This is a genomic window from Nitrosomonas sp. (assembly GCF_021731985.1).
Lineage (GTDB): Bacteria > Pseudomonadota > Gammaproteobacteria > Burkholderiales > Nitrosomonadaceae > Nitrosomonas.
The window spans coordinates 1-57,671 of sequence record NZ_JAKFWH010000064.1; the positions used below are offsets into that span (position 1 = coordinate 1).

The following is a 57,671-nucleotide window of genomic DNA, read 5'->3' on the forward strand; positions in this document are numbered from 1 at the left end:
GAAAACAAGAAATGAGGGTAATAATGCAAAAAATGATGCGATTCAGGTCAAAATTGGGCAAATTATCGCAATATTACATGATCACTCGGCTTGATCTCTACTGCGCGATGAGTTATTCAGCGTTTCCCTAGGTTCATCTTTAACTGGAATAATGTGGCGGTCATGCTGCTGCTATAAATAAATACTTGAACTTTTTCAGGAAACGTGTATCTTACCTATGTCTTTTGGATTCAAGTTATTAAATTGTGATGCTTTTGGTTGACCATTTTTCCTTGATATTCGATGGCTACTATGGATTACCATAGACGTAAATTTTTAATTATTAAGGAAATAACATGGCAACAGGTATTGTAAAATGGTTTAATGACGCTAAAGGTTTTGGTTTTATTACTCCAGACAACGGTGGAGAAGATTTGTTTGCACACTTCTCTGCAATCAATAGCAATGGTTTTAAATCATTGCGCGAAGCTCAACGCGTTACCTTTGATGTAACAACAGGGCCTAAAGGTAAACAAGCTTCAAATATTGTGCCTGAATAAATTAGAGTATCAATAACAAAAAACCCCGGATTTCCGGGGTTTTTTGTTGGTGAAACCAAATAATCATTTCTTTATTTCCTTTAAATCGTTACGGTGCGTGCAACAAATCCGATTTTGTATAGAGCCCGCCAAACAAATCCACCGCCAGGTAAACCAAATCCGCATTGAACTTGGGCATACCATCCTCAAGACAAATCTCTCGTAGTAACCAGTCCGCATTTTCACGTGCTTTTTGCGGCAGGTATTTCTCACGCATCAATTGATACAAAGCATCATGCACCAGCGAACCACGCATGATTTTTTGGGTATCGAAAACCGGCCCGCTGGCGCCATCCCAAGCATAATTCTTTTTGATCGTCAGCAAACCGCTCAAATCGAGATCGATAAATCTGGTCGAGATGGCATGCGGGGGGAGAATATTGGTTGGATACTGGAACTCCTTAAATAAATTGTATTTATAGTGGCGGCGTTCTTTGTAGCTGATGGTGCGATCCATTTTTACCCCTTCTTCGTGAATTAAAAGACAGATTCTAACTCTTCAAAGGCTATTCAAGTACTGTGCCTAGAACCAGGCCATCACCTTAATCAACAGCTTGCCATATTGCTCGCCAAGCTCGGCGGCGCTCGACAGATCTTTGTGCAAGTCTTTCAAAAATGCCAGGCTGCGCCGTGCCAGACTTTTTCGCTCGGTTTCCGGTTTCCGGTTTATGGCTGATGGCGGCGAGATCGCCGACGGCTTTCTGGGCTTCTTGTTTGTCGATGGCTGGCAAGTGGCTGTTGGCCAGCAACTGCTGTAATGCTTGAAGTGCGGTTTTCAGCTCGGCATCGGCAACCTGTTCGATATGATTGCTGACCATACTGTGATCGCCGAGATTAACGGCGGAATGGTTGATCGACGCGTTCTCGATGTGACGGCTATGATCATTCATGATTTCCACCTTAGGGTTTTCCATAGCTTTGTTGATAAACTGCGCCAGCAAGCTGTCGTGCTTGTCGCGCAATTCGGTTTCATGGTGATGATGGACTTCGGTTAACTCCAGCTTTTGCGTGAGCAATTGTTTCTCGTGTTCTCGTTGCAGTAAATTCATTTCCAAAGCCATTTTTTCTTTCACTTCGGCATACACAGCCGCCTTGTCTATGCTGTCATGGCTTTGCGTGCGCACCACCACCGATTCGTTTTTGCGCTCCAGGCTCTGGATGACGATATCGCCGCCTTGCTGTTTGATGCTTTCGATCGCGCGCAGCAAGGCTTGCAATTCATCCGGGCTATGCGCGATGAAGTCCACGGTGTTCGCGATTTCCTGGTATAGCTTACTGAATTCGCTGGGTTTGAATTCACCTTGCGGCGGGTTGCGCTCGCTGCGGTCGCGTTGGGTGTAGACGTATTCGCAGTCTACCCGGTCGAATTGCGTTTGCTTGTCCATGCTCCAATTATCGATGATCGCGCCGGTCATTGTTGCACCATTAAACCGCGCACCAAGCACCATCGCTTCGGAAAAATCGGCGTCGGTCAAATTGCAATCGCTGCAATCGGCTTCGCTCAAGTCGGCATGGTAAAAGTTACACTGGGAAAGGTTCAATCCCCGGAACGACAAGCCGCGCAGATTGAGATGGGAAAAATCCCGGTTATCCACTATACCGTCAGTCAATAACAGGCGCACTGCTTTGCGTTCCAGCGGTGAACCATATATCCAGGCCAAATGCAGGTTTTTAGCATGGGTGAAATCCGGTTGATGGAACTTGGCAGCGGCAAAACGTGCACCCGCCAGATCCGTATCGCTGAAATCGGTATGGGCGAGCGTGGCGCCGGCAAATTGCGTACCGCTCCAGCAACGCCACGCCAACGCATTGCGGTGCAATAACGCCAGCATTGGTTCTTCGGATTGCATCGCGTGGCGATTAAGATACCAACCGAATAACGAATAACGAATAGCTGATAGTTATCGCCACTCCCATTCCTACTCCTACTCCCGCTAGCACTAGCACTCCTATGTCCGCTTCCACTAGTACTCTTATTTCCTCTTCCATTATCACTAACACCACCGTTCCCGCTATTGCCGCTCCCACTACCGCTCCTACCGTCCCCACTATCGTTACCAATCCCGCTCCCGTTACCGCTATCGCTAAATAATGCCACCCAATGATCCGCCAAATCCCGGTATTTCAGCGCGACCCAAACTGACAGGCAGGTACTCACTGCAAGCAATAATACGAGAGCGAGGAAGTTGTAGCTACCCTCTGTGGTTGCATTGATCCCGGTTAGGCTCTTAAAAGCATCATTAATATAGAAAAAAGAAAGAAAATTGAAGATCAACGAAATAATTCCACAAGCACTGCCAAGTATGAAAGCCAATGCCCACTTGAATATAGTGCGTTGCTTATTGACCCCCATTGTCGCCCGGCAAAATTTGGCGCCGGTCAAATCAGCATTGCTGAAATCGCAGCTTTTCAACTGACAATCGGAAAAATCCGCGCCGCGCAAATCCTGCCCGCGGAAACTGCGGCCGTTCAAATTCTGTCCTGTGAAATTTTTATCCATGTGAAGTTGTTAGGGTTAAATGCTTGAGCCAATCATAGCGAAAATATGGCTCATTGCGGGAAAAATGATAGTGTAATTTCTGGAAAACATGATTGAAGATACGGTAGCATAGCGGCATTCTAATAACCGTGATGATTTACTATGCCTGTCAATATTCCTCCTCTAACTCCCGAACAATTGTTGCCCGTTGTGGGCGTAGCCCTTGGTATCGCTGAAGCCGGTATCAAAAAGGCGAACCGCAAGGATTTGCTGGTGATGCGGTTGGATGAAGGCGCCAAAGTAGCCGGGGTGTTTACGCAAAACCGTTTTTGCGCTGCGCCGGTGATTGTGGCAAAGCAGCATTTGGCGCAATCAGCCATCCGCGCACTGGTGGTGAATACTGGGAACGCCAATGCCGGAACTGGGGAGGCAGGGATTCAGCATGCTTTGGCGACTTGTTCCGAATTAGGCCGGTTATTGGGTTGCACGACACAGCAGATATTGCCGTTCTCGACCGGTGTGATCATGGAACCTTTGCCGGTGGATAAGATTATTCAAGGATTGCCCGCCGCGGTATCCAATTGCAAAGCGGATAATTGGTTCAACGCCGTGCATGCGATCATGACAACGGATATCGTGCCGAAAGCAGCATCGAAGCAGGTCCAGATCGGTGGCAAAACCGTGACGGTGACCGGCATCGCCAAGGGTTCCGGCATGATCCGTCCGAATATGGCGACGATGCTGGGGTATGTGGCGACCGATGCGGTGATCAGCCAGCCTTTGTTGCAGACAATGGTGCAGTATGCAGCGGACCATTCGTTTAATCGCATTACGGTGGATGGCGATACGTCGACCAACGATGCGTTCATTGTCGTAGCAACTGGAAAAGCCGGGAATGTGGAGATTACCCGGCAAGACAGCAGCGAATTCGCTCAATTGCAGCAAGCCGTGACCGCGATTGCCGCCGACTTGGCGAAAATGATCGTGCGTGACGGCGAAGGCGCGACCAAGTTTATTACCGTACAAATCGAAGCGGGCAAGGATGCGGAGGAATGTGCCAAAGTGGCTTATGCCATTGCCCATTCACCGCTGGTTAAAACAGCTTTCTTTGCGTCGGATCCCAATCTGGGACGTATTCTGGCGGCAATCGGATATGCCGGGGTTGATGATCTGGATGTGAGCGGGATTCAATTGTATCTGGACGATGTGCTGGTTGCGGAACAAGGTGGAAGAGCGCCGCATTATCGCGAAGCGGATGGGCAGCGCGTGATGAATCAAGCCGAGATTACCATCCGTGTGGTGCTGAATCGCGGTTCCGCTTCTACCACCGTATGGACCTGCGATTTTTCTTATGATTACGTTAAGATTAATGCGAGCTATCGCAGTTAAGCCAATATCCCATGAATGATTTAGACAAGCTCTATGAGCGGGCGGACAGGCTGCTCGATCACCTGGAGAAGTTTTTGCCGATTACACAACCGGAACCTGACTGGCAAACGGCGATAGCTTTTCGTTGGCGCAGGCAAGGGAATGCAGGGTATATCCAGTCGATTACACATCCGCACCGGATTGCGCTCGATGCATTGTGCGGCATTGACGATCAGAAGCAGCGGATTGACCAGAATACGCAGCAGTTTGTGCAGGGATTTTCTGCTAATAATGTGCTGTTGACCGGTGCGCGCGGCACGGGTAAATCTTCACTGATCAAGGCATTGTTGAATAAATATGCAGGCGATGGATTGCGCCTGATCGAGGTGGAAAAGCATCACCTCGTCGATTTGCATGACATTGTGGAAAGGATCTATCAGCGTCCGGAGCGGTTTATTTTGTTTTGTGACGATTTGTCATTTGAGACCGATGAGCCGGGGTATAAGGCGCTTAAGGTTGTGCTGGATGGGTCGATCGCCACGGTTTCCGATAATGTTGTGATCTATGCTACATCGAACCGGCGTCATATGGTGCCGGAGTTCATGCGCGATAATCTTGATACGCGGCACATCGGCGAGGAAGTGCATCCGAGCGAGGCGATTGAGGAAAAAATTTCGTTATCGGAGCGTTTTGGTTTGTGGGTATCGTTTTATCCGTTCGATCAGGATCAGTACCTGGAGATCGTGTGCTATTGGCTGGCTTATTTTGGAATCCAAGAAATGACCGCATTGGCGCGTACAGAAGCTTTGCAATGGGCTCTGGAACGCGGTTCACGCAGCGGGCGGGTAGCTTGGCAGTTTGCGCGGGATCTGGCGGGTAGACAAAAATCAGGCTGTGGTAATTAAAATAATTCATGCACCATTTATCTGCACCACTCGCTGAATCAATCCCAATCGTTGAAGTTGTCGCAGCTGTGATTTTACGGCCAGATGGGCAATTTTTGCTGGCGCGTCGGCCCGGAGGAAAAGTCTATTCCGGTTATTGGGAATTTCCCGGGGGCAAGGTTGAACCGAACGAATCGCTGTTGCATGCGCTGGAGCGTGAGCTGTGGGAAGAGCTGGGCATTCACGTTCGTCAAGCCCATCCTTGGTTAACAAGAATTTTTACTTATTCGCATGCTACGGTGCGCTTGCATTTTTTTCGTGTGGTGGAATGGGAAGGCAAGCCTTCGCCCAGGGAAAAACAAGGATTATCCTGGCAACAGCCACATCAAGTTGAAGTTTCTCCTGTCCTGCCTGCCAATGGCCCCATTTTGCAAGCGCTTTTGTTGCCGCCGGTTTATGCTATTACCCAAGCGACTGAGATCGGGATTGAACCGGCATTGAAGCAGATTGAACTAGCATTGCAGAATGGCCTGCGTCTGCTGCAAATTCGCGAGAAACAAATGGCGAAAGATGTACTGCGGGAATTTTCCATGCAGGTACTTGCTCTTGCGCAGTCTTATCAAGCAAAAGTGTTGATAAACGGCGATGCGGAACTGGCTCGTGAGTTGGGTGCCGACGGTGTGCATTTTGCGTCATCGCAACTGATGGCATTGTCGTGCCGTCCTGATCCGGAATATGGTTTATGTGGCGCATCTTGCCACAATGTCGAAGAACTTTTTGCAGCAGAGCAACTGGGGTTTGATTTTGTTGTGTTAGGACCGGTGCAATCAACGCTCAGCCATCCGGAAATATCGCCACTGGGCTGGAAAAGATTTGCCACGCTGATTCGTGATTATTCGTTGCCGGTTTATGCATTGGGCGGACTACATCCGGAAGATTTGCCGATAGCGCAGGAAATGGGTGCGCAGGGTATAGCCATGATGCGTGGTATCGTATAATTGATTGAAACGATGCAGCGGAAAACTGACTAATGGATTATTCCGTCATTTCATACGTTGCCGGATTGGTGTAAACCGCTACCTGATTCCTGCCGCCTTTTTTGGCGGCGTATAATGCTTTGTCTGCTCTGTCTAGCAGGGTTGTGCCGATAAACTCGGCATCGGGTGGTTGGGCGGTTAATAAGCTTCTTAAACTGGCCATGCCGATTGAAATCGATACATTGAATTGTTTGTCATGAAAATTCAAGGTTGTAGAATAAATCGCCTGGCGTAGACGTTCCGCGATTTCATGAGCAGCCTGTAGTGTTGTCGTCGGCAGCGCGACGACAAATTCTTCTCCGCCGTAACGCGCCACGATATCACAGGATCTGACTTGCTCTTTGATTAAGCTGACCATGTGCCGTAACACCAAGTCACCCGTTTGATGCCCGTACGTGTCATTTACATTTTTGAAATGATCAACGTCAAGAAACATGCAAATCAGATCATCATCCCAGCGGATACATCTGGCAATCTCATCTTTGAAACGCAAATCGAAATAGCGGCGATTATAAGCTTGTGTTAAAACATCCTGATAACTGACTTCCTTGATTCTTTGTTGGTTGAGGCAATTTTCTACTGCAACGGCAGTCATGGCTGACAGTTTCTGCAGAAAAAGCGTTCCAACACCTTGTTGGTAGCGGTTAATATCGTGGCTTAACAACAATAATGCGCCGATGATTCGATCGCTACGTAGCAGTGGCAAGAATGCAGCACTTCGAATTTGAGCTTTATTTTTTAAATTGACTGTCATCCAAGGGTATTTTTTTAATACTTCAGTACCCAACATCGGATGACTGACCAATGATTGGATGATCTCCGCATCTTTTAAGGTATCAAGAATCAGTAGTTTGTTCTCAAAATTCAAACGAGCTTCTTCATCGTGTTCAAAAAACAGGCGTTCGGTATCTCTATGATGATCAACGAGACATAACACAACATCCAGGAGCTGAAACCGTGCTATGGTTTGAGATAATAGTAAATCACGCAATTGTTTTGGCGTACTGGCTCCGATAATTTCGAAACCAAAAGTTTCATATAATTCCTGTTTTTTTTCATTGGCTCTGGCCTGTTTGATTAGATGATCCAGCTTGCGCTGTAATTGGCGATTCTTCTCATAAATCGACTCATCCATTAGATAGACTCATTTGTTTTATTGTCTTCCAGATTTTTCTCTGGCTCAGGAATTCGGTAAGATTCCTGAGCCCATTGTGACAAATCATTTGTTTTGCACCGTTCAGAACAAAATGGGCGAAAGCGGCTAGCCGGTTCCCAGATTACATGCTTACTACATTGAGGGCAATTGACTATGCGTTGTTGCATAAAAGTAGGTCTTTGTTGGGTTGTTAAACAATAAGTACTTTGTTTTAGCAAAATATAAGTAGAATAGTTATAAAATCATTGCGCACAGGCATTGATATTGGATTATCTGATATAAACTGCTACTAGGATAAATGAAGTCCATCTCCTATTCTTGCAGAAATTTAATATTGTTTCAGCTGTCATTATGATGTTTTTCTGAAGTTTTAAAAACTTCGCACCAGTTGGCTTTAATTTTTCAGATTACGTTTAATTTTTACTTAAAGGTTGGCAATTCTGGCTACTCGACAAGAACTTTCAGATTTTCTGGCTGGAACCGAGAAGCGCGCCTATAAACAAGCATTGTTTGCGGTTCATGATGAACATGTGGCATTGGATATTGTGCAAGATTCTATGATGAAGCTTGCGCTGAAATATGCTTCGAAGCCGACGGAAGAGTTACCACTTTTGTTTCAGCGTATCCTGCAGAATACCATTCGCGATTACTATCGGAGGCAAAAGATCCGTTCATTATGGACTACATTGTTTTCAGCATTTACACCCAATGATCAGGACAAGAACCAAGAAGACTTCGATATTCTCGAAACTTTACAGATAAAACCGGAATCCAATTTCACTAAAGAACCTGATGCGCAGCTAGAAAGATCCCAACTGATTGGTTTAATAGAAAAGGCAATAGAAATTCTTCCGGCACGTCAACGAGAAGCCTTCATACTGCGTTACTGGGAAGAGATGAGTTTAGCGGAGACAGCTTTAATTATGAAATGCTCGGAAGGGAGTGTAAAAACCCATTGTTCGCGGGCAGTTCATGCATTGGCAACAATTCTCAGGGAGAAAGGAGTGAAATTATGAACGAACAAGAGCTGGGAAAGGAAATTGCCAGATTTTTAGACTTCGGTGCTGATGAGACTATTAAGCAGAGTACTTTGTATCGGTTGCAATCAGCCCGTAGAGCGGCTTTGGAGAATTGCCAGCCCACATTGAGGATTATTAATTCAGGTGATGGCACTTCCGTTTACGGCGGACATGGCGAGCATTTTAATACTGGAAAGCTATTATTGCTGCTGATAGTGCTGTTTACTTTTGCCCTGGTGTCCGCAACTTATTGGCAATTCCTGGAAAAAAGTAAGTCAGCTATAGATAACACGATACTGGTTGATGACTTGTCGATAGATACGCATATGGGTGATGAATCTGAGCTGGGTGATGAATCATCGCTAGATGCTTATATTGACAATGTGCTTAAATTGGTTGATGACTTATCGGTAGACGCACATATTGATAATGAACCTGAACGGATTGATGACATGCCGACAGATGCGCGTATTGATGATGAGCCTGAATTGACTGACGAATTACCGATAGATACTCATGTTGATAATAATGAGCTTGATGAATGGTTAGATTCCAATAAATAGTTGTTATCAGGTTGTTTTTTATTTTCATTTGGTGTCTAGATAGAATCCGGCGAACTTTTCTGGAAAGAATTAAAGCCGTAGTAGCAGCGCGATCCAATCACAAATACAGCGCTGGTATCTACGAGTAATTCCAGAAAAATCTAGAAAAAGTTCTTAGACCTTGGTCTAACGGTTACCGGTTAGTATAAAATACGCGTTCATTTGATTGAGCGGAAATGATAAAAGCATGTTGTTGAAGAAGCTGTAGCTGTAAGCAAATTCTGCATCAATCCATTTGGTATTTGATCGCGCCTCGCCACTTAATTTTCTAGAGAAATTCTTATATTGTCTTTTCTTGCAGCTTAGCGAATGCAGCAAATCCAGAGTTTATCACTGAATAATCTCCCATCGATCTGGGTCGAAGCACTTTCTTCACAATTAATCGCTGAAGAAAATGTACTTGCCTGGCTTGAAATTGATCTCGATACACAACTCCATTTCGCCACCGGCCTTGTAGTGGTGACCAATAAGCGCTTACTGACCAAAATGGCAAGCGATGAAATTTGGCAAGAATGGTATTATCAGAAAGACTTATTGCTGGCGCAACGGGATTACGCCGGTGTCGGTTGTCTTGAATTATTTGATGCGCATGCACGGCTTGCTTATTGGCGTTACCGTTTAGGTAACGATATAGCAGTGAGTCGACTCATCGAATGCTTTACGCAACAACTCGACTATTATCTTACCGGTAAACTGCCGGTAGTAGCGGAGCATACACAGGTTCAATGCCCGAACTGTGCTGCATTTCTATCCTCTGAACAGGAAGAGTGCCCAGTCTGCGACAAACAGAGTCATGCACCACCTTCTACCTGGACATTATTGCGTTTGTGGCGCTTCGCAAAGCCCTACAAAGGCCGCTTGCTTATTGGATTTTTGTTGACCTTATGTAGTACCGCCGCAACATTGGTGCCACCCTATTTAACCATGCCGCTCATGGATAATGTGTTGATACCGTATCAGAATGGTCAACCGATCAATACGGATTTGGTAACGCTGTATCTTTCTGGTTTGCTGGTTGCAGCGGTACTTGCTTGGATGTTGGGTTGGGCACGAACGTATATGCTGGCACTGGTTTCGGAGCGCATCGGTGCTGACCTGCGTACCGCAACTTACGAGCATCTTCTCAATCTTTCCCAGGAATATTTCGGCGGCAAACGTACCGGTGATTTAATGGCACGCATCGGCGCTGAAACTGATCGTATTAATCTTTTTATTTCATTGCATTTGCTGGATTTTGCCACCGATGTCATCATGATTGTTATGACAGCCGTGATTCTAATTTCAATCAATCCGTGGCTGGCACTTGTGACGCTCGTGCCTTTGCCGATTATTGCATGGTTGATTCATCTGGTTCGGGACCGGTTGCGAATTGGTTTTGAGAAGGTTGATCGTATCTGGGCTGAAGTGAATAATGTGCTTGCGGATACTATTCCGGGCATCCGGGTGGTGAAGGCATTCGCACAGGAAAAGAGAGAATCGGCGCGTTTCCACGCCGCAAATCAGCGGAATTTGCAGATCAACGATCGTGTGAACAGAATCTGGTCGTTATTTACACCGACTGTTACGTTACTGACAGAAGTCGGGTTACTGGTTGTGTGGGTATTTGGTATTTGGCAGATATCGAAGGATGAAATTACAGTCGGGGTGCTTACCGCCTTTCTTGCTTATATTGGCCGTTTTTATATTCGACTCGATACGATGAGCCGTATTGTTTCCGTCACGCAAAAAGCCGCCGCGGGCACCAAGCGGATTTTTGACATTCTGGACCATGTTTCCAGCGTTCCGGAATCATCTAATCCTGTGCATTTGCCGGCAATCCAGGGGAAAATTGAATTGCGCAATGTCGGTTTCCGTTATGGAACGCGTAGCATCACGCGTGACATCAATCTGATTATCAAGCCCGGAGAAATGATTGGCTTAGTTGGGCACAGCGGTTCCGGGAAAAGCACCTTAGTCAATTTGATCTGCCGTTTCTACGATGTTACCGAAGGAATGATTCTGATTGATGGGCATGATATACGCTCGTTACCGATTGCTGAGTATCGCAAAAATATCGGGCTGGTTCTTCAGGAGCCTTTTCTGTTTTATGGCACCATTGCGGAAAATATTGCCTATGGTAAACCGGATGCAACACGCCCGGAAATTGTTTCAGCCGCTCGCGCGGCGCATGCCCATGAATTTATTCTGCGACTGCCCCATGGTTACGATTCGCTGGTAGGGGAACGTGGTCAAGCGCTGTCTGGTGGTGAGCGTCAACGTATCTCGATTGCTCGTGCACTATTGATTGATCCGCGTATTCTGATTTTGGATGAAGCGACTTCTTCGGTTGATACAACTACTGAAAAAGATATTCAGAAGGCATTGGATAATCTGGTGCGTGGCCGTACAACGATTGCCATCGCGCATCGCCTGTCGACTTTGCGCGAGGCCAATCGGTTGATTGTTCTTGACCGGGGTAGAATCGTAGAAATTGGAAATCATACTGAATTGATGGCGCGTGAAGGCTATTACTATCGTTTGTATCTGGCTCAAGCGCGTAATGTCGATACTGAGGATCGGGCCATTGTTTCCGTTGCGGAGCATAGTGCTGCGGGGGAACATAAATGAATGGTGCAGATAAGTATCAACTAAACCGGAATTCATATGGGCGATTGGTTTTTACCGACCGGACCGGCTTGATGCAAGAGGGTGTAGTGCCGGTACGATCATTTCCGATTACTGATCCAGATCAAGGGATTGCTTTGATTGATTCGCACGGCCATGAGTTATTGTGGATAGAGCGATTGGCTGATTTGCCGGAAGATTATCGTGTGCTCATTGAATCGGAGCTTGCGAGTCGTGAATTTGTGCCCGAGATAATGCGTGTTCTTAAGGTCTCAAGCTTTATTACACCGAATACCTGGCAAGTTGAAACGGATCGCGGCGAGTCTACTTTTCTACTCAAAGGTGAAGAAGATATCCGCCGTTTAACAGTGTCATCGTTGATGATTACAGATAGCTATGGCATTCATTTTCTGATTCGTGATCGCTTGGCGCTTGATCGCCATAGCCGTAAATTGCTGGATCATTTTCTTTAATACCAGTTCTCGGTTTATAGCAAAGAAAAAGATGCTATTTTCCGATGCAGAAATGAGAAAAAATTTCTCCAAGCAGATCATCAGCAGTAAATTTCCCTGTTATTGCCGATAGGGCATGTTGTGCAAGTCTGAGTTCTTCGGCGAGCAGCTCCAACTGCGATTCATTTTCAGTGAATATTTGTGCATTTTGCAGATTTTCCTTGGCTTGTTTCAGCGCTTCCAGATGGCGCTGCCTGGCCATAAAAACCCCCTCTCCGGAGTGATTGAATTGCCAGCCGACGATATCCAGTATTTTTTCGCGTAGCAATTCGATGCCTGCGCCAGTTTTAGCAGAAAGATGAATGCTGATATCGGTTCTTTCACCTTCAATTCTTGGCCGCTGATTCAGAAGATCAATTTTGTTGAATACAGTGATCAGGGGCTTGTCACAAGGGATACATTTCTGTATTTGATCTTTTGTATCAGGCTGATGTTGACTGCTATCCACCAACTGAAGCACCATGTTGGCATTCTTAATCGCAGCATGCGTGCGTTCGATACCTTTTTGTTCGACAACATCACTGGTTTCTCTCAGACCCGCTGTGTCGGTAATATGAATGGGTATGCCGGCAATGGCAATAGTTCTTTGGATAGTGTCACGAGTGGTTCCTGGGATTTCTGTAACGATGGCGGCATCATCCTCAACCAGCTGGTTCAATAAACTGGATTTGCCTACATTGGGTGCGCCTACGAGGACAATTTTGATCCCTTCCTGCAATAAGTTTCCTCGCTGTGCTGCGATGAATATTTGCTCAAATTGGGTACGAATATGACTCAGTCTTTCCTTGATGCGCGATGCCTGCAAATTATCAATCTCATCTTCTGGAAAATCGAGAATTGCTTCTATGAGCATGCGGAGCGTGATCAATAAACTTACCAGCTCATCAATCCTGGCAGAGAATTGGCCTTGCAAAGAATTAATCGCGCAACGTGCAGCCTCATGGGTGCTGGCTTCGATGATGGCAGCTACGCTTTCGGCCTGGATTAAGTCAATTTTATTATTCAGGTAAGCGCGTAGTGTAAATTCCCCCGGTTGTGCTAGGCGAGCACCCGCAGAAAGGCATCGGTTAAGCAACAGATTCATGATTGCTGGGCCGCCATGTCCTTGTAATTCAAGTATGTCTTCGCCAGTGTATGAGTTGGGTGCCGGAAAATAAAGCGCAATACCTTGATCAATGATCTGGCCATTTGCATCCAGAAATTTGCCGAAGCAGGCGTAGCGCGGTTCTGGGATTTTCCCCAGTATCGTCTCTGCCAAGTGTTGCAGATTACTGCCGGAAATACGTATTACGCCAATTCCACCTTTGCCAGGGGGTGTTGCGATAGCTGCAATGATATCGGGGCTTACTATGAATGATCTCCATGGATACTACTTAAATTACCGGTTATTCATGATGCTAAATAACCGGTAAATGATAGTCTATTTCTTCTTTGCTCTCTTACTAGCAGGTGCGCTTTTTGTTTTTGCCGGTGCTTTATTTTGAGCGGGTACTGCTGCGGCAGGTGATTGCGGTTTTTCGTTTTGCGCAGTGTTTGCAACAGATATTACTTCTTCCTTGACTGTGTTTTCGTCATCAGCAGCAGAGGGAGCAAGCAGTTGAGATTTCTCTGTAGCAGTTTCTGGTTTGTCCTTTCTTTTTTTCTTATTTTTGTCCTTGTTAGCTTCTTCTTCAGCTTTGTTTTCGTACATCCGCGTTATTTGCCATTGCTGGGTGATCGAAAGGATATTGTTACAGAGTGAATAAAGTACGAGTCCAGACGGGAAAAAGAAAAAGAAAATGCTAAATGCAATAGGCATAATCTGCATTACTTTTGCCTGCATTGGATCTGCAGGTGTAGGGCTGAGTTTAGATTGGATCCACATTGATACGCCCATAATTACCGGGAGTACATAATACGGATCAGGTACAGACATATCAGTGATCCATAATGCAAACGGTGCATAGCGCAATTCAACAGCAGCCATTAATGTCCAAAACAAAGCAATAAATACGGGAATCTGGACTAAAATTGGCAAACAGCCGCCCATCGGGTTAATTTTTTCTTCTTTGTAAAACTCCATCATCGCTTGATGCATACGCTGACGATCACTGGCGTATTGTTCACGTATTCGCTGCAATTTAGGAGTAACTACCCGCAGTTTAGCCATGGAGCGATAGCCGGCTGCAGATAGCGGGAAAAATATCAATTTGACAGTCAACGTCAGGAGAATAATTGCTGCACCCCAGTTGTCTGTCCACGAATGATAAAAAGAAAGCAACCAAAATAATGGCACAGCAAGTACTGTCAACCAGCCATAGTCAACTGTAAGTTCAAGTCCCGGTGCCAGCTCAGCAAGTTTATTTTGCTCCTGAGGGCCTGCGTAGAAAGGCATTGTTATGTTTTTAGTTTGCCCTGGTTCAATCGTACCAAGGGGTGCAATAACACCGGCTGTATATTGGTTAGGCGCCAGTTGTTTTGCGTAATACTCACGGGGCGTATTCTGTGCAGGTAGCCAGGCAGTCAAGAAATAGTGCTCAAGCATAGCTATCCAGCCATTATCTGCATTGGTTGGGTATTCTGCTTTATTTTTATCTAGGTCAGAAAATTTTATTTTTAGAAATTTATCCGCCTCCGTATACATTGCAGCTCCTGTATAGGAGTGAACCATTGTACTGGCATCGGTAGGGTCGTTTGCATCCCGGAACATCTGAAAATATGAGAATGGAATAATTGTAGTATCACTATGATTTTCTATCTCAAAATTGACATCTATTACATAGCTGCCGCGATGGAAGGTATAAATCTTGGCTACTTGTATACCATCCATTTCGGGTGCCAGGAGACGTATCACTATCTTGTCCTGACCAGGCTCAAGTTCATAGCTATAATTATTCGAATCTATCGTATATTTTGTTTTGTGATTAGGTAATCCATCGCCGATCAACCCTGATTGTGCAACATGGAATCGCGCGGTTTTATCCAATAATAGTTCGTATGGTTTATTTTTATCTTCTCTGGATGGGTGTTGGATTAAACCAAGTTGCCGTATATCGCCGCCTGCTGTGTCAATTTCAGCAACGACCATATCCGTTTTGATGTGAATTTTTTCCCCTATTGTGAATAGATTAGGCGTTACGGATGGGTTGCCGTTTTCTATTCCGGAAGAAATTCCAGGTTCCCCGGTTGACGAAGACAATTCATCGCCTGGCACTGGTAACGGGTCATGACGCTGATTTGATGAATTCGAGGCCGCTCCGGACATTACTTGTGAAGCAGACGGGTATAATTCTTTTTGCCACGCGTCCCAAAGAAAAAGTAACGAGGTGGAGAAAATGATAATAAGTACAAGTTTTTTTGTTTCCATTATTTATCTGATCAGGTTGGTTTTTTTCGACAAAACTGCTTGTGTGCGATGCGTGTCAGTTGATCGTGCAATTGGGTTCTTTGCTGTATTTTCATTTTATGGCAGAGCTACGTCGTCGATAGTTTTGTAGGTATAAAGTAGTAAATTTTCTATGTGCGATAGCGGGAATTAATACTTAATCAGGGAACCGGCTCGTAACCACCTTTACTCCAAGGATTACATCGCAGTATGCGCCAGATACTTAATCGTGTTCCATGGAGTAGCCCATATTTTGCGTATGCCTCACAGGCATATTGTGAGCAGGTTGGGCTAAAACGACATGAAGGTGCCGAAAGTGGGCTGATGCAGTACTGGTAGAATTTTATAAAGGCAATAATTAACCGTGACATTGCTGTAGCTGGTGCATTAATAATTGCGTTTCAGTGGCCAGTTTTATCGATTCATTCCTAGCAACAGGACGTCGTAATCGTATTACCCAATCTATTTCATTTGTTTCATCGTTGAGCCGGTTTCTACGAAATGTCTCTCGCAGTATACGTTTAATCCAATTACGTTTGACTGCGTGCTGTTCGATTTTCTTTGAAACGATTAGCCCAAGCCGCGCATAACCAAGTCCATTCGGCTTCATATAAATCTGGATTAAATCACCACTAACCTGATATTTTAAATTAATTATTGCAGCAAATTCTGTTGCTTTATGTAATCTGCAATTTCTCGGCAGGGTATGAATTTCAACAAATCTAAAAATAAAAAATTTTTATCCAATAAAATTAAACACTCAATCGTGCACGGCCTTTTGCGCGACGAGCGCGAATCACGGCAGCACCACCACGTGTTTTCATGCGCACAAGAAACCCATGGGTACGCTTTCTTCTAGTAACGGAAGGCTGATAAGTACGTTTCATTTTTCTCTCTAAATTTATTTAGTCAATGGAACCGCGTATTAAAACTTGTTATGGGGTCTTATGTCAATATCCTTTTTATGAATCAACTGCTACCCCGCATAAAATAGCATGAGTAATAGGCGTAAGTATGAGTGATAAGTAATTGATAATTTATTAATAATTGTGTATTTAAATAGTGAAGCGGTTTCTTTACTTGATTACAGTTTTCATAAAACGACTTTACATTTTTATAACTGTATGGTAATTAGAGTGGAAATGGTTATTTGTTATGGAAGATCTTGTATTTATTATCCGATAAGATAATTTAATCGGGGGTAAAAAAGTAGCTGTTTTTATTATATGACTAAATAATGCATGTGGGGTTTGTATGGCTAATGCGGTCGCAATTTCTAACAATCGAAGTCGGGATCGTCGTCAAGGTATGCCTTTTTTCTGTCCTTTTCATTTGGGAATAAAGACTGGCAGGAGAGTTGTTGAACGTAGAGCAACGGATAGAGGAGGGGCAGTGTATGTAGATTGTTATGCAGGACATTTGATGCTGTGTACCATCGCTATTCTATTCTTGAGTATTGGTGACGCTATTTTTACTCTGAACATCTTAGCTAATGGAGGTGAAGAACTTAATTGGTTGATGGCGATTCTTATAGAAGACAGTGTGGAAAAATTCGTTGTTTTCAAGTTGGCACTCACATCAATGGCGCTTATATTGCTTGTCATTCACCACAACGTTCAGCTGACTGGTGGAATGCGAGTAAGGCATCTTAAGTATATGGTTTTAATTGGGTACAGTGTATTAATTGGCTATGAGCTATATTTGCTGGAATTAGCTGCTGCATATTGATGATGGTTAAGCGGCGAGAATAGAGAAGCTATCGAGAATCCCGGCAATTGATTTTTCTTTTCATGCAGACTCAATTGGGAATATACCAGTAAATCATTTGTAACTGTTTCCGCTTTATCTTAAAAAAATCGATGGGGCAATGAAAGGGAAGGGAATGAATTTGATGGACTGGCAGAAGCAACCTTAACAGAGAAAGATTGATTCGGAGCTCTGGTGCAGCAAAGGCGGGTAGATAGTTTTCGTTGTTCACATTATTGTGTATGCTGACATGGACATGGTTTCGGATTACTGGACTCCCTAGCTGGGAGTGTGCGGCCGAATTATAGATGTGCCGTCGCTGACGGTTTTTTGGTCTTTCATTTCATCAACTGCGACCGATTAAGTATTTCTGAGCCATATACTTGATTTTTTCAGAAGAAGGTGACTTTTTTACCTTACGTTTATCCAAGTCATATCATGACTCATGGAATGCTGCGATCAGGAAGTGCTATTGCTGGTTGCTGAACGGTTTCTTTCGCCTGATCATAGTGTGTGTGAAGTATGCAATCTGCATGCAGAGATTGCAATATTCAAACTCATATCGCATGTATGCTTCTTCTTATAGAGCCGATGTGTGGCTACCCTGAGTGCAATGCCACTGAAAATCTTTATGCGTAACAAACATACTTTATGAGTCTGTCGAACTTTAGACTGATCTGCAGTACCAGTGGGAACAGCGGTTCATATTTCCACAATTCTTCGCTGCAGAGTCTCGTTATGCGCCTCAAAATTGTAAGAATCTGTTCTTACTGTTTTGCATGGTTCGCTACGATTGCTCAAGTTCGGCAGATTCCCAGCCGATTCAATATCTTTATCGTGGCTTATATTATTCTTCAAGCGGGTGATCAATGCTTAAAAAAATAATGCTCTTATGTTTTCTACTCTGGAATACCACCGTACTAGCAATAGATGCTGATTTCTCTAGGTCTTTTGTAGTTCCTGAAACATCAGGAGTTAATAGCTTAACTATCGGTGGTATCAATGCAAGCGGCAATACCTATAAAGTTAATTTTAATTTACGCGGTGACTTAACATTCGCTATTGCTGATGCACAAGTGGAGAAAAATATTAATGAGCAATTAGAACAGGAATTAAGAAATACCACTTGGAAAGGGACATACGAAGCTTCTGATAGTATTCTACAAACAACTTTGCAACTTGTGGTTGTACAATACGGGTATGTGGGTGGTGAGATCACTCATAAAGGTGCAGGAGATAGTCATCTGAGTGCAAGAGTGACTGGCGACATAATCACTCAGTTTAAAATTAATGATGAGTTCATTGATGAAGACAGAATTGATCCAGACATCCTAGCAAATATATCAAGTGATACAGAGAATCGCCAACTGATTAGAATTAAGCGGACGCGAGCGCTGGAGTTTAATAGTGCTAGTTCTTCTGTCAATTCTGGGTGGAATGCTAATAGAGAGTATCGCCTCTTATTAGAAGGTAATGTGCTATCAGGAGTAGTTGGAATTCCGAATGAGATTTATGGTACAAATGATACAAAGACAGGCAGTGGAAGCATTACATTGGTTAAACAATAAATAAAAATGTTGCAGAAATTTGTTGGGTCTTTGCGCGGAAAAAGTATTCAAGCTGGTCCTGATGAAAACATAGCTTTCAATCAATTTAGCGGCGTATTCAAACTTGGATTTACCCGGTATTCATGTAAATTGCGATGGTGTTGCAGCAGTGACTACTGTCAGGAAACACTAAAGAAGAATGGTGTTTAATCAACACGGGTTGATTACAGAATCAGTTTTGAGTTATAAAATAACTTGCTATGTTTCTTAAGTCATCGAGTACCAGTGTACCAGCAGCTAACTGTAAGCGAAGATATGCGAGCATATAATTATATCTTGCCTCTGCGAGATCGCGCCGAGCGGTATGTAATTGTTGTTGAGCATCTAAGAGATTCAGATTAATCCGTATCCCGCCCCGAATGCTTTTCTGTGTAGCTTCAACAAGTAATTCAGCGGATTTGACAGCGAGTTCTAGCGATTCGATTCTTTTCACACCGCTGAGTAATAGATTATATTGTTTACGCAGTTCAACAAGCACTTTATCGGTCATCGCATCGAGATCGGCTTCTGCTCGGGCATGATTAGCCTTTGCCTGAGCAGTGAGCGCATTCACGCGGCCTCCTGCATATAGAGGTATATTAACTTCTACGCCAACCGTGGCCAGATGAACATCCTGATTGGCAGTAACAAATGATCCTGCCTTGTTTCGCGTTAAGCTGGCCACGAGATCTACACGAGGAGCATGGCCAGCGTGGTTTTTCCTGATTTCTTCCTTACCGGATGTTACGGCATGACGTTGTGTCACTATTTCAGCATTGCGCTCAAGCGCTAATGCGTACCAGTTATCGTAGTCTTGCAGTTGGATGGAGCGAGAACTGAACATGTCAGATAAACGATCCAACTGGGTAATTTTATGTCCTACAATTGACCCAAGTTTAAGTTGAGCCCCCTCCAGTTCATCATTGGCTTCAATAACGCGTGCTTGTGCAATAGCATGCTTAGATTGTGTCTCAAGCACATCGGTAGTAGTTCCTTCGCCTTTCTGTAGCATGCGTTCATTAACGCGTTTTAGTTCTTCAAGGGAGTCGCGTTGTTTCTCAGCAAGCTTTACGTGATCCTGTGCCAATAATGTTTCCACATAGGCTTCTACCAACCGGACTACAAGTTGCTGACTACGACCGTTAAATTTCGCGCGATTGGAGTCAGCTTGCGCTTTGCCTTGACGGTAATTGGCGACAGCTTCCATATTAATCAAGGGTTGGCGCAAAGTTAAACTGCTGACTTGGCTATCAAAATTAAGTGATTGTGCACCTGCTGCACCAGCAGCACCCGATAGCTCTCTTGTTCCTGTGTTTTTGCTTTGCGTGTGGGTGATGGATAAATTAGGCAATAAACTAGCTAAGCCGATAGCTTCTGCTTGTTGCCCCGCTTCATTTTCATGGAACGCAGAACGGTAGATTGGGTCATGCATTAATGCGGCCTCGTAAGCATCTAGCAGACTCAATGCATGCGCATGGTTAGCCTGGCTGAACAGAATAATACAGACTAAAACAAAAATCTTTTGGCAGGTGAATATCATCGCAACTATTCTTCACTTAGGGATGAGTGAACACGATCAAGTATTGGTTTGAATAAATAACTCATTAATGATCGCTCACCTGTTTTAATAAATATTTCTACCGGCATGCCTGCTCTGATCTGTTGATCGGACAATTGCTTCATACCATCAGCAGTCACCTTAGCTTTCATATTGTAATATGGAAGACCGGTTCGCTCATCCGTTAGGCGATCCGCTGACACTTGAGTGACGGTGCCCGGGATATTGGGTGTTTTCTTTTGATTAAGAGCGGAAAAAATCAGATCCACAGAAAGGTCAATATGGACTTTGTCAATTAAATGCACGGGCACTTGGCCTGTAATGACCAGAACATCATCACTCGGAACGATATCCATTAGCTTAAATCCTGGCCCGATAACGCCACCTTCAGTAAATACATTCATGCCTACCACGATACCATCAACAGGTGCTCTAACTTCTACGTTAGCTAATTCAAAATCTTGCCCGCTCAAACGGCTGCTTAGACTATCTGCTTCGCGTTGTATGTCAGATAGTTGCTGGCGTACTTCTTTCTGGTATTCCTGTTGCCTTTGAATGCGACGCTGTTCCAGCTCTGTTATCTGGCGTTGTGTGCGGCCGATATTGCCGATATCCGAGGAAATTTCTCCTGCTAGTTGTGAATAGTTGCGTTCAAGATCCAGAACCCGGTTACGGGGTACAAAACCATCTTTTGCCAGGTCACGCAGATTTACAAGTTGTTCTTCCAGGAATTTCAACTGCTGGTTTTTACTGATCTTTGATGCTTCAAGCCCGCGCAGTTGTACTTTTAAACCGGCAGTGCCTTCATCGAGGGCGGCTATTTCATGTTGCAAGGCCAGCCTGCGCGATGTGAATAATTGATTTTGTATGATGATATTATTGGCAACGCGTGGATCACTTTGCAGTGACAATAATTCTGCAGGAAATTTAATTTCATTTTCGCTATCACGCTCTGCCAATAAACGTGCTTCTACTGCACGCGCAGTATAAAGCTGGCTACGGGTTATTTCGGCCTGCGCTTTGATTTGAACATCATTCATGCGTACCAGGATCTGCCCCACTTTAACATGATCACCTTCCTTCACCAGAATGCTGTCTACAATGCCGCCAGTTTGATGCTGTACCGCTTGGAGGTGACTGGCGACGGTGACTGTACCTGAAATCGGCACACCTTTATCCAGCGGTGCGAAAGATGCCCACAAAATAAATCCGCCAAAGCCCGCCAGAACGATCCACCAGCCAAGCTTGGTATGTTGCGTTTCATCAGTTTCAACCTGATTGGATAGATCGACTGGAACAGTCTCAATAATTGTCTTTTTTTCTTCAGCTACAAGCTTCATTATTATCCCTGCTCGATGATCGATACTTTCTCAATGTGCAATTGAGCGGCGCGCCATAATTTATTCAGTTTTGGAGTCAGCTGCATTGGTAGTTTGAGTCGTTTGGTTTTGAGTGGCTTGCTTTTTGGCTTCTTGTTGTGCCAAAAGCGCTTGTTGTGTTTGCTGCTGTTGTTGGGTCAATGCTTCGATGACTTGATTAGTCGGGCCAAACATTTTTGCCACGCCATCATGTAATAATAGCAGCTTGTTGGTTGCACTGATAATGCTAGTGCGGTGAGTAATCAAGACAATGGTTTTTCCACGTTTACGCAAATCAATGATGGCTGCCAGAAGCGCTTGCTCTCCCACATCGTCGAGGTTCGAGTTGGGTTCATCGAGAACAATCAATGATGGATCATCATACATGGCACGCGCTAAGCCGAGACGCTGTTTCTGTCCACCAGAAAGGCCTGTGCCGCCATCACCCAGCGGTGTGTCGTAGCCGGAGGGCATATTCAGAATCAATTCATGAACACCCGCTCGTTTGGCTGCCAGAATCACCTTATCCGCGTGCACTTCGCCGAAACGCGCAATATTCTCGGAAACAGTGCCGGCGAATAATTCAATATCTTGAGGCAAGTAACCGATATACGGACCCAGTTCATCCTTGTTCCAGAGATAAACATCCGCGCCATCCAATCTTACTTTTCCTGCAGCAGCTGGCCATACACCAACTAGTAGGCGTGCCAAAGTGGATTTTCCAGATCCACTCGGACCAATAATGCCGAGAACCTCACCGGCAGCTAGGGAAAAAGTTAATCCTTTGATAACAGCAACCTTACCGCCAGGTGGAGCCGCTGTAATATTCTCAACAGAAATAACGCCTTTCGGTTTAGGTAACGCCATGCCTGCTTCGCGCGCCGGATTTTGTTCGAGCAATTTAGTTAAGCGCTCATAAGCACTCCGCGTGCCGCCAATTTGTTTCCACACACTGATTAATAACTGGACCGGTGCAACGGCTCTACCAAATAGTATTGAGCCAGCAATCATCATTCCGGGGGTAATGCTGTTATCTAAAACCAGTAAAGCACCTAATCCCAGCATGAGTGATTGCAATGCCACGGTAAAAGATTTAGACAGTGCGGTGACAATACCTGCTTTTTCACTCGCTTCAGCTTGTAAGTTAAGAAAACGGCTATGCAGTTTATACCAGCGTGATTGAATATTGGGCAGCATACCCATGGCTTCAATCACTTCGGCATTGCGCAAATTATTGGATGCCACATTGGTCGAAGCGACTGCCATTGAATTCGCCTCGGCTAAAGGTTTGTGCGATATTTTTTCATTAATATAGGCCAAAATGAATAATAGGGTTGTACCACATAAGGCGAAAGCACCCAGAGCAGGATGAAACATGAATATAACGAATATATAAATTGGAAACCAGGGTGCATCAAAAAAGGCGAACAATGCGTTGCCGGTTAAAAATTGCCGCAAATTGGTCAGATCTTTTAAAGCTTGCCCGGCATTGTTATTGCCTTGTTTTAAGTTTTCCTCAAAAGCCGCAGTATAGACGCGTTTATTCAATTTCATGTCGAGCTGAGCACCGACGCGAATCAATACAAAACTCCGCACATATTCCAGTGCACCCATAAAAGCATAAGCACCCAGCATGATCAGTGTCAGCATTAACAGAGTCATTTCGTTGCGGCTGGTTAATACGCTGTCATAGAGCTGCAGCATATAAATGGCCGGCATGAGCATCAGCATATTGATAACTGCGCTAAAAACACCAATGTTTCTAAAGGTTTTTTTAAAGCTGATCAGTACCTGAGCAATTTCATTCTGAGGCGCTTTAAATTTGAATTTCATTTATCAACACCATGATATTGTGTAACTCATTCAATAATTGCAATATGCTGAATTAATTATGATTGCACATTGTTAGTTTTAACCAGGTAAGTCTTTGGCCGTCAGTTTAAACGATCTAGGGAAAAAGTTTAGATCCTGTTTTGCATCTGAACAGTCAAATGTTAAATCCTGATTCATTCTTTCCGCCATTGCAGATGTCCAGCTGCGGTAACGTGGCAGCCAGCTAAGCCCCCGTGCCGCTATCTGAAAGAGCCAGAGCGGTATCGCCAACATGCGTGGCGGATGATTGAGTGCCTCAAATACGCGTTTGACCATTTCGCGATAAGATAAAGTTTCCGCGCCGGTTAGATTATAGGAACGATTGGTCAGATTTAAAGTATCTAGTGCCGCATAACATGCCAAAGCGACATCCTCAACGTGAATAGGCTGCCGCAATCCCTTGGCTGATCCCAGTAGTGGAAAGAACCCGAAGCGGCGGATAAATCGTGCTATTTCAGTAATATTCTTATCGTGTCCGTATCCATAAATCAGTGTCGGACGCAAAATAATCCATTTTACCCCATGCGTGGCTGCCCATGTTTGCACAAACTCCTCACCTTTTATCAATTGCTGCGCAATTTTTCGTTCGCTGGGGTCGGATGACGTGTCTTTGGTGAAACGGCTGGTGGAGGATAATACGACAATCCGCCGTGCGCCAGAAGCTGATATGAGATCAAAGTAGTCAGGCAATGTCCAGACAGGAGCCGCACATATCCAAAAGGGGATATTATTTTCTTCTGTGCCGATTCTTAATTGATTGGTCGTATCCAACTGTTTCCAGGCGATTTGCGGGTGGCTTTGTGTAATCGGGCGACGAGAGAAAGCAGTGATATGCCAATTGTTTTGTATCAATTGTTTCAGCAAGCATTCACCGATCAGGCTGGTTGCGCCGAGCAATCCGACATGTCGCTCACTCATGTTTTGGTTTCAGCAATTTATAACAATTTTGTAGCGAATAGCGTATCACAGTGATACCGAAGCGGAGCCAGATGGCGAAGGTGACTAGACCCATCAGCGCGCGTGGATATTGATGCTGAAAAAATTTTCGGTAAAAACGCAGCATACCTTTATGTTTATGCCGAGCGACAAAGAATGGCCGGGCACGGCTGCAGGTTCCCTGGAAATGGGTAACCGGAGCATCCGGTACAAAAACAATCTTCCAGTTTTTTTGCTTAAATCGCATACACCAATCCAGATCTTCGCAATGTAAAAAATAACTCTCATCCCAGGAACCGACATCATCGATGGCTTCGCGCCGCACCAGCATCAATGCGCCTGATATGGCTTCAACTTCAATGGGAGATTGCGGCAATGGCTGTTTATCCAGATGAAAATCAAAGAACAGCTGTGGCCAGTATTTCGCCAGATGATATAGCCCAAAGGCGCGCACAAAAGCCCGCCACGGTGTAGGAATTGCACGCCGCCCGCCGCCTTGCTCGGAGCCATCCGGGTTGATAAGAAAACCGCCAACCATGCCGATATGTGAATCTGATTCCAATACTTGAGCCATGCGTTGTAATGAGTTTCCCTGCAAAATACAATCCGGGTTCAGGAAAAGAATGTAGGGTTGCGTTGATGTGCCAAGACCGATATTACAGCCGGCAGCAAAGCCGGCATTGCTATCAAGACGAACTATCTGAAGGTGACTGTTCGCAGGAAAGCGGGCTTCAAGTTCTAGCAGACTGGAATCAGACGATGCATTATCAATCACAATTACTTGCTCAGTTTGCTGCAGAGTTGCTTGAACACACTGGGTCAGTAATGGACCGGCATTATAGTTTACAATAATTACAGATATGGATTGTTTGTGTCGGTTTTCTATGTTGTGGCAGCTTTCTTGTGGGACGTGCATTGTTTACCTTCAAATAAGGCTACTTTGTGGCCAAATAATTGCTGGTTAGTATTATCGGTAATTCTCTCTATGTGTCAATAGTTTGTGTTTTCCTGCTTGATGGATACTTTAGTAAAAGACTTGCGTGGCCGCCAGGTCATCATTTGAAGTAAGTTCAAGCAAGAGCACGTTCGTTTACTTTGAATTTCTTTTCTTTGCGCCAATAGCAATCGGATATGCTGAAAAGCGTCGATTTTAGCCTGCATATAAAGTTTTAAACGGCCAGAAGCAGCAAAGAAGCACCCCATATAAAGAATCATGGCCAGATGGACCGGCAGGAGGACGAGCATTAACGGATCGGGTACATTCTTTATAAACGTCCAGGTTAAGTTGCGGTGCCCATGATAAACCGAAAAATCGCTTGAGCGGCCTGTGATAGCTGAGCCAACGTGATGAACTCTAGCATTGGGCAATAACAGACTTTTACCTCCGATAAGCCGCAGACGAAAGCCAAGATCGACATCTTCGGAATAAGCGAAATATGTTTCATCGAAGCCGCCCAACTGGCGGTATGTTTCGGTGCGGTATATTGCCGCAGCTGCGCATGCTGAAAAAACTTCTATCGGATGCGCTGGTGTGATATCGCAGGGGGCTCCATGACCAGTGCGCCAATGTAACCCGGATATGTGGTAAGTATCGCCAAGCCCATCTAGTTGTAATGGCTGATTTGCGTCAATCAAGCTGCAGGCAAAGCAATCCACATTCGGAATCTGATTGATATTTTTAACAATTACTTCCAGACATTCCGGCTCAGGATAAGCATCAGGGTTCAGAAAAAAAATCCAATCGCTGTGAATATAATCCGCTACAGCGAGGTTATTTGCAGCTGCGAAACCGGTATTTTTGTCAAGGCGAACAAGGCGGCATGGGAAGTTTGTTTTCTCGGCCGCCTGCCAGGAATTATCCACGCTGTGATTATCTATTACGATGACTTCAAAATTTGAGTAAGTTTGCTTTGCTAATGCGGACAAAGCTTTGGACAGCATCTCTCCAGAATTGTAGTTGACAACGATGACAGAAATAAAAGGGTTCTGTGCGAGAGTCATTTGTTTTGCAGATCATGATTAGGTTGCATGATTAAGTATGATTTACTCACGCATTGATTGCTTGATTGGCTGTATTTTTGGAATTCTGGCTATCTTGCAGAATATTGCGCAGTTGGCGTTCGGCAACAGCAAATGAGAAATGCTCCTCGATATTAACTTTTCCAGAATTGGACAAACTTATCCATAATTGTTCATCATCGTATGCGCGGACAATTTGCTTGGCGAAGTCTTCCGGAGTGTCTGCAATCAGGATGTCTTTGCCGTGCGTGAGATTCATTCCTTCGGCTGCCACTGTGGTTGCAACTACCGGCACACCGTAAGTCATGCTGGTGTTGATTTTGCCTTTAACACCAGCGCCATAACGAATGGGGGCGATAGATAGTTTGATACGATCAAAAATTGGTTTTATGTCTGATACAAAGCCCTTAATAATGATATGCGAAGAAGCATGAGCAGCAATCTTGGGGGGAGTATTGGAGCCGATAATCAAAAGTTTTAAATCCGTTTTTAATGAATGGAGTATCGGGAAAATTTCATTAATAAAAAATTCCATTGCATCAACATTAGGCTGGTGCTCGAAGCCGCCGATAAACAGAATATCTTTTCTTTCTTGATATCCATAAACAGTTTCCTGGTTTTGATGAATATTCGATAATAGCGCTACTGGAACATCGGGGGCCTCTTGTTTAAATAATTCAATTTCTACCGGGCTGACCAATAATGTTTTATCCGCTTTACGTGCAGTGCTCAATTCCTGCAGTTTTAGCCTTTCGGCTGCAGCCAATTGCTGTTTGTCCTGATTGATCAAAGCCTGCCGCTGTTCACGCAAAAAATGTAGATCCACCGTATCGAACAGTATCATTGCATTCGTGCAGTATTTTTTTGCGGTGTCTATGAATTGCTCAGCAACGTTTACCCGGCTGAGTAATACAACATCATATAGATGCCCATGCGCCATTAAATGCGAATGAATCGATTCCAGATAAGGTAAATAAAAGCATTCGATACCGATAGATTGCATTTTTCGCGTATAAACCGGATGGTATGCAAGGGTTTTTGCGATAAAACTGACTTTGTATCCTAATCTTTTGAAGATATGCAATAAATTAAACATGCGTAATGAGCCGGAATCATTATCAGGCATTAGAACCAGGTCATCAAGGACAAGCACACGCTTATTGACGTCGCGTTCTTTCTCAAGATGGGGCATATCTCCGTTGGTCCGGTGAGATTGCAGTGTTTCGCGCCAGCGTCGATAAAACTTTTCATGATTAACCGTCTGATAACGTTTGGTGCCTTGTGTAACATCTGTTCCGGAAGACACGCCTTCAAAATGAATGACCGTGACGGCGGGCTGATAGTACACTTTCTTGCCAATCTTCCTGACACGAAAAGCGAGATCGGTGTCTTCATAATAGGCCGGGGTATAGTAGTCATCCAATAGTCCGAGATCGATGAGATCTTGCCGTTTAATCATTAAGCAAGCTCCCGAACAATAATCAACTGTTCTGCAATAGGAATATTCCGGCTTTTCCGGATCATCGCTGCGCCCATAATTCCAGGCTGAAGCATCCTGCCACACGATACCTCCGGCTTCTTGCAGCTTGCCATCGGGATAAACCAGTTTGACTCCCACCAAGCCGGCATCTGGAAAATCCGAGAATGTGTTTGTTAACGCATTCAACCAGCCGCGAGTGACAATAGTATCGTTGTTCAACAGTACGATAAAATGCCCTTTTGCGACGCTAACCCCGGCATTGCAGGAATAGAGGAACCCCTTGTTCTCTATATTGTGAATGACTGTGATTCCTTTGATATTATTGAGCATCTTAGAAGTTTCGTCGGTTGATGCATCATCCACGACAATCACTTCATAGGTACTTTCTCCACTGTTTTCATAAACCGATTTAAGGCAGGTGAAAGTGTACAAATGTTTGTTGTGAACCGGGATGATAATAGAAATATCGGGATGGACGGCCTCTGGAAAACTAAGCGGGTGATAGCGGGTTGCTATTGAATAATCATTTTTCTGTGGAAGGGCTTTCTGAGGGGTAGAAAAGCACTTTTTGTAGATTCGTGTGAGTAACGCACGTAATCCTTGTGTTCTTAGAATGTTTATTGCGGCTGGAACGTATTTAAATAGTTTGGTCATTTGTAGGCTTGCTTTTGTTGGTTTTGATGTATTTCAGAAACCAATTGAAATACAACGGTTTATTATTGATATTTTGTGGGACAACAATTGGACGGCATTTTATAGCATGTGGTGATCGTTTGTTAACGTACTAGACCGTGGCCGTAATAATAATCATCCAATACTAATGTGCGCAGCAAATCAGTTTCGGATCCGGAAGGGTTTTTAATAAACTGCAAGAAAAGATCCTCTGCAATTTCTCCGGGTACTTCAAAATCGGTTAATAAGTTATCTCTTAGATTGATTGATTGGTTAACAAAATCCAGAATGCCTCGCCGGATTTCCGCGCGTGCCGCCGCAGTGTGACGTTCTTCATTCGATTGCTCCCGGAATTGGGGCGTTATATCGGTTGAATTGGTTTTTCTGTAGCACACTACTTGCGCGTCATCGGCACTTAGAAATTTTTCAATTGTAAAACTTTTTCTATATATGATTGGTTCGGTAGCAGTCGGTTTAGCATAATGACAATAGTAACCCTGTGCAATTACCTGATGTTTCAAAGCAACCTGCTCTGCAGAGTCAAGTGTCATTAAATAATAGCCATGTATTTTTTGCCCCAGAAGTTGATTGAGGCGTTTTTGTGTTGTCGCCGCATAACCAATATCGACAATGGCAACAGTCGAATCTTTGTGTAATCCAAGATGATGCAAATAGGCCATTAATCCGGGGCGTTCTTGTCCAGCCTGATTCAGGATTCGCTCTTCGAGTTCTTGCAAAAGCGGTTTCAGATGATCGATATTTTCTTCTTCAACCGCAACCATTTTTTTCATTGGCCAAATTTTGCGGCGCGCCAATGCTTCACATTCTTCATCTGATAGGTTTAATCCATACCGCTCAAAAATAAAATCTGGCATTGGGTTGGGCGCATAGTGAGTACATGCGATTTTGAAAATATCATCCAGATTCGAAATCATCGGTACCGTGATTGCGCGGCGTGAGAGCACCAGATATTCAGATGCAACAGCATCAGCCTTACCGGATACCCATAAATCGTAAACTATTTTGAGTATTTGACCTTCACGTGCGAGGAAATATAACCGTTTCATGCTATCGGTTGCAGCTTTTTTAACTAACCATTGCACGAAAGAGAGTACCAGGGGCCCCGCGATGGTGAATCCAATCGCCCAGGGTGAAGCGGGAACAAAGTCGGCCGGATCGAAGCGGGGATAGAACACGGGGTGGAAGTTGCCTTGTGTGATGATTCCGAGTGTAAGCTGCTTATTCAAGTCATTCCGGGCGTCCCGATAGAGAGCCCGTTCGATAACCGGTTCAAAACGCGGAGTTGCCCGCGCAAGTTCGACAGGGCGCATAATATGCATGGTTCTAAATCCCATATCGACTGGTATTTGCACATCAGAATGTTCGTTATCACCGATGACCAGGATTTCATGGGGTGATACATTTTCATCGGCCAGGAGTTGACGGTAAAAATGACCGGTATCTTTTCTCAACCGATTGTCAGAAGATAAGTAAAATTTATGCCATCCATCGATTCCACAGCGTGTCAGCATGGTTTCAATGATAGATCTGGGTAGATACATGTCGCTGGCAAGAACGACGCGTTTACCGAGATTGATAGCGAGTTTAAATAAGGCAATTGTTTCCGGGCGGGGTGACACGATTGCCAGCTCGATGGTTTTTTCAAGTTCGCAGATTTCCTCGACGACATCTGCTGATAGGCCGGACAAGGTTGCTAGTTGTTTGAAAATGGCATCCAAACCAACATCGTATCCTGCGATCCGGCGTGCCTCGTTTTCTGCCGCAGCGCGGAATTCAAGATAAAGCTGACCTGCTTTGCCACCGATACGCTGGGCGACGATTCGCTTGATACTTTCAGGATCCAGCAGCGGGCGCGTTATCAATGTATCGAATATATCGAATACTATCAGGCGCATGGCGGGGTTTCTGAGTTGAATTCGGATGTCTTCCGGTTTGTGCAACAGGTACTGGTCAATGCGCCAGCGAGACCAGTTATTGGATTGCTTATCCCAGAGAATAACCGCATTATGGCCGGATTTCCGGGTAACCAAGACGAATAAACGTTCAATGCAATGTGCCAGTGTTGCATCGGTTTGTCCGGCTTCTTCGAGAAAGTCTTCGATTCTAAGATGAGCTTTGAATAAAGGCTCTAATGCTTTGGATTGCGCCCAGAACATTGATCCGGCCGGGAAGTCAAAATAGCCTATTGGAAAATCGGCGATGCCCAGTTTTTTACACAAAATATATCCGTTGGCTTTATTGGAGAGCCAAGTATTTGCCCAATAAGGTAGAACGGATGAATTATGGGGATAAATAAAGCCAACATTTTTGTCACCGGTTAACAGTGAAAAGATTTTCTGGATTTGTAACGGATTGCCCAATAAATGGGTCAACAAATATTCGCGCCAGCCATCGGCCGCGCCATTGGTATATAGTGATTTCTTACTGTGAATATGAGCAATATAATCATATTCTTGTAATGCTGCACCAAAAGTACAAAACATAGGTGCAATATCACGTCCGCGGTTGAGCACGATGGTGATGATTAATCGTCCTAGATGAGGCAAATGAGAAAAAGCATGCTTGCATATTTGGCTTGCTGCCTCATTCGGCGTTGAGACAAACAAGTCATATGGAAAAGGCATATTACCCAGATAGCTTGCAAATTCTGCTGCCAGATCCGCATAAAAAATATGCGCATGGATGGCAATGCGTCCTGGTGGAGGTGTTGTTAAAGGAGCGATAGTGGAAAGATCTATCATTCCTGCTATAAAGCCGTTGGAATCCAACGGTAATGGATTAGCAGAGTCAGTTTTACTTGCTCGCCATAGCTCATAATGGCCCATACCAGAAAAGAGTGGTCCGGCGACCCGGTAGGTCATATCCAATATTTTGCTGCGCCAGCGAACCGGTAGGCGCCAGTAAATGCTCTTCAATAGAGGTAAAATTCTACGACGCAGGCCATCCCATGCTTCGTGATGCTGGCTGCGGATAATTCGCACTATGAAGCGCAGAGGGGCTGTAATTTTCCATGAGGTTGAATGAAGCAGGTCATTTATTGTTTTATGTAGATCATTTATTGTTTTATGCTGATCGTTGATTGTGTTTTGTAATAACCGGTTATGCTGAGAGCTTGCAAGCGCATCTTGCTGGAGGCGATTTTGCAGAGTAGAAATCAGGTACTCGTTATCAGCTAGTCGAGCCTGGAGATTGGATATCACATCCTCTCTGTATTCAATTAAGTCTTCCAGCTGTTCTCCGGTTAAAAGCATTTTCCATTTTTCGTAGACTTTGCTTCTCGATTCCCTCAAGAAGTTTTCGTCCTGTTTCAATCCCAGGCCGGAATGACCATAATTCCGATAAATGGCAGTAATTTTGTCGACATGTAATATTTCGCTGTGCTGTGTAAGCTGAATCCAGAAATCCCAATCTTCGAAAACTTTCAGATTTTCATCAAAACGACAATGATCTTTAGTTACCAAAGATTGTTTAAACAACATGGCGTGAATTGGAATAAAATTCCTGCCCCAAAGCCGGTGTTGATTGTAAGGCTCATTAAATGCAGTAACTGTCTGCAGCTGTTGATCCACGTAATACTCCACGCGTACGCCAGAGTATGCGCATTGAATATTGGAGTGATTTTGCAGAGAAGCTACCAGAGCCGCGATATGCTCGGGATAAAATAAGTCATCATCATCAAGAAAAATCAGGTAGTTTCCTTGCGCTGCATTCAAACCAATGTTTGCTGCCTTACTGCGATTCAGTGATTCATGATTTGTGGTTATCCGGATTGGAAAACGCCCGCACCATCCGCCTATTTCCCGATGATCTCCACCTTTGGCGTTGACGAGGACCACTTCAATATTCGGATAAGTCTGCAAGGCAATCGAGTCCAGCGCATCGGATAATGTAGGGCGATCCATACTGCGAATGATGATACTGACCAGCGGCATGTCGCTGCTGTCCAGAACCAATCCCAAGGCTTTCTGGCGGGTGTGTTCCGACTGATACAGTTTGAGCGGATCATTGGACAGCTCTTCAGCCGGGATCACAATATAGGCTTCCGCTGCCGTTACACTGGTGGACAGGGTATAGGTGCGATAACGGTTGAGCGCGGTGATATGCTGGTCGTAACGCTGTCTTGCATTTTGTGAAACAAAACATTCCATGGCGGCCGTTTTGCGTGTGACCAGATCACTGATATCAAGCAATTGATTAGGGCGCAATGGGATGCCGACTTCATATAAGGCTACGCGCACTGCTTCGCCTATTCTTCTGACGGCTTCCACGACAGCCATCCCCATCACGCGATGATCCGGGTGCATCTCGAAAACCGATGGCGCATAAACCAAGTCAGCGCCAGTTTCACGAATGGCAGTTAAAATTTCCTGAATGAGTTTCTCGCTATAATAGACTTGCCGGTCCTGGTATTGCCAGAAAATGGGCATGCCGTAGCCAAGGATATGAGCAGCTGCGATGCTTTCATTCTGACGTTGCCGGGTGTATTCAGTTATATTTTCGTCGCTTACGCCATGCGCACCATCGGATACGATGATGACGCGAACAGGAATATCTTGTTCAACGTGACGCATAATAGCACCGCCGCAACCGAATACCTCATCATCGGGGTGCGGGGCAAACACAAGTGCGTGTGTGCAAGGGATAGTTGTAATGGCTTGATCAGGAACGAGTAGGTTTTCCAAGAAAATCTCAGTTATCGGTTATTTTTGTTTGCTATGGTCTTCGTGAAACCGAAGCCTGCTATTATTTTAACCTGAATATGCCATGAATTTAAGCTAATAAGCAGTCTGGCTCAGGGCTAATCTGTTCTGATTGCTAATATATTCAAAAACATGATGTTATGTTGATTTCCGGTTAGCATCCAAAAAGCACTAATAATCTCTGACTAAACTTTTTAAAATATATAATATATAAATTCAGGTTATCCGAAAAAGCTGAATTTCGTGGTTTCTGGGGTTAGAGCAAATTTGCCGTGCAGTCTGGCTTGAGTAGTAACCGTTTAGCGGAAGTCTTTATCACCGCTCATTAACCACCAACGATTTTTCAGTGTTTCTGGAGTCGGCCCATTGCTCCAGGTAGTAGCGGGTATGCGGATATTTGTGCTTTTTTGAGTTCCACCGGTTATCGCAAAATAGGTTGAAAAATTTTCTGTAATGTGGCAATAAATCCGTGTAGCACCTTGGATACCGGCCAGCCGTCTGGCATGAATAATTAATAATGGAATCTCAACTAGAGATGCAATTAAGTCAACAATTTCACAACCTTCAGGATCAAAACGTAGTATCAAAATGCCACGTGCACGACCACTAAAACGATTTTTAACCAATATGACCTGGTACTGTTGATTGGGATGCTCGAGGTATCGGTGTTGCAGATACTTCCAGTCGCGCACACCTATGATTGCTTGTTGCAGATCTGCGGCCATATGTTGCCAGCATTGATCGGCAATAGTTATTGTAAAATCCGTTTGTTCTCGGCCGATCAGGTGTATACGTGTGCCCCACAGCGGGAATTTTGACAAAGGCTTCCATGAGTGTTCAATCATATGCCCAACTTCAGCATATAATCCGAGCCGCTCTGCTACTTTCATCGCTCGTTCGTTTGGGAAACCAAAACCTACTAGATAGGGTTTGCCATAGCCGACAAAGCGTTCTGGGAAGGTTGCCGCCATGAGAAAGAAAGGTCCCTTTCTGGTGAGCATGCCGCGTACACTCGCATCAACCATCACATCGCCGATTTGCACGGCGACTTGGGGTTGCCCGAAGAACAGGATTTCCCGGCTAACGCCACCATAATGAGCGATCAGTTGATTTTCCTGCCAAACACCAATTTCACGTCCTGAATTTGAGCCATATTTCCATTGCCATGTGGCCGGCGTCATGTCGTGATGGAATGTTTTCTTAAACAAACTGAACATTTCCGGGGTCTGGTTTTTTTCTAGAATCTTCAGGCGCCACTTGGGCACCATTTTTTTTCTGAAATGTAACAAGGCATAGCCATAATGACCGCTGGCATATTTTTTGTGATAGGTCCGGTTCGATTCATCCAGTTGAGCGAGCTGTTCATCGGTTAAGGCAAGGTCTTTGATCAGACTTTGCCGATGAGTTGCAGTAAAGCGCAATAGATAATCCAGTGTGGGTGCCGCCTGAGTGGATAAATCCATGCGCTCAACCAACTCAAATCCAAATCGTTCTGCAAGTGCTACCATGTCATTAAGCAGATGAAGACCTTCTATCCCTGCTTCATCGTATTTCAATGCGAATTCATCAATAATGACTAAATCACCGGGTAAAGGGAGCAGATCGAGTGCTTTATTAAAAATGACCAACGGCTCGATATATTGTGCGGATTCTTGCAATAGCACAACATCAAAGCTTTCTGGCTGGACTTTAAAATTTTGCAGCGAATGGCAGCTTACGGAAGCCCCTGAGCCCAAGTTTCTTTGAATATAAGCGATCTGTTGTGCGTCGGGAGTGATGCCATGAACATCATAGCCGCGCTGATTTAATAGCGAAAGAGTGGTGCCCAGACCAACACCCACCTCCAGAATGCGGCAGGGCGGCGACGGCAGCCTGGCCATCAACAGATCCGTAGAAAATTGCTGTGCTACCTGCAGGCTGGTTTTGTTGTTTTGAAACAATCCATAATGCAGATAGGTAGCCTTACCTTCTTGTAGCAGCAAAGCATGGGCATAGACATTCAATGGAAAAGTCAGATCCTTGAAAGGGGAAGGTAATGCTGTGGCACTTGAAGCGATACGACCGGTTTGCCGATAGTGTCTAGAATCTTGCACCAAATTGTGATTAACTGTCTTGGTCATTATGGGTACTAATATTGTTATTTTCCCACTGATGAGGAATTGAAAAATATCCCTGCAAACGACTGGTTTGTTTTACCTGTAAGTGTGCCACACTTTCTGCTGCATCATAGAGATGTATGCCGCGCTCACAGAGCAGATATACATTAATCTGATACTCACCCTTTAGTAACGGTACTTGATCCAGTCTGAGACAAATCTGTCCATATCCTTCGGAATTGCGTTGCACACTAAACTGGTCTTCCCATGTTGCTGCACTGGTGACTGTGCGGCCATCTTTTGCTTGTAATGTTATTCCCACATTGGGGCAAGGCAATGAAGGGTCGGAAGCAAAGGTGATCCATAACTTGATATCGGATTGACCGCTTGTGATGATAGCATGCTGCGTGATGATCTCATTTGCCAGTAACTTGACTTTATCCAGATGAGCGCTACCTGATGTGTGATTCCTGGTAAATGCAGAGGCGTCAGTATGGATATCGGGTTTTTCAGGTTTTGAGTTTGTCATGCTTTGATCCAGAAATGCCTGGTAAGCGGATACCACTTGCGCAGATTCGCCATCTAAAATAATTTTTCCCTGATTAATCCAGACGGCGCGGCTGCATAAAGATTCAACCTGAAACAGCGAATGTGAGCAGAATAGAATTGTTTTTCCCGCATCGCGCATGTGCATGATGCGATCAAATGATTTGCGGGAAAATGCGCCATCGCCCACTGATAAGGCTTCATCAATGACTAGAATATCCGGATCGACATTAATCGCGACCGAAAATGCCAAACGAACATACATGCCACTGGAATAAGTCTTGACCGGTTGATCGATGAAATCGCGAACACCTGAGAAATCAATAATATCCTCTATGCGATCGGCAATCTCGGATTGACTGAATCCCATGATTGCGGCGCTCATTAAAACGTTCTCACGGCCGGTAAATTCGGGATTAAACCCAGCACCTAACTCCAGTAAAGCAGCAACACGACCATTTACCCGTACTTCACCCTGAGTGGGCGTCAAAGTGCCGCAAACCAGTTGTAGTAGTGTCGACTTTCCGGAACCGTTTTGACCTATGATACCAACAACTTCTCCTGGCATCACGGTCAAATTAATATCGTGCAGCGCCCATAACTCACGATAAAATTGACGCGGCCCGCACCATTTGTGAGGCCACAAGAATTGTTTTAAGCGATCCTTGGGATGCTGATACAACTGATAACATTTGGATAGCTTTGAAGCGCTAATGGCGGTTTTAGAATTGGCCGGATTAGAGAACATCAGCAAATCCCTTGCGTGTTTTCATAAACCACATCAGACCAGCCCAGGCAACTATTGAGGCAAGCATATAATAGATAACTAAGCCGCTCCAATCCGGGAGTTGGCCATATAATGTGACTGCCCGTGTTTGTTCTATGACAAAAGTAAGCGGGTTGAGAAATAGATAATCACGAACAGATTCAGGCAATGCTGAAGCAGGATAAAAAATTGGACTCATAAACAGTAACATGGTCAATATCAGGCCAATAAATTGTCCAATGTCACGCACATAAACCCCGATTGAAGCAAGCATCCAGGACAATCCCAGGATGAGTAAAAGCAGCGGTAGCACGATGATAGGCAAACAAATCAGCGTCCAATGAATGGGGTGATCAATAACCAGTATGAAAATAACTAACACCAAAAAACTAATTCCGGCATGAAATAGTGCGGAACCTAAAGAAACCAGCGGTAAGATTTCCAGCGGGAAAATAACTTTCTTAACATAATTGACATTGGCAAGTACCAACCCTGGCGCACGGGAAAGGCATTCGGAGAATAAATTAAATAAAATCAATCCGGTAAATAATAATAATGCAAAGGCAAATTTATCATCATATATATCCGTGTTCTGCGGATCTAAGCGTATTTTAAATACCACGCCGAAAACAAATGTATAAATGGCCAGCATCAAAATGGGATTAACAAATGCCCATAATAATCCCAGGAATGAGCCTCTGTAGCGGCCAATCACCTCCCGCTTGATCATTTGCAAGATAAGCGGGTAGTGTTGCCGAAGGCTTAGAACGTTATCTAAAAAGGTAGTGTTGAACAGATGCAAGAAATTGAATATTGAGCATGGAATGACACATTATCGCAGATATCAAACGAAAAATAACAATGGAAAAACGATTGACCGTGTTTTAAGTCACCGGGAATCTGTCCGAGAATAGCGCGACCAACTGCGGAAAAGCTATTTTGATCATATTTTCCGATTATTATTCGTTAACTTACGATTTTTTGTGGTCTTTCCACGCAGATTCCATACCTGTCGGACAGATTCCCGGAAACCAACTGTGAAATGTACAAAGCTAATTCAAAGGCACTCAATGATTAAAGTATGCGCACATAAGCGAGATTCCGGGTCTGTAGCATCCAAAAAATTAGTTATGGATGTCCATTAATACCGGGAAGTGGTTATCCATTGAAATAAAAAAGCATATTCTTATACTCCATTTTAAAGTTTTAACGTGAATAAATGCTGTTACAATGTTGTAAATAAGCAACATGCTTAATGCAAACTTCGGCTGCATACTTGCAAAGCGGGTTTGTTTTGGGCAGAATGCACTTTAACTTGGCTTTTGTGGTATCTTCTGGTAGGTAAATTGTTAACTGCATAGAGGTTACAAAGAGACAAAGTGAAAAGTGAAAAACTTGCAAGTAATTTACTTTCGTAACTATTTTTAATTTTTTATCAAGGGAGATCCCATGGCTATAACGAGTACACAGAAAACTGAAATTCTGAAGATTGTTGCGGGTTTGTTCAATGCAGCACCGGGTGGTAGCAATCTAACTGAGCTGGCAAATTTGGTTTCCGGTGGAATGACCACCAGCCAATTGGCCGATGCATTAGCTGCTAACACATTGTTCACTAACGGCATTATGGGCGGTAAGGTTACAGTAGAAGATCAAGCTGTCGTTTTGGCGCATAATTTTGGTTTGGCGGCTGATTCTGATCCAGCAAGCGCGGGCTCTCAAGCTGTAGCATACTTTACACAATTAATTAATGACGGTGTTGGATTTGGTAATATCGTTATTCAAGCAATAACTTATCTGTCGGGTACTCCAGCAACTGAGTTTACTCAGGCTGCAACATTGCTGGCAAATAAAGTATTAGTTTCGGATGCTTATTCTCAATCAAATTCTTCCAGTGATCTGGGTACTTTGCAAAATGTATTGAGTAAAGTGACGGGAACGGCGCCTTATACCGATGCTGAGGTGGCTAATGTAATAGGTGGAATACCATCAGCGGGTCATACTTTCACACTCACTACCGGTCAGGATTATGCTGACACTACATCTTCTTTTAAGAATGGTGGTTTGCTGCCTAGTGATTTTAAATTTACATCTGGAAGTGATACTGTTAGTGCCGGAGCAGGCACTGTTGGTAATACTGATGCATTAGTTGATGGCTCAACTACCGATAGTGATACACTGAATGCAACTCTGACTTCTGGTGCTGTTGCTACGCCGACAATTCAGAATGTTGAAAATGTAAAACTGACAATGAGTATTGCAAATTCTGGTTTGGATTTTGCCAGCGTAACTGGAGTTAAAGCAGTTAGTGTGACTGGTACGGCTAACGGCGTTATCAATAATTTAGGTCTAACCGCGGGAACCACTTTGGCAGTAAATAGTTACGGTAAGGCACTCACTGTTCAAGCAGCAACGCTTGCGGGTACCACCGCTCTTGGTACTGCTGAAGCACTGGGAGTAACTGTTTCCGGGACTACAAAAGATTCGAGTCTTACGATTGCCTCCGCAACATCACTTACGGAAAATTTGGAGTCGCTGACCATCACATCATCTGGTGCTGCTGCCAATATTCTGACGCTAGCAAATGGCACCAATACCGTCAATATAGATAAAATTGTAGTCGCTGGAGCAGCTGATCTGGATCTGCGTGTGACTTCTGCGGGGATCAGTGGTAACACGATGACTGCTGCAGATCACGCAGGTGTCTTAACATTGACTGTTAACCGTAACGGTACGGCTGGCACGACCAACTTAGGTAATGTGTCTGGTGTTGATAATTATGTGTTCCGTGACAGCACCGCCGGGGGTGATAACTTGGTTGTCAGCAATCTGGCTAATGGATCAAATGTGACTTTGGCAACTGCTTTTGCAGGAACTGATAGCATTACTGTTAAAGGTGCAGCTGCCAATACTGCTAATACTCTGAATGTTACCATTGACAACGAAACAGATTTGACCGATACAACAATCGGAGGAACATCACTGACCATCGCTGATATCGAAACGATCGGTTTTACTTCCGCTGGTGCAACGTCAGCAGGCGGTAACACTATCACCGATCTGATTGCAACTTCTGCTGCGACCATCAATGTGACAGGTGATTCCAAACTTGCTCTTGGTTTGGATGCAACCACGTTAGTCACTAAAGTGAATTTATCTGGAGCAGGTGCACATACGGTTGATTTTACGGCTGGAGCTACCTATGCAGAAGCCAAAACATTAACTCTTGATGGCTCAACTGCTACAGGTAAGCTGACATTGAACGGTAGTGATTTTGCTGGCACAGCAGGTGGTGTGCTTGAAACTCTAACCATCAATGGCGGTAGCAACGATGATACGATTACGGGCACTTCCGATGCGAATGCAAAAAATGTTATTGATGCTGGTGCCGGTAAAGATACAGTATCCTTGTCAGGGATCAATGGTGCGAGCGTAACCTTGGGTGATGGAATTGATACACTAAGTCTCACAAGCGTCGTTGGAAGCGGTGCTGTCAAGGTTGCTGATTTTACGCTGGGTACAGGAGGCGATATTATCTCTGTGAATGCGGCTGGTGCTATGACATTGGGTACGGCGGGTGCCGTTTCTGTTAGTAATCAGCTGGTCGTAATTACCAGTTCGGTAGTTGATGCAACGGCAGCTAAAGCATTGGTATCTGCTGGTGCAGCTGCTGAAGCTGCTATTCTTGTAATTGACGATGCAACAGGAGTTGCTGAACTATGGTACGATGCTGATGGAACTGCTGGTGGCGAAGTTCTTCTCGCATCTTTCGAAAATATAACAACAGTTGGATCGTTGCAAGACTTTTCGTCAGCTAATTTTGGCACATGGGCTTAGTGATTCTATGCTTAAAAGTTATTGAATAAATAAGTTTAAGTGTAGGATAGCCTTAAAAAAAGCTGCTCATTCAAAATGAGCAGCTTTTTTTGTGCATAGGTAAAATGAATCATAGCCTTTATATTCTTTCAGCAGCGTCCAGTAATTTGGTTAAATAGATTTAGTTGATATTCCTTATTTTGGACAGATAGTATTGTTTTTGGAACAAATTCTATTGTTCATGAGACCATCACACATCGAACCAATAAGAATATCGGTGCATATATTCCGTTGTGGCACTTTAAAGTCGTGAAAATCCGCTTTCTCCCCGGATTACACCAGAACGATCAATCCAGCAGAAATCCTTAGAAAATTTTCCATTATTCATGAGGTTATGGCGTTCATAGAGTATGAGGCGCCCTTGGCAGCGGCGTATGAAAGTTCTGGTCAATTGTTTGACGTGCTTACCTGTAATTGCGGTCATAAAGACATCCTGACCTTTTGGATCTATTTCCTCTTTATATGGTTGCCGTTTTTCAATGATGCAATTTCTCGCTGTATCGCAGGAAATGTGAACATACAATACCACGCCAATACAAGTTTCTGCGTGTACCGCTGCGAAGTAGCGCTTCTCAAGGATGGTTTGTATAATTTCCTGGACGCGTTCAAAGGGTATGCCAGCATAAGCTGGATCCTGTGCTAGTAGTTGAATGATGTTCACAATACCAGAATCAATTGGCTGTAAGTAACCGAATTGAATGTTGTTGGCTTCGGAAATTTCAGTTAGGTTAAGTGAGGTATTCATAAAATTACGTGCGTCTCCTTTCTCTGCTCAAATATTTCTAAATTTAATTGCTGACACATTAAAAGCGGATCACTTGCCTGAGTGATTGGTCTGCCGATAACCAAATAATTTGCACCATTCAGAATAGCCTGCCGTGGTGTTGTAATTCTTTTTTGATCATCTGCTCGATCATTGAGTGGGCGAATACCGGGCGTGACCAAGCAGAAGTCTTCTCCAATTTGGTGTCGTAGATTTGCTGCTTCCAATGCAGAACAAACTACGCCATCTAAAGCACAGTCTTTGGTTAATCGCGCCAGGCGCTCTACAATTTGCTCAAGATTACCTTGTAATCCGATATCGGCGAGGTCGTTTTCATCCATGCTGGTGAGTAAAGTGACCGCAATTAGTTTGGTTGATCCTTGTGCAATGGCTTCACGAGCCGCTAATAACATTTTTCGCCCGCCCAGCGCATGGACATTAATCATCCAGACGCCTAAATTAGCCGCAACTTTACAGGCATTGGCAACCGTATTGGGGATATCGTGAAATTTGAGATCCAGAAATATGTCGAAGCCCTTCAGCATCAACTTTTCTACCAGACTCGGTCCGGCTGCGGTGAAAAGTTCTTTGCCCACTTTTAGGCGGCAAAAACGGGGCTCTAGTTTTTCAGCTAGTCTCAACGCATCTTCAGCACTGGAAAAGTCAAGTGCCACTATGATGCGCGGGTCATGCATGGGAGGAACTTTATTTATGGGTGTTACAACGGCATCGCACAAAGATTAGGGCGATAAGACTGCCCAGTGCGAAGAATATCAGAAGCGCAACACTTAAAGGAAGCTCGATCGATTTGTCCAGATAATAAAACAATTCAATTGGTTGTGCATTTTTGGAAGCGAATACAGCAAGAATTACAAAGACTACAATGCGCAAAAACCAAGCGATTATGTTCATCATGATGAGTTTAGCCCATATATGTTGATAAATGATTAATTATAAGCTTTACATAAGCTAATTGAATAACAAATTACTAAAATAGGAATGGTCAATTAAGCATTCGATATGACTATCTAAAGTAGAAATATAAATTTAATAACTTAAATACATTATTTTTTGATCATGCTGCATTAGGTGAGAGCACTTCTAATTTTTAGAAGTGCTCTTCCTTTGATTCGGCTACTTGTTTTTTATATCTTTATAATCAACACGTTCACGCATTTCTTTTCCTGCTTTAAAATGTGGAACATATTTTTCAGGTACTTTGACTTTTTCGCCTGATTTCGGGTTGCGGCCAATACGCGGAGGTCTATAATTTAAATCAAAACTGCCAAAGCCGCGTATTTCTATACGCTGACCTTGGGACAGACTTTTTGCCATTGCATCGATAATCGTCTTGACTGAGAGCTCCGCATCTTTGGTGACTAATTGCGGAAAACGTGCCGCTAGTCGAGTAATTAATTCAGATTTTGTCATGAATTTTCCTTATTGCTCTGTGTTCTTACTATCCATTTTAGCCTTCAGTAAAGCACCCAAACTGGTTGTTCCAGCATTAACAGGCGTTTTAATTTTTTGCATGGCACTGGATTCATCTGATTTATCTTTTGCCTTAATCGAAAGATTAATGGTGCGATTCTTGCGATCCACATTGATAATCATAGTTTCGACCTTATCGCCTTCCTTCAAGTGAGTGCGTATATCTTCGACGCGGTCACGTGAGACTTCGGATGCGCGCAAGTAGCCTTCTACTTCGTTAGTCAGCGCGATTACAGCGCCTTTGGCGTCAATGGACTTCACAGTGCCTTCAATAATGCTGTTTTTATCGTGTTCTGCGACAAAGCTGGTGAAAGGATCACCTTCCATTTGCTTGATACCCAGTGAAATACGCTCGCGTTCAACGTCGATGGAGAGAATGACCGCTTCTATCTCATCACCTTTTTTATAATTAAGAACGGCTTCTTCACCAGGATGATTCCAAGATAAATCAGATAAATGCACAAGACCGTCAATATTGCCGGGTAATCCGATGAACACACCAAAGTCTGTAATGGATTTAATTTGTCCACGGACCTTATCGCCTTTCTCATGATTTGCGGCAAATTCTTCCCATGGGTTGGTTTGGCATTGTTTCATGCCCAATGAGATGCGGCGGCGTTCTTCATCAATCTCAAGAATCATTACTTCGACTTCATCGCCCAATTGAACAATCTTGGATGGATAAACGTTTTTGTTGGTCCAATCCATTTCAGATACATGCACTAACCCTTCAATGCCCTGTTCGATTTCGATAAAAGCACCGTAATCGGTTAAATTGGTTACTTTGCCAAATAGACGGGTGCGTGCTGGATAACGCCGTGACAGTCCTACCCATGGATCTTCACTGAGTTGTTTCATGCCTAATGAAACACGATTTTTTTCCTGATCAAACTTGAGTACTTTGGCGGTAACCTCATCGCCGATATTGACCACTTCGGATGGGTGCTTAACGCGACGCCATGCCAAGTCGGTAATATGCAGCAGTCCGTCAATTCCGCCCAGATCAACGAATGCGCCGTAATCAGTAATATTTTTGACTACACCTTGAACAACCGAACCTTCCTGCAGGTTGGACAATAAGGTTTCACGATCTGCACCTTGTGTCGCTTCCAGCACCGCGCGGCGTGATACCACTACATTATTACGCTTGCGATCAAGTTTAATGACTTTGAATTCCATTTCCTTATTTTCATAAGGTGTAGTGTCCTTGACGGGGCGGATATCCACTAGCGAGCCGGGCAGAAACGCACGAATGCCATTGATCATAGCAGTCAGGCCGCCTTTCACTTTCCCATTGACCATGCCGGTTACTATCTTGCCGCTTTCCATCGCTTCTTCAAGATCATGCCAGGCGGTCAGGCGTTTAGCTTTATCACGTGAGAGGTGTGTTTCTCCATAGCCGTCTTCCAGAGACTCAATGGCAACACTGATAAAATCACCCGGCTTAACTTCAATTTCACCGCGATCATTTTTAAATTCTTCGATAGGAATGTAACTTTCGGATTTAAGGCCAGCGTTGACAACAACGATATTGTAGTCAACACGGACAACTTCGGCGGTGATTACTTCACCGGTCCGCATTTCCTGGCGTGTAAGACTTTCTTCAAAAAGTGCGGCAAAACTTTCGGGGGATTTCTGGGTTGCAGTGGCAGCTGTAGTCATTATAAAAAATACCTGATTGATCATTCCGGCTGGATGAATATCCAACGGACTGGGTTAATTAATAAAATGTTTGAATAATAAACTCATTTTATCTTCTTTAAAGACAGAAGATAAAGAATGCTGTTATTACTTATCCAAACGCGGGTTTTTTGCAGAGATTACATTATACCAGGAGAGAACGGCGTCTTGTGCCTGGGATATGGTAAGTGAAGTCGTATCAAGCAGTTGTGCATCAACCCCTTGTCGCAAGGGTGCAATGCTGCGATTGCTGTCGCGTTCGTCACGTTTCTGGATATCCTGCAATAAGTCGGCGATATTATCACTCATTCCTTTCTCTATCAACTGCTTATATCGCCTTTGTGCGCGAACTTCCGCGCTAGCAGTTAAAAATATTTTGAGAACGGCATTGGGAAAGATAACGGATCCCATGTCACGTCCATCCGTAACCAATCCGGGCGGCTGGCAGAATGCGCGCTGACGCTCTGTCAGCGCTTCACGAACCTGTGGATGGGCGGCTATTTGTGAAGCCAAAATACCGCATTGTTCTGCCCGGATATCGTCAGTGACGATAGTGCCATCTAAATAGACATCTTCATTCACAAAAACCACATTCAAGTTTCTGGCGATTTCGGCGAGTTGGTCTGTATTGTGAGTGTCAGCATGGGATCGCATTGTTTTCAATGCAACCAGACGATATAGCGCGCCACTGTCGAGGTAATGGAATCCGAGTTTTTTGGCGATCAACTGAGCAATGGTGCCTTTGCCGGATGCGGATGGGCCGTCAATGGTGATGATGGGAATTTTATGTGTATCCATTAAACAGTCTTGTTATAGAGTTATTCAGGATGGGCGATTTGTGAAAAAATTTCAAAATAATCGGGAAATGTTTTTGCAACACAGCCGGGGTCGTTGATGCGTACCGGTGCTCCCAGAGATGCCAATGCAAAGCACATGGCCATGCGATGATCATCGTAGGTATCAATTGTTGCATGTGAGTGCAAGCCATTATCAGGGGGAATGATGCGCAAGTAGTCTTTGCCTTCTTCAACAGTCGCACCTAATTTGCGCAACTCAGTAGACATGGCCGCAAGGCGATCTGTCTCTTTCAGGCGCCAACTGGCAATATTGCGTAGCGTGGTGACACCTTCTGCGAATAATGCGGTAACTGCAAGCGTCATGGCGGCGTCCGGAATATGATTGCAATCCAACTCAATGCCATGCAGAAATTTTCCGGAATGATTGGCTTCCGCGCCGCATGCTTCGATCCAGTTTTCTCCCATGGATAGGTGTGCTCCCATCATTTCCAATGCGGCAGCGAAATGGATATCGCCTTGTGCACTATCACGTCCGACTCCCTGGACGCGTACCGGGCCATGCCCGATTGCGCCTGCTGCCAGAAAATAGGAGGCTGATGACGCATCACCTTCAATGCTGATATGACCTGGGCTACAATAATTCTGTTGTGCCGGTATCATAAATTTCTGCCAATTGATGTGTTCGACGCGCACACCAAAACGTTGCATTTGTGCGAGCGTTAATTCGATATAGGGTTGCGAGATTAAGGTGCCGGAAACATTGATGAAGGAATCTTTTCCGCTGAGTGGCAACGCCATCAGCAATCCAGTTAGAAACTGACTGGAAACATCGCCTTTTACGGTAACAGAAATGGTGTCGCTTTTAATACGTGAATCGGCTGGTTTGATTTCCAGAGGGGGAAAGCCGGGGTTGCCCAAGTAAGTGATACTGGCGCCGAATTGGCGTAATGCATCAACTAGGTCTGCAATGGGCCGTTCATGCATGCGCGGCACGCCGGCTAACCGGTAATGCCCCTGCATTAAAGACAGTACCGCAACTAAAGGCCGAAATGCAGTGCCGGCATTGCCGAGAAATAAATCAGCTTCTGTCACTGGGAATTTTCCCTTTTCTCCGATGATGCAGTAATCGTTTATACCTGTTTGTGTTATTGAAACACCCAGTTTGATAAGTGCATCCAGCATACGTGCCGTATCATCAGAAGCCAATAAATCATGAATCTGTGTGGTACCTTCGGCCAATGCAGCAAGCAGGAGAATTCGATTGGAAATACTCTTTGATCCAGGCAGTCGTACGATGCCATGAGCATTTTTAGCAAACGGGAGATCAAGCCATTCCATGATGTATGCAGTAGTAAAAATTGCTAGATGATATCCCATTAATACACTCAGGGCGTAATTTTATTGATCTTAAAGGGCGCCGCATTCAGCTGGAATTTCCTGAGTTGATTCGTTAAATTTGGAAAAATCTTTATTTAACTATCTTGTTTAGGGTAATCTATCGCAGTAAATTTCTAGCGTAGAATACATTGTTAGCTGAAGCGCTTTTACAGGCTGTTGAAAAACGTATTCGAAGGCAGCCGATGCAAGGAAAGACAAGCGAAAAGCGCATCATTTATGCATGATAAATGACATCTGAGTTTGTTTTTAACACCATAGCGGCAACACAGATAGTTTTCAAGGGCCTGTTAAGAGGTATTTGCTATCTGGCGCTGGAATAAATTGGTGCAGCAAGATTTTCGTACTATTTTCACAAAATAAGAGGTTGATTGAATGGAAGATGCAGAAATTGCTTTAATGTTTTCTTTACTGACTATTCCTGTGGCTATCTGGTTGCAGTTATGGGTAAAGAATCGCAGAGAAAAACGGAGAAATGTTTTAGGTGAAGAAGAATTTGAAAATACATCACGGGCATTCATTTCAATCATTTTAGAGGGAACTGCCATTGTGGGAGGACTCATCATGATTATTATGGGGGCCGGAGGGGTAATTAAGTACGTCCTCAATTTTTATGCTGCGTAATTTTTAGGCTTATTGGAAAAACTGAAGACATTCGGGTAATCAAACGATACCCGAATGTCTTTTCTGTGATTCGTTATTGATTCCTCGATAAAAGCAAATAAACCCTTGGTTATTCTCGCTATGAAGTAGCCTTGCTGGTTGTTTTGGTTCTGGATTGCTTTGTTTTAGATTTTGTTTCGGCTGTTTTCTTGGGGGCTTTCTGCTCAAACTCAAATCCTATTTTTCCATCTACATTTCTGACCAAGTAAGCTGAAAAAGGCCTGCCTTTTTTGGAAATGAATTTTGTGAGCAGGTCTGTTTTTCCAGTTTCCAGCAATTTGGTGATTTGCTCGCGCTCTATCGGGCGGGTAAGGATGATTTTTCCTGTTTTAAAATTGCAGGTACGGGTTGCCCCGACGGATTTCTCACAAACATACTGAAGGCCATGCTCATAAACAGCATGATTGCATTTTGGGCATTTTCCTAAGGGAACTTGGTTGCTGAAATCGACTTCTTCATGGTCTTCATCGCTGTTGCCAAAATCAAATTTCATTTCAAAAGTGTCTGTCAGTTTGATGATGGCATTAAACGATTGTCCCATCTTGCTCCGAAAACCTTGCAGAGGACCTACTTCGCGTTGAGTAATCAAGGTCTCCATTTCATCAACCTCAAATTGGCGTCCGGCCAGAATTTTCCAGAGCGCAAAATCACATTTCTGGCATTGGAATTTTTTATAGGTTTCATGCACGATACCACCACATTTAGGACAGGGGGATTTTAGTAAGGAGAAATCTCCTGCAATGGTTCCCCCGCGATGGGTTTTGGCTTGTTCCACAATATGACTTGTCATTGCGGCAATTTTCTCCATGAACGCAGTGCGTTTTAGGTGACCTTGCTCAATCTGACGTAACTGAAATTCCCAGTTACCTGTTAATTCAGGTGAAATAAGTTCGGGAATCTTTAGGCCGCGTAATAACGTGATTAGTGAGAAAGCTTTGGCAGTTGGGTGAAGCTCGCGTCCTACACGCTGTAGATAATTCTCAAATACCAAACCTTCAATGATAGCTGCACGTGTTGCTGGTGTGCCCAGACCCTTTGCGCTCATGGCTGCACGTAGTTCTTCATCTTCAACGAGTTTCCCTGCCCCCTCCATGGCAGAAAGTAATGTGCCCTCATTAAATCTTGCTGGCGGGCGAGTTTGATTAGCGATAACGTTAATTTCTTCAGTGATAACCGATTCACTCGGGGTAATTGCGACGAGTGTTGTGTCATCTTCCAGATCATCCAATTTGGCTGACTTGCCATATACCGCCTGCCAGCCCGGATTAACCATGACTTTCCCTTCGGTTCTAAAAGGCTCGTTTTCAACCCGGGTAATGCGGGTGGTAATCAGAAATTCGGCGGCGGGAAAGAAAATAGCCAAAAAACGTTTGGTAACCAAATCATAAATTTTTGCTTCGGCCTCATTTAATTTGGTCGGGTTTAATGAAGTGGGGATGATAGCAAAGTGATCTGAGATCTTGGCGTTGTTGAAAATACGTTTGTTTGGAATCACCCAGTTTGAAGCCAGAATCTGCTGGGAAAATTTTCCATAATCCGTATTTCTCAGGCTTTGCAAAGTATCTTTAACGGTGGCGATATAATCTTCCGGTAGTGCACGTGAATCTGTCCGCGGGTAAGTCAATACTTTATGTTTTTCATATAATGCTTGAGCCAGGCCGAGTGTCGTTTTGGCAGAAAAACCAAAGCGGCTGTTGGCTTCCCGCTGTAAGCTGGTCAGATCATAAAGCAATGGGCAGATTTCTTTGCTTGGTTTGCTTTCTTCGTTAACTTGACCAGGCTTCCCCTGGCATTTGTCACGGATGACTTCGGCTTTTTTTTGCTCCCAGAGTCGTTCAGGTTTTAATTCAAGATTGACTTTATCTTTGCTGAATTTCTCATCAAACCACTTACCGTTATAGCAGCCATTACTGGCTGCAAACGTGGCATGAATTTCCCAATAGTCCTGAGGGCGGAATTTTTTGATTTTTTCTTCACGCTCGACAAGAATCGCTAATGTAGGTGTCTGTACCCGCCCAACTGTGGTTTTATGAAATCCCCCTTCTTGAGAATTAAAGGCAGTCATGGCACGCGTGCCATTGATCCCGACCAGCCAATCTGATTCTGAGCGGCTGACGGCAGCTTCAGCCAGCGATTGTACTTCCGAATTGTCCAATAACTTGGTAAACCCTTCCCGGATCGCATCGGGCGTCATGGATTGCAACCAAAGGCGTTTGACCGGTTTATTGGTGCCGACATGGCGCAGGATATAATAAAAAATCAGCTCACCTTCACGTCCCGCATCACATGCATTGATAAGCGTATCCACATCTTTACGCTTGATGAGTTTGCTGAGTAATTTTAAACGTGAGGAAGTTTTCTCGATTGGGTTCAAATCAAAATGCGGTGGAATAACCGGTAGATTAGCAAAGCTCCATTTGCCGCGTTTTACTTCATATTCTTCTGGAATAGCCAGTTCGAGCAAATGGCCTACGGCCGAAGATACGACATACTGGTCGTTTTCGAAGTAATCAGTGTGCTTGGTAAAGCTACCCAATACCCGCGCGATATCTGCTGCGACAGAAGGTTTTTCAGCAATAATCAGCGATTTACTCATGAATTTTCCGGGAAATGCCACTGACTATTAATGTGAAATTAAACATGTTGTTTTACTACTGAGTGATTATTATGAATAGGGATTGCAAGCATATATGCTGAGTATATTGGGCATACGCACGCCAGCGGTTATCCGTTATGACAAAATAAAGGATACGATTAGTCTTAATGCCGGTAATGAGAATCGCTGACAATCAACAATTTCTCAAGGATGACATCGTCAGTGAGCTGGTTCTGGATCCACAATTCTGTTAAAACAATCAGTTTGATTTTTTCAAGGCTGGATGAATTTTCATCCAGCGTCAGCACGCGATCAATCAACAATTCCCTTTGTAACGGGTTAATGATGCCAGCTTGCTCCAGAAAGAAAATAAATCCCCGGCCTTCAGTGTCAATTTTTTCTATTTCATACTCTGTAAAGCAGCGGAAAGAGTCGTTTTCTGCAAAGCTTTCCGGATAATTGCCGATATCGTGACGTGCTAGCTCTGAGAGCCAGTTCAGCGTCTCGTTAATATCTTCATCTGCAAATCCGGCCATGGTGAGTTTGCGAGTCAGAGTGGCAGAGTCAGGATAACTTCCTGAGTCAAAATAATTTTCAAATAAATAAACGAGTATATCGAACATAATTGAGTTTAATAAGTTGCAAGTCTATATACAGACTTGCAATCTTTGGTTGATCTTATCCGATGTTATTGAATTCTCTGATAACATCCTCCCGGCAAACTGCTGACCTGACCGTCAAGCTCAAGCGTTAGTAGCATGGCTGATACAACTTCAGCCGTCAAGCCACTACGGGCGCACAGCGTATTAATATCTACGGCATCATAGCCTAGATATTTGAGTAATAAAGTATTTTTAGTTGGTTGCTCGGTAGTAAATTCTTTTCCTTTGTCGAGATTTTCATCGCTGACTAATGGAAAATAATTTAATTCATCTAAAATATCCTGTGTATTTTCTATCAGCTTTGCACCTTGCTTAATCAGTGCATGACAGCCTTTTGAGAGTGGTGAATGAATAGAGCCTGGGATCGCCATTACTTCGCGTCCTTGTTCTAATGCCTGACGTGCTGTGATCAGTGATCCGCTTTGTAACGCAGCCTCTACCACCAGACAACCTTGACTCATGCCGCTGATAATACGGTTCCTGCGCGGGAAATTCGTCCCGATGGCGGGCGTGCCGAGAGGAAATTCGGAAATTAGTGCGCCTTCTTTTGCCAGTTTATGTGCCAAAAGATGATTCTTAGCAGGATAAACAATATCCAAACCAGTGCCGACAACAGCGATGCTGGCAGCTGCGCCGCGCAAACCGCCTTGATGAGCAGCGGTGTCGATACCTAATGCCATGCCGCTGATGATGCAGAATCCGGCATTGCTGGCTGCTTCAGAAAAAGCCTCTGCATTGGATAGACCTTGCGGTGTGGCATTGCGGCTTCCAACGACAGCCAGTGCGGGTTTCCGCAAGAGTTCCCGCTGCCCTTTGAAATAAAGTAACGGGGGGGGGTCGGTAATGTTAAGTAGTTGCGCTGGGTAATCCGAATCGGCCAAAGTGATGATGGCATTGGCGGGGTCTTCCAGCCATTTAAGTGCACTAGAAATTTTATTGCGATCAGCACCCTGCCTAATGCGTTTGGCGATTGGGCTCTTTACAATGCGTTCGAGTGCTGTGATATGGGTTGAAAATATTGCCGTAGGACTGCCAAAAGCAATTAGAAGCCGACGGATGGATTCGCCGCCCAGGCCGTCAATGAGATTAAGATTCAACCATGATTCAATATCTGGCGCATGTTTCATGAATGTACGGCACTAATTTTAAGGCGTTTTAACGGCATCCAGAATTTTTATGGAATGTGTGCTTTGCACAACCAGTGCATAGGATATTTTATCAAAGACACGAAATACAAATACCAACCCGGTTCTTTCATCCGGTAATTGTACCATTTCTCCTTTAAGGGATTTGGCTTGGCTTTTTCGATAGATAGCGAGCACATGCCCCATTTCCAAGTTATCCAGTTCGCCTTTATTCAGTGTGACAATGTCACCTTTGCCAATTTCAGTGACGCCGCCATAGACAGAAATAATTCGTCCGTTGATTGAAAAATCCGGCGCATGGGGTGCATAGTTATTGAATAGGGTATCAGGGGCGGGAACCAGGCGGTCGCCTTTGAGAATTTCTTCCGTGGCACGAGTGATAGTTACCGTACTGACATCAGCAAAAACATTCGCTTTGGCATCCCCTAGGTAGGTTGCCTCATAGCCAAGGATCAGGCCTTCTTTGTCCGGGTCTTTCAGTGCTTTGCCGGGGCGGAAGATTTGCCATGTTGCACCTTTGTCTTGCGGTAATCCACTGACATAAACTGTATTGTCGGTACTTAAAACCACCCGGCCTTCACTGGAGCCCAGTATATACGGTGCATCGGCAAGACCATCCTTCTCAATGACTAACGGCTGGCTTAGAAATGGCTCGATAGCAGCAGCCGGTATGCTGGGGATAGCCGCAGTGCTCGATTGTTCTGTACGAATTCTAGGTGATAGTTTGACTGTTTTTATTCCACCTTCATCTTCTACAAGACGCAACCGGTTTCCATGGGGTGTTTTTTCCAGTATCACAATATCGCCGGGGTAAATTTTGTGCGGATTCTTCACCTGTTCACGGTTGAATCCCCAGATTTCTGGCCAGCGCCAGGGGTCTTTAAGAAACCGGGAAGCAATTCCCCACAGGGTATCACCGGGTACAACCACATGCTGATCGGGTGTATCGCCCCGCAATATAATGTTCTCAGCTTTAACTGGTGTAACAGAAAGCAGGCCCAGGCATAAAATCATAGCTATAATAGGCTTTCGCATGAACGATCTCAATGATAGGTTATAAAGCATAAGAATGATTATCTAATGATACGTTCTAAATGTGCGATTGAGTTTATTAAACTAAACAAAATTTTCATGGCTATTCTAAAAATATTACAATACCCGGATGAGCGGCTACATACTGTGGCGGCTCCCGTAGCGCAAGTCACTGACAAAATCCGCTTGTTAATAGATGACTTGGCTGAAACAATGTATGCTGCGCCTGGCATAGGATTGGCAGCGACACAAGTGGATGTGCATAAGCGTGTGATTGTTATTGATACTTCTGAAACACAGAATCAACTGCTTGCTTTGATTAACCCTGAAATTATTACTAGTAATGGCCTATCTGATTATGAGGAAGGTTGCTTATCAGTTCCAGGTATCTACGGAAAAGTACAACGTGCCGAATCGATTACTGTAAGAGCTCTAAATGCTCAAGGCGAATCATTTGTTCTGGATGCTAATGGTTTATTGGCGGTGTGTATTCAGCATGAGATGGATCACTTGGCAGGAAAAGTGTTTGTGGAGTACTGGTCACGGCTTAAGCAGGCACGCACACTGGCAAGATTAAAGAAAAAACAGCGCAGCACCATGTAAACATTGTGCTTTTGTGAAAATATGATGCGTTTTTACCCTGAAGTTACCTCGGATTAATGGTTTTCTTCTGTCAATGGCTTAGAATCCCCGGAATTCAAATAAATGAAAGATTGATGTGCCTAGGATGAGAATCATTTTTGCTGGAACCCCCATTTTTGCTGCGACTGCATTGGATGCTTTAATCAAGGTAGGTTATGAGATTGTGCTGGTTTTGACTCAGCCGGATCGTCCTGCTGGTAGAGGAATGAAAACGGTTGCCAGTGCGGTCAAATTGCTTGCCCAACAACAGGACCTTGCGTTATTACAGCCATTAACACTTAAAGCTGCCGAAATACAAATGCAATTGCTGGCATTAAATGCAGATGTGATGATTGTGGCGGCGTATGGATTAATTCTACCCGAAGCTGTATTAAAAATTCCTCGCCTGGGTTGTTTGAATATACACGCTTCGTTATTGCCACGCTGGCGTGGGGCTGCGCCGATTCAACGGGCTATTCTGGCGGGTGATCATGAAACCGGTATTACGATCATGCAAATGGATGCGGGGCTGGATACCGGCGCCATTTTATTAAAGCATGAGATGGCGATCGCAGCGGATGATACGACGCAATCATTGCACGACAAGCTGGGTCTGCTCGGTGCGCAGAGTGTTGTTGAGGCTTTGGTGTTGCTGCAACAGGGAAAACTTGTTTCCACCATGCAAGATGAGACATTGGCTTGCTATGCTGCCAAAATAAAAAAAACTGAAGCAGAAATTGATTGGCGACAGAATGCTGAGCAGATTGACCGTGTTGTGCGCACGTTTAATCCCAATCCAGGCGCCTATACTTATTTCCGGGATGTTGTCCTGAAGATTTGGCAAGCAAAAGTGGTTGCAGGGCGGGGAGTCGGTAAACCAGGGGAAATTGTTGTGGTTGATCGTGAAGGCATTACTGTAGCTTGTGGTTCTGGCATGTTGCAGATTGAAATAGTGCAAAAACCCGGTGGCAAGAAATTGAGTAGTGCAGATTTTCTGGCGGGGAATAGTTTGCAGCCGGGTGATATTTTTCTACCGTGAACCATTCCACTTCAAAGCATGATTAAAACCCAACTTGTTGCATCTTCTACAATCGGTAAGGTGCTGGCTGGCGCAAGTTTGACGGGAGTATTGCAGGAAGCTTGGCGCGCAGACACCTTGTTATCAAAGCAGCAAAGAGGTGCCATTCAGGATTTAAGTTATGGTGTGTTGCGATTTTATGGGCAATTGGAGGCAATTCTTGGTTTGTTGCTGAAGAAATCGCTACGTGACAAGAGTCTGCACCATCTACTGTTAGTCAGCTTATATCAATTGCAATACAGTAAAACATTGCCGCATACAGTGGTTGATCAGGCCGTTGCAGCCTCACGATCTTTGGTGCATGGCAAAGGCATGCAGGGACTGGTGAATGCGGTATTGCGCAATTTTATCCGGCAGCGCGAGAGCTTGTTAAAAAAAGCTGCTGAAAATGAGGTCGGGCGGTATTCGCATCCGCAATGGTGGATCGATAAATTGCGCTGGCAATACCCGCAAAACTTCCATGCCATATTGGAGGCAGACAATAAACGTCCTCCGATGACTTTGCGGGTTAATCAACGTAAGATCAGCGTGGAAAGTTACTGTAAGCTGTTGGCAGAGAAAGCGATGCATACAGAGTTGTTAGGGTCTGGCGCGCTGCAATTGAAACAGCCGGTTATGGTGGAAAACCTGCCTGGTTTTGCAGAAGGCCTGATAACCGTGCAAGACGCAGGAGCTCAGTTTGCTGCGACGTTTCTGGATGTGCATGATCGCATGCGCGTATTGGATGCTTGTGCGGCACCCGGAGGGAAAAGCACACATTTGCTGGAGTTGGCCGATATTTCGCTGACGGTACTGGACAATGATTCAGCTAGGCTTATCCAAGTTCAGCAAAATCTTGCGCGGTTGAATGTGACGGCTGAACGTTTGCTGTGCGGGGATGCCTCGAATCCCGATGCATGGTGGGATGGTCAGCCGTATGATCGTATTTTGGCGGATGTACCTTGTTCTGCATCTGGTGTAGTATGCCGACACCCAGATATTAAATGGTTACGGCGTGAAAGTGATCTGGTCAAATTTGCAGCCATTCAACAGGCAATTCTGAATGCATTGTGGAAAATTTTAAACAGGGATGGTAAGTTGCTCTATGTAACCTGCTCAATCTTTGCCGAAGAAAATACAATGCAGATAGAGAAATTTCTTAAACATCATCCTGATGCCTGTCCATTACCGCTTTCTGGGGCAGCAATGGTGGATGGGCAACTGTTACCAGATATTCAACATGATGGTTTCTTTTATACATTGCTGCACAAAAGCTAGCCAAAGTATGTGGCGTGCACAGTTATCACTTGCCAATTTGATTTTTTTGCTATTGATTTTGTTGTTGCCGGTCGCGGTTGCGCAAGCGGAAGGCATCCAAATAAAGTCTGTCAGTATGACAGCAGTTGAACAAGGGTATGAAATCGGCATTGATTCTGAGATTGCTCTTAATGCCACTTTGGAGCAAGCGCTTGAGAAAGGCATCGTGCTTTACTTTGTGACCAAATTCAGTTTAATTGATTCGCGTTGGTATTGGCTTTACGACGAAGTTGCGCGTGGTAAATTAAGAGTTGGGTTACGATATTACGCGTTGACGCGTCAATATCATTTGAACCATCCAACATTTTCACAAAGCTTTAACACGTTAACGGAAGCATTGCAGGCTTTGGGTCAATTGCGTGATTATCCATTGATTGTCAAATCTGCTTTAAAGCAGGATGTTGATTATATCGCATCATTGCGTATCTGGCTTGATTTGACACGGATGCCCAAACCATTCCAAGTTGAAGCTTTGGGTTCCAGTAAGTGGGATTTGAGTTCAGATAAGCTGGAATGGCGTATGAAATTACCAACACCAGAGCAACCGTTCCAGATGAAAGGCCATTAATGAAATATGTACTCATTATTGGAGCGGGATTGGGAGCGGTTATGCTTTTTTTGCTGGCAACAGCAGGCGCCAACACTGAGTTTTTTGAAAGGAAATACCGGCTATTGCTGGGTATCAACATTGCTTTCGTATTGTTTCTCATGGTTATCGTGGGATTTTTGTTGTGGCGATTCCGGCGCAGACTCAAGTCGGGTGTATTCGGCTCCCGGTTGGCGCTACGTTTAATGTTGGTTTTCTCTTTGATGGCGATTCTTCCTGGTGCTTTGGTGTATGCCGTATCGGTTCAGTTTCTTGAGAAGAGTATTGAGTCCTGGTTTGATGTTAAAGTGGACCGCGCGCTTGAAGGTGGTTTGAGTCTAGGGCAAACCATGCTTGAGAACTTACTGGGAGAATTACAAAAGAAAGCACAGGCTACTGCATTGATATTATCTGAGTCTTCCAGCCAACCGTTGCAAGTGCTTAATGAGTTATTGCTGCAATCGCAAATTGAGGAAGCAACTTTATTTAATCAAGATGGCAAAGTAATTGCATTTTCCAGTGAAAGTAACTTGGCGTTATTTCCTGAAATGCCCAACGCAATGGTGTTGCGACACATTAGAATTCAAAAAGCTTACAGTGCGATTGAATCCATCGCGGATAAGGGTTTGTATTTGCGCGTGGTTGCGCCTGTCAATGTATTGAGTCTGAAGGAAGATATCCGGGTGCTTCAGTTTTTGCAGCCGGTTCCTGTGCAACTGGCAAGAGATGCCGAACGGGTGCAAGCAGGGTATCGGGATTATCAGGAGCTTTCTTTGTCTCGCCAGGGATTAACTCGGTTGTATAGTGTTACATTGACACTGGCATTGCTTTTGTCATTGTTTTCAGCATTGGCGGCTGCTTCATTGCTCAGTGAAAAATTGAGCGCTCCACTCGGCATGCTGGCGGAAGGTACGCGTGCTATTGCGCAAGGCGATTACAGCCGCCGTCACTTGGTCCAGAGTAGCGATGAGCTGGGTGTGTTGACAGAATCTTTTAATTTGATGACGCAACAACTGGAGGAAGCGCAAGCGACA

General features: G+C 44.4%; 49 protein-coding genes and 1 pseudogene (1 of these 50 running past the window's edge). 18 read left to right on the forward strand and 32 right to left on the reverse strand.

Annotation, left to right across the window (positions count from 1 at the left end):
* Positions 1-335 precede the first annotated feature (335 nt).
* Positions 336-539, forward strand: coding sequence for a cold-shock protein (locus QZ942_RS09405; RefSeq protein WP_013964589.1), 204 nt, complete (start codon positions 336-338; stop codon positions 537-539).
* A gap of 88 nt (positions 540-627) precedes the next feature.
* Here the strand turns inward: QZ942_RS09405 and QZ942_RS09410 are convergent, their stop codons facing one another.
* The gene (locus tag QZ942_RS09410) at positions 628-1,035 is read right to left on the reverse strand and encodes a DUF1353 domain-containing protein (protein ID WP_292994965.1); all 408 of its coding nucleotides are present in this window, start codon (positions 1,033-1,035) and stop codon (positions 628-630) included.
* 85 nt (positions 1,036-1,120) lie between these two features.
* Positions 1,121-2,428: a pentapeptide repeat-containing protein gene (locus QZ942_RS09415; protein WP_292994966.1), complete on the reverse strand. Its 1,308-nt coding sequence runs from the start codon at positions 2,426-2,428 to the stop codon at positions 1,121-1,123.
* Positions 2,429-2,842: 414 nt separating this feature from the next.
* Here QZ942_RS09415 and QZ942_RS09420 point away from each other — a divergent pair, with 414 nt between their 5' ends.
* On the forward strand, positions 2,843-2,995 hold the full coding sequence (locus tag QZ942_RS09420) for a hypothetical protein (RefSeq protein ID WP_292994967.1): 153 nt from the start codon (positions 2,843-2,845) through the stop codon (positions 2,993-2,995).
* On the opposite strand, the pseudogene QZ942_RS14095 reads toward QZ942_RS09420, so the two are convergent.
* Positions 2,962-3,078: pseudogene (locus QZ942_RS14095) on the reverse strand (pentapeptide repeat-containing protein); the annotation flags it as partial. The gene QZ942_RS09420 and the pseudogene QZ942_RS14095 overlap by 34 nt on opposite strands.
* A gap of 141 nt (positions 3,079-3,219) precedes the next feature.
* Between QZ942_RS14095 and argJ the strand changes: the two are divergent.
* From argJ to QZ942_RS09435, 3 genes are read left to right on the forward strand one after another with little or no spacing between them, the layout of a single operon-like run.
* Complete coding sequence (gene argJ / locus QZ942_RS09425) at positions 3,220-4,446, forward strand: bifunctional glutamate N-acetyltransferase/amino-acid acetyltransferase ArgJ (RefSeq protein ID WP_292994968.1); 1,227 nt, start codon at positions 3,220-3,222, stop codon at positions 4,444-4,446.
* Between the two features lie 11 nt (positions 4,447-4,457).
* Positions 4,458-5,330 carry an ATP-binding protein gene (locus QZ942_RS09430; protein ID WP_292994969.1) on the forward strand — a complete coding sequence of 291 codons (873 nt, stop codon included), beginning with the start codon at positions 4,458-4,460 and terminating at the stop codon, positions 5,328-5,330.
* 8 nt (positions 5,331-5,338) lie between these two features.
* Positions 5,339-6,307 (forward strand): Nudix family hydrolase, encoded by a 969-nt coding sequence (locus tag QZ942_RS09435; protein WP_292994970.1) that lies wholly within the window; start codon positions 5,339-5,341, stop codon positions 6,305-6,307.
* Positions 6,308-6,344: 37 nt separating this feature from the next.
* On the opposite strand, the gene QZ942_RS09440 is transcribed toward QZ942_RS09435, so the two are convergent.
* Positions 6,345-7,481: a sensor domain-containing diguanylate cyclase gene (locus tag QZ942_RS09440; protein WP_292994971.1), complete on the reverse strand. Its 1,137-nt coding sequence runs from the start codon at positions 7,479-7,481 to the stop codon at positions 6,345-6,347.
* The gene (locus QZ942_RS09445) at positions 7,481-7,669 is read right to left on the reverse strand and encodes a DNA gyrase inhibitor YacG (protein WP_292994972.1); all 189 of its coding nucleotides are present in this window, start codon (positions 7,667-7,669) and stop codon (positions 7,481-7,483) included. Before QZ942_RS09445 ends, QZ942_RS09440 begins: the two co-directional genes overlap by 1 nt.
* 273 nt (positions 7,670-7,942) lie before the next feature.
* On the opposite strand from QZ942_RS09445, the gene QZ942_RS09450 reads away from it, so the two are divergent.
* From QZ942_RS09450 to QZ942_RS09465, 4 genes are all read left to right on the forward strand, one after another.
* Positions 7,943-8,518, forward strand: coding sequence for an RNA polymerase sigma factor (locus QZ942_RS09450; RefSeq protein WP_292995045.1), 576 nt, complete (start codon positions 7,943-7,945; stop codon positions 8,516-8,518).
* Complete coding sequence (locus tag QZ942_RS09455) at positions 8,515-9,084, forward strand: DUF3619 family protein (protein WP_292994973.1); 570 nt, start codon at positions 8,515-8,517, stop codon at positions 9,082-9,084. Before QZ942_RS09450 ends, QZ942_RS09455 begins: the two co-directional genes overlap by 4 nt.
* A 348-nt stretch (positions 9,085-9,432) precedes the next feature.
* The gene (locus QZ942_RS09460) at positions 9,433-11,730 is read left to right on the forward strand and encodes an ABC transporter ATP-binding protein (protein WP_292994974.1); all 2,298 of its coding nucleotides are present in this window, start codon (positions 9,433-9,435) and stop codon (positions 11,728-11,730) included.
* Positions 11,727-12,200 carry a DUF1854 domain-containing protein gene (locus tag QZ942_RS09465; protein ID WP_292994975.1) on the forward strand — a complete coding sequence of 158 codons (474 nt, stop codon included), beginning with the start codon at positions 11,727-11,729 and terminating at the stop codon, positions 12,198-12,200. Before QZ942_RS09460 ends, QZ942_RS09465 begins: the two co-directional genes overlap by 4 nt.
* Positions 12,201-12,234: 34 nt before the next feature.
* Here QZ942_RS09465 and mnmE read toward each other — a convergent pair whose 3' ends face one another.
* From mnmE to rpmH, 5 genes are all read right to left on the reverse strand, one after another.
* Entirely contained in the window at positions 12,235-13,590 is a 1,356-nt protein-coding gene (mnmE, locus tag QZ942_RS09470) for a tRNA uridine-5-carboxymethylaminomethyl(34) synthesis GTPase MnmE (protein WP_292995047.1), read from the reverse strand.
* Between the two features lie 69 nt (positions 13,591-13,659).
* Complete coding sequence (gene yidC / locus QZ942_RS09475) at positions 13,660-15,585, reverse strand: membrane protein insertase YidC (RefSeq protein WP_292994976.1); 1,926 nt, start codon at positions 15,583-15,585, stop codon at positions 13,660-13,662.
* 179 nt (positions 15,586-15,764) lie between these two features.
* Positions 15,765-15,974 carry a membrane protein insertion efficiency factor YidD gene (gene yidD / locus QZ942_RS09480; protein WP_292994977.1) on the reverse strand — a complete coding sequence of 70 codons (210 nt, stop codon included), beginning with the start codon at positions 15,972-15,974 and terminating at the stop codon, positions 15,765-15,767.
* Positions 15,962-16,333: a ribonuclease P protein component gene (gene rnpA / locus QZ942_RS09485; RefSeq protein ID WP_366836342.1), complete on the reverse strand. Its 372-nt coding sequence runs from the start codon at positions 16,331-16,333 to the stop codon at positions 15,962-15,964. The genes yidD and rnpA overlap by 13 nt, the downstream gene beginning before the upstream one ends.
* A 22-nt stretch (positions 16,334-16,355) precedes the next feature.
* A complete protein-coding gene (rpmH, locus tag QZ942_RS09490) occupies positions 16,356-16,490 on the reverse strand; it encodes a 50S ribosomal protein L34 (protein ID WP_292994978.1) in 135 nt (44 codons plus the stop codon).
* Between the two features lie 367 nt (positions 16,491-16,857).
* Here rpmH and QZ942_RS09495 point away from each other — a divergent pair, with 367 nt between their 5' ends.
* Entirely contained in the window at positions 16,858-17,331 is a 474-nt protein-coding gene (locus QZ942_RS09495) for a DUF5658 family protein (RefSeq protein ID WP_292994979.1), read from the forward strand.
* Between the two features lie 887 nt (positions 17,332-18,218).
* Entirely contained in the window at positions 18,219-18,917 is a 699-nt protein-coding gene (locus tag QZ942_RS09500) for a hypothetical protein (RefSeq protein ID WP_292994980.1), read from the forward strand.
* Positions 18,918-19,128: 211 nt separating this feature from the next.
* On the opposite strand, the gene QZ942_RS09505 is transcribed toward QZ942_RS09500, so the two are convergent.
* The 11 genes from QZ942_RS09505 to QZ942_RS09555 all read right to left on the reverse strand — a co-directional run bounded on the left by QZ942_RS09505 (position 19,129) and on the right by QZ942_RS09555 (position 37,689).
* The gene (locus QZ942_RS09505) at positions 19,129-20,475 is read right to left on the reverse strand and encodes a TolC family outer membrane protein (RefSeq protein ID WP_292994981.1); all 1,347 of its coding nucleotides are present in this window, start codon (positions 20,473-20,475) and stop codon (positions 19,129-19,131) included.
* A gap of 5 nt (positions 20,476-20,480) precedes the next feature.
* Positions 20,481-21,833 carry an HlyD family type I secretion periplasmic adaptor subunit gene (locus QZ942_RS09510; protein WP_292994982.1) on the reverse strand — a complete coding sequence of 451 codons (1,353 nt, stop codon included), beginning with the start codon at positions 21,831-21,833 and terminating at the stop codon, positions 20,481-20,483.
* Between the two features lie 60 nt (positions 21,834-21,893).
* Entirely contained in the window at positions 21,894-23,684 is a 1,791-nt protein-coding gene (locus QZ942_RS09515) for a type I secretion system permease/ATPase (protein WP_292994983.1), read from the reverse strand.
* A 78-nt stretch (positions 23,685-23,762) separates the two neighbouring features.
* Entirely contained in the window at positions 23,763-24,641 is an 879-nt protein-coding gene (locus tag QZ942_RS09520; RefSeq protein WP_292994984.1) for an NAD(P)-dependent oxidoreductase, read from the reverse strand.
* Positions 24,634-25,575 carry a glycosyltransferase family 2 protein gene (locus QZ942_RS09525; RefSeq protein WP_292994985.1) on the reverse strand — a complete coding sequence of 314 codons (942 nt, stop codon included), beginning with the start codon at positions 25,573-25,575 and terminating at the stop codon, positions 24,634-24,636. The genes QZ942_RS09520 and QZ942_RS09525 overlap by 8 nt, the downstream gene beginning before the upstream one ends.
* A 74-nt stretch (positions 25,576-25,649) precedes the next feature.
* Entirely contained in the window at positions 25,650-26,660 is a 1,011-nt protein-coding gene (locus QZ942_RS09530) for a glycosyltransferase family 2 protein (RefSeq protein WP_292994986.1), read from the reverse strand.
* A gap of 46 nt (positions 26,661-26,706) precedes the next feature.
* On the reverse strand, positions 26,707-28,812 hold the full coding sequence (locus QZ942_RS09535; protein ID WP_292994987.1) for a glycosyltransferase: 2,106 nt from the start codon (positions 28,810-28,812) through the stop codon (positions 26,707-26,709).
* 122 nt (positions 28,813-28,934) lie between these two features.
* Entirely contained in the window at positions 28,935-33,533 is a 4,599-nt protein-coding gene (locus QZ942_RS09540; RefSeq protein ID WP_292994988.1) for a rhamnan synthesis F family protein, read from the reverse strand.
* A 317-nt stretch (positions 33,534-33,850) separates the two neighbouring features.
* The gene (locus QZ942_RS09545) at positions 33,851-35,671 is read right to left on the reverse strand and encodes a bifunctional class I SAM-dependent methyltransferase/GNAT family N-acetyltransferase (protein WP_292994989.1); all 1,821 of its coding nucleotides are present in this window, start codon (positions 35,669-35,671) and stop codon (positions 33,851-33,853) included.
* Positions 35,655-36,941 (reverse strand): ABC transporter ATP-binding protein, encoded by a 1,287-nt coding sequence (locus tag QZ942_RS09550; RefSeq protein ID WP_292994990.1) that lies wholly within the window; start codon positions 36,939-36,941, stop codon positions 35,655-35,657. Before QZ942_RS09550 ends, QZ942_RS09545 begins: the two co-directional genes overlap by 17 nt.
* Positions 36,931-37,689 (reverse strand): ABC transporter permease, encoded by a 759-nt coding sequence (locus QZ942_RS09555; protein ID WP_366836344.1) that lies wholly within the window; start codon positions 37,687-37,689, stop codon positions 36,931-36,933. The genes QZ942_RS09550 and QZ942_RS09555 overlap by 11 nt, the downstream gene beginning before the upstream one ends.
* Positions 37,690-38,408: 719 nt before the next feature.
* Between QZ942_RS09555 and QZ942_RS09560 the strand changes: the two genes are divergently transcribed.
* A complete protein-coding gene (locus QZ942_RS09560; RefSeq protein WP_292994992.1) occupies positions 38,409-40,793 on the forward strand; it encodes a hypothetical protein in 2,385 nt (794 codons plus the stop codon).
* A 280-nt stretch (positions 40,794-41,073) separates the two neighbouring features.
* Here the strand turns inward: QZ942_RS09560 and QZ942_RS09565 are convergent, their stop codons facing one another.
* From QZ942_RS09565 to aroA, 7 genes are all read right to left on the reverse strand, one after another.
* A complete protein-coding gene (locus QZ942_RS09565) occupies positions 41,074-41,577 on the reverse strand; it encodes a hypothetical protein (RefSeq protein ID WP_292994993.1) in 504 nt (167 codons plus the stop codon).
* Complete coding sequence (pyrF, locus tag QZ942_RS09570) at positions 41,574-42,290, reverse strand: orotidine-5'-phosphate decarboxylase (protein ID WP_292994994.1); 717 nt, start codon at positions 42,288-42,290, stop codon at positions 41,574-41,576. Before pyrF ends, QZ942_RS09565 begins: the two co-directional genes overlap by 4 nt.
* 10 nt (positions 42,291-42,300) lie before the next feature.
* Positions 42,301-42,510, reverse strand: a complete 210-nt coding sequence (locus tag QZ942_RS09575) for a lipopolysaccharide assembly protein LapA domain-containing protein (RefSeq protein ID WP_013964622.1) — start codon at positions 42,508-42,510, stop codon at positions 42,301-42,303.
* A gap of 219 nt (positions 42,511-42,729) precedes the next feature.
* Complete coding sequence (locus tag QZ942_RS09580) at positions 42,730-43,026, reverse strand: integration host factor subunit beta (protein ID WP_013964623.1); 297 nt, start codon at positions 43,024-43,026, stop codon at positions 42,730-42,732.
* Positions 43,027-43,035: 9 nt separating this feature from the next.
* Complete coding sequence (gene rpsA / locus QZ942_RS09585; protein WP_292994997.1) at positions 43,036-44,748, reverse strand: 30S ribosomal protein S1; 1,713 nt, start codon at positions 44,746-44,748, stop codon at positions 43,036-43,038.
* Between the two features lie 126 nt (positions 44,749-44,874).
* On the reverse strand, positions 44,875-45,564 hold the full coding sequence (gene cmk, locus QZ942_RS09590) for a (d)CMP kinase (RefSeq protein ID WP_292994999.1): 690 nt from the start codon (positions 45,562-45,564) through the stop codon (positions 44,875-44,877).
* 20 nt (positions 45,565-45,584) lie between these two features.
* Positions 45,585-46,901, reverse strand: coding sequence for a 3-phosphoshikimate 1-carboxyvinyltransferase (gene aroA / locus QZ942_RS09595; RefSeq protein WP_292995053.1), 1,317 nt, complete (start codon positions 46,899-46,901; stop codon positions 45,585-45,587).
* Between the two features lie 432 nt (positions 46,902-47,333).
* On the opposite strand from aroA, the gene QZ942_RS09600 reads away from it, so the two are divergent.
* Positions 47,334-47,582, forward strand: coding sequence for a hypothetical protein (locus QZ942_RS09600; protein WP_292995001.1), 249 nt, complete (start codon positions 47,334-47,336; stop codon positions 47,580-47,582).
* A 118-nt stretch (positions 47,583-47,700) separates the two neighbouring features.
* Here QZ942_RS09600 and QZ942_RS09605 read toward each other — a convergent pair whose 3' ends face one another.
* The 4 genes from QZ942_RS09605 to QZ942_RS09620 form a co-directional block, all read right to left on the reverse strand.
* Positions 47,701-50,217: a DNA topoisomerase III gene (locus tag QZ942_RS09605; protein WP_292995003.1), complete on the reverse strand. Its 2,517-nt coding sequence runs from the start codon at positions 50,215-50,217 to the stop codon at positions 47,701-47,703.
* A 164-nt stretch (positions 50,218-50,381) separates the two neighbouring features.
* Positions 50,382-50,840: a DUF494 domain-containing protein gene (locus QZ942_RS09610; RefSeq protein ID WP_292995005.1), complete on the reverse strand. Its 459-nt coding sequence runs from the start codon at positions 50,838-50,840 to the stop codon at positions 50,382-50,384.
* 65 nt (positions 50,841-50,905) lie between these two features.
* Positions 50,906-52,006 (reverse strand): DNA-processing protein DprA, encoded by a 1,101-nt coding sequence (gene dprA / locus QZ942_RS09615; protein WP_292995007.1) that lies wholly within the window; start codon positions 52,004-52,006, stop codon positions 50,906-50,908.
* An 18-nt stretch (positions 52,007-52,024) separates the two neighbouring features.
* On the reverse strand, positions 52,025-53,059 hold the full coding sequence (locus QZ942_RS09620) for a LysM peptidoglycan-binding domain-containing protein (RefSeq protein WP_292995009.1): 1,035 nt from the start codon (positions 53,057-53,059) through the stop codon (positions 52,025-52,027).
* Positions 53,060-53,155: 96 nt separating this feature from the next.
* Here QZ942_RS09620 and def point away from each other — a divergent pair, with 96 nt between their 5' ends.
* The 5 genes from def to QZ942_RS09645 form a co-directional block, all read left to right on the forward strand.
* Positions 53,156-53,659 carry a peptide deformylase gene (gene def / locus QZ942_RS09625; protein WP_292995055.1) on the forward strand — a complete coding sequence of 168 codons (504 nt, stop codon included), beginning with the start codon at positions 53,156-53,158 and terminating at the stop codon, positions 53,657-53,659.
* A 124-nt stretch (positions 53,660-53,783) separates the two neighbouring features.
* Positions 53,784-54,716, forward strand: a complete 933-nt coding sequence (fmt, locus tag QZ942_RS09630; RefSeq protein ID WP_292995011.1) for a methionyl-tRNA formyltransferase — start codon at positions 53,784-53,786, stop codon at positions 54,714-54,716.
* 18 nt (positions 54,717-54,734) lie between these two features.
* A complete protein-coding gene (gene rsmB / locus QZ942_RS09635) occupies positions 54,735-56,012 on the forward strand; it encodes a 16S rRNA (cytosine(967)-C(5))-methyltransferase RsmB (RefSeq protein ID WP_292995013.1) in 1,278 nt (425 codons plus the stop codon).
* 7 nt (positions 56,013-56,019) lie between these two features.
* The gene (locus QZ942_RS09640; RefSeq protein WP_292995015.1) at positions 56,020-56,619 is read left to right on the forward strand and encodes a DUF4390 domain-containing protein; all 600 of its coding nucleotides are present in this window, start codon (positions 56,020-56,022) and stop codon (positions 56,617-56,619) included.
* Positions 56,619-57,671, forward strand: the start of a protein-coding gene (locus QZ942_RS09645; protein WP_292995057.1) for an ATP-binding protein. Its footprint extends 1,125 nt past the window's final position; the window shows 1,053 of its 2,178 coding nt (coding positions 1-1,053); it begins with the start codon at positions 56,619-56,621; its stop codon lies off the right edge, out of view. Before QZ942_RS09640 ends, QZ942_RS09645 begins: the two co-directional genes overlap by 1 nt.

What these genes read in the sequence shown, in the direction of transcription:
- QZ942_RS09405 (WP_013964589.1), top strand. Translation starts at nt 336, where the DNA reads ATGGCAACAGGTATTGTAAAATGGTTTAATGACGCTAAAGGTTTTGGT.
- QZ942_RS09410 (WP_292994965.1), bottom strand. Translation starts at nt 1,035, where the DNA reads ATGGATCGCACCATCAGCTACAAAGAACGCCGCCACTATAAATACAAT.
- QZ942_RS09415 (WP_292994966.1), bottom strand. Translation starts at nt 2,428, where the DNA reads ATGCAATCCGAAGAACCAATGCTGGCGTTATTGCACCGCAATGCGTTG.
- argJ (WP_292994968.1), top strand. Translation starts at nt 3,220, where the DNA reads ATGCCTGTCAATATTCCTCCTCTAACTCCCGAACAATTGTTGCCCGTT.
- QZ942_RS09430 (WP_292994969.1), top strand. Translation starts at nt 4,458, where the DNA reads ATGAATGATTTAGACAAGCTCTATGAGCGGGCGGACAGGCTGCTCGAT.
- QZ942_RS09435 (WP_292994970.1), top strand. Translation starts at nt 5,339, where the DNA reads ATGCACCATTTATCTGCACCACTCGCTGAATCAATCCCAATCGTTGAA.
- QZ942_RS09440 (WP_292994971.1), bottom strand. Translation starts at nt 7,481, where the DNA reads ATGGATGAGTCGATTTATGAGAAGAATCGCCAATTACAGCGCAAGCTG.
- QZ942_RS09445 (WP_292994972.1), bottom strand. Translation starts at nt 7,669, where the DNA reads ATGCAACAACGCATAGTCAATTGCCCTCAATGTAGTAAGCATGTAATC.
- QZ942_RS09455 (WP_292994973.1), top strand. Translation starts at nt 8,515, where the DNA reads ATGAACGAACAAGAGCTGGGAAAGGAAATTGCCAGATTTTTAGACTTC.
- QZ942_RS09460 (WP_292994974.1), top strand. Translation starts at nt 9,433, where the DNA reads ATGCAGCAAATCCAGAGTTTATCACTGAATAATCTCCCATCGATCTGG.
- QZ942_RS09465 (WP_292994975.1), top strand. Translation starts at nt 11,727, where the DNA reads ATGAATGGTGCAGATAAGTATCAACTAAACCGGAATTCATATGGGCGA.
- yidC (WP_292994976.1), bottom strand. Translation starts at nt 15,585, where the DNA reads ATGGAAACAAAAAAACTTGTACTTATTATCATTTTCTCCACCTCGTTA.
- yidD (WP_292994977.1), bottom strand. Translation starts at nt 15,974, where the DNA reads ATGTCACGGTTAATTATTGCCTTTATAAAATTCTACCAGTACTGCATC.
- rpmH (WP_292994978.1), bottom strand. Translation starts at nt 16,490, where the DNA reads ATGAAACGTACTTATCAGCCTTCCGTTACTAGAAGAAAGCGTACCCAT.
- QZ942_RS09495 (WP_292994979.1), top strand. Translation starts at nt 16,858, where the DNA reads ATGGCTAATGCGGTCGCAATTTCTAACAATCGAAGTCGGGATCGTCGT.
- QZ942_RS09500 (WP_292994980.1), top strand. Translation starts at nt 18,219, where the DNA reads ATGCTTAAAAAAATAATGCTCTTATGTTTTCTACTCTGGAATACCACC.
- QZ942_RS09505 (WP_292994981.1), bottom strand. Translation starts at nt 20,475, where the DNA reads ATGATATTCACCTGCCAAAAGATTTTTGTTTTAGTCTGTATTATTCTG.
- QZ942_RS09510 (WP_292994982.1), bottom strand. Translation starts at nt 21,833, where the DNA reads ATGAAGCTTGTAGCTGAAGAAAAAAAGACAATTATTGAGACTGTTCCA.
- QZ942_RS09515 (WP_292994983.1), bottom strand. Translation starts at nt 23,684, where the DNA reads ATGAAATTCAAATTTAAAGCGCCTCAGAATGAAATTGCTCAGGTACTG.
- QZ942_RS09520 (WP_292994984.1), bottom strand. Translation starts at nt 24,641, where the DNA reads ATGAGTGAGCGACATGTCGGATTGCTCGGCGCAACCAGCCTGATCGGT.
- QZ942_RS09525 (WP_292994985.1), bottom strand. Translation starts at nt 25,575, where the DNA reads ATGCACGTCCCACAAGAAAGCTGCCACAACATAGAAAACCGACACAAA.
- QZ942_RS09530 (WP_292994986.1), bottom strand. Translation starts at nt 26,660, where the DNA reads ATGACTCTCGCACAGAACCCTTTTATTTCTGTCATCGTTGTCAACTAC.
- QZ942_RS09535 (WP_292994987.1), bottom strand. Translation starts at nt 28,812, where the DNA reads ATGACCAAACTATTTAAATACGTTCCAGCCGCAATAAACATTCTAAGA.
- QZ942_RS09545 (WP_292994989.1), bottom strand. Translation starts at nt 35,671, where the DNA reads ATGACCAAGACAGTTAATCACAATTTGGTGCAAGATTCTAGACACTAT.
- QZ942_RS09550 (WP_292994990.1), bottom strand. Translation starts at nt 36,941, where the DNA reads ATGTTCTCTAATCCGGCCAATTCTAAAACCGCCATTAGCGCTTCAAAG.
- QZ942_RS09555 (WP_366836344.1), bottom strand. Translation starts at nt 37,689, where the DNA reads ATGATCAAGCGGGAGGTGATTGGCCGCTACAGAGGCTCATTCCTGGGA.
- QZ942_RS09560 (WP_292994992.1), top strand. Translation starts at nt 38,409, where the DNA reads ATGGCTATAACGAGTACACAGAAAACTGAAATTCTGAAGATTGTTGCG.
- QZ942_RS09565 (WP_292994993.1), bottom strand. Translation starts at nt 41,577, where the DNA reads ATGAATACCTCACTTAACCTAACTGAAATTTCCGAAGCCAACAACATT.
- pyrF (WP_292994994.1), bottom strand. Translation starts at nt 42,290, where the DNA reads ATGCATGACCCGCGCATCATAGTGGCACTTGACTTTTCCAGTGCTGAA.
- QZ942_RS09575 (WP_013964622.1), bottom strand. Translation starts at nt 42,510, where the DNA reads ATGATGAACATAATCGCTTGGTTTTTGCGCATTGTAGTCTTTGTAATT.
- QZ942_RS09580 (WP_013964623.1), bottom strand. Translation starts at nt 43,026, where the DNA reads ATGACAAAATCTGAATTAATTACTCGACTAGCGGCACGTTTTCCGCAA.
- rpsA (WP_292994997.1), bottom strand. Translation starts at nt 44,748, where the DNA reads ATGACTACAGCTGCCACTGCAACCCAGAAATCCCCCGAAAGTTTTGCC.
- cmk (WP_292994999.1), bottom strand. Translation starts at nt 45,564, where the DNA reads ATGGATACACATAAAATTCCCATCATCACCATTGACGGCCCATCCGCA.
- aroA (WP_292995053.1), bottom strand. Translation starts at nt 46,901, where the DNA reads ATGGAATGGCTTGATCTCCCGTTTGCTAAAAATGCTCATGGCATCGTA.
- QZ942_RS09600 (WP_292995001.1), top strand. Translation starts at nt 47,334, where the DNA reads ATGGAAGATGCAGAAATTGCTTTAATGTTTTCTTTACTGACTATTCCT.
- QZ942_RS09605 (WP_292995003.1), bottom strand. Translation starts at nt 50,217, where the DNA reads ATGAGTAAATCGCTGATTATTGCTGAAAAACCTTCTGTCGCAGCAGAT.
- QZ942_RS09610 (WP_292995005.1), bottom strand. Translation starts at nt 50,840, where the DNA reads ATGTTCGATATACTCGTTTATTTATTTGAAAATTATTTTGACTCAGGA.
- dprA (WP_292995007.1), bottom strand. Translation starts at nt 52,006, where the DNA reads ATGAAACATGCGCCAGATATTGAATCATGGTTGAATCTTAATCTCATT.
- QZ942_RS09620 (WP_292995009.1), bottom strand. Translation starts at nt 53,059, where the DNA reads ATGCGAAAGCCTATTATAGCTATGATTTTATGCCTGGGCCTGCTTTCT.
- def (WP_292995055.1), top strand. Translation starts at nt 53,156, where the DNA reads ATGGCTATTCTAAAAATATTACAATACCCGGATGAGCGGCTACATACT.
- fmt (WP_292995011.1), top strand. Translation starts at nt 53,784, where the DNA reads ATGAGAATCATTTTTGCTGGAACCCCCATTTTTGCTGCGACTGCATTG.
- rsmB (WP_292995013.1), top strand. Translation starts at nt 54,735, where the DNA reads ATGATTAAAACCCAACTTGTTGCATCTTCTACAATCGGTAAGGTGCTG.
- QZ942_RS09640 (WP_292995015.1), top strand. Translation starts at nt 56,020, where the DNA reads ATGTGGCGTGCACAGTTATCACTTGCCAATTTGATTTTTTTGCTATTG.